Genomic DNA, 41544 nt, shown 5'->3' with positions numbered 1-41544 from the left:
CCCCCCCCCCGCCCCCCCGCCCCCCCCCCCCGCCCCCGCCCCCCCCCCCCCCCCCCCCCCCCCCCCCCCCCCCCCCCCCCACGTCCAGCCCTCGTTCCTCAGCGCGTGAGGGGCCGCTGCGCGGAGTTCAGCCGCCGTGCCAGAACCACCTTCACTGCGGCATCGGCGAGCACCACCACCGGCACCGTGGCGGCGGCGAGTGCCCAGCCGAGCGCCGACGGGCCGTGCCCGCCGAGCAGGTCCGGCAGCGGTGGCACGAACAGGAACACCACGAGCACGACGAGCTCGAACGCCACCGCCCACAGCAGCAACCTGTTGCCCCGCAGGCCGGTTCGCCACACGGGCCGGCTCACGCTGCGGCACGCGTAGGCGTTCGCCAGCTGGCCGAACACGATCGCGGTGAACGCGGTGCCCGACGCGGTCGCGAGCAACGCGGCGTCCGGCACGTCGCCGAACCGCCAGCCGCCCGCCACCAGCACGACCAGGAAGGCGAGCATCGACATCAGCGCCTCGGCGGGGCCGAGCACGCCGAAGACCCTGCGCAGCAACGCGCCGTCGACGAGCGAGCCGGTGCGCAGCTTGCCGCGCATGGTGTGCTTGTTCGGCGGCTCGGCGCCCAGCGCGAGCGCGGGCAGCAGGTCGGTGCCGATGTCCAGCGCCAGCACCTGCAGCACGGTGATCGCCAGCGGGATCGACCCACCGGACAACGCCCACACCACGAACGGGGTGAGCTCGGCGACGTTGTCGGTCAGGTGGTAGGTGAGGAAGCGGCGGATGTTCGCGAACGTGGCACGACCCTGTTCGACCGCGGCGACGATCGTGCCGAAGTGGTCGTCCAGCAGCACCAGGTCGGCCGCCTCGCGCGCCACGTCCGTGCCGGAGGAGCCCATCGCGATCCCGACATCGGCGGCACGCAACGCCGGGCCGTCGTTCACGCCGTCCCCGGTCATCGCGACCACGTGTCCCCTGCGCTGCAACGCCATCGCGATGCGCAGCTTGTCCGCCGGGGTGACGCGTGCGACCACGACGCCGTCGTGGTCCAGCAACGCGCCCAGCTCGTCCGGATCCGCCGGCAGGGCGGAGCCCTCCACGACGAGCCGGTCGGGACCGAGCAGGCCCACCTGGTCGGCGATGGCCCGCGCGGTGGCCGGGTGGTCGCCGGTGATCATGGCGAGACGGATGCCCGCGGACCGGCACGACGCGATCGCCTCCTCCACGTCGTCGCGCGGCGGGTCCTGCAGGCCCACCAGGCCGAGGAGTTCGAGGTCCTGTTCGGCCTGCTGCCAGGAGTCCTCGTCACCCGGCCGCGCCGGCCTGCGCGCCACCGCCAGCACGCGCAACCCGCGCTGGGTCAGTGCCGCGATGGCGTCTTCAGCCCCACGCGTCGTCACGCACAGCGGCAGGACCGTCTCCGGCGCCCCGGTCACGTGCACACCATCGGAGTCCACAACGGACGATCGGCGGCGGCGGGGGTCGAACGGGAACCGCACGGAGTCCGCCGACGGGCCGTCCACGCCCACGCGTGCGGCGAGGACGTGCAGGGCGACCTCCATCGGGTCGCCGACGGGAAGCCACTTGCCGTCCTGGTGGAGCGCGTGGGCGACCGGCGAGCAGCGCTTCGCGCTGGAGGCGAGGTCCCGCACCCGGTCGATCGCCCGCGGAGCACCGCTCACGGTGGCGGTCGGCTCGTAGCCGGTGCCGTGCACGGTCACCTCGCCACCGCTCGTCCACACGTGCACGACCGACATCTCGTTGCGGGTCAGCGTGCCGGTCTTGTCGGTGCAGATGAACGTCGTCGCGCCCAGCGTCTCCACCGCGTCGAGCTTGCGCACCAGCGCGTTGCGGGCCGCCATGTTCTGCGCCGCACGGGCCAGCGAGAGGGTGACGGTCGGCAGCAGCCCTTCCGGCACGAGCGCCACCGTGACACCGATGGCGAACAGGAACCCCTCGACGAGCGGGAGCCCGAGCAGCACCGCGACGCCGAAGAAGACCGCGCCCATCAGCACGGCCAGCACGGCGACGACCACCACGACCTTGTGCAGCTGGGCCGCGAGAGGGCTGCGGGGTGGCTTGGCCTCCTGGGTCAGCGCCGCGATGCCGGCGAGCTTCGTGTGCCCGCCGGTCGCGGTCACCAGCACCTCCGCCTCGCCTTCCGCGACGTAGGTGCCCGCGTAGACCTCCTGCCCGGCACCCGGTCTCGTCGACACGCTCTCGCCGGTCAGCATCGACTCGTCGACGGCGAGCCCCGAAGCGGTGAGCACCTCGCCGTCGGCGCAGATCCGCGCGCCGGGCTCCAGCACCAGCTCGTCGCCGACGACCAGTTCGGAGGCGTCGATCTGGCTGAGATGGCCGTCCCTGCGCACCGTGGCACGCAACGGCATGAGGTCGCGCAGGCGCTGCGCCGCGCGGTCGGCCCGGTGTTCTTGCGCGAACGCGAAGGCGCCGTTGAGCACGACCACGACCGTGATCGCCACGGCCAGGGCAGGCATGCCGGCGACGAACGCCAGCACAGCGGCGGCCCACAGCATCAGCGCGAAGAAGTGCACCAGCTGCTCGACCAGCAACAGCAGCGGGTGCCGCCGTCGTGCCCGCGGCAGCTCGTTCGGCCCGTCGTCGTGCAGTCGCCTCGCCGCCTCGGCCGAGGAGAGTCCCGTTGTCGCGACAGTCATAAGTGCATCTCATCGCCGCTGATGGGCAGCGGACAGGGCATGACGTCCCTGCGGGCCGGGACCAATGCGCACCGTCGCCCAGCGGGCCCACGACCCTGGTCCCCCGGACGTGCCGCCCGGACGCTGGTCGGTATGGACACCGACAGCTACATCGCCTTCCTCCTCGTCAGCACGCTGCTCGTCGTCGTCGACGCCGTGATCATCACCATCAGCGGCCGCAGGTACCTCGGCGACGACGCGAACCGCGGTATGAGCGTGGCCGCGAGCTGGCTCACCACGACCTTGTTCACGCTGATCGTGCTCGGCCTCGTCGCCCTGGTCTCCACGGTCGACCTGCCGGTCGACGGTGAACTGCAGAAACTCGTGACCAAGCTCGGAATCGTGCTGCTCCTGCTGGCCGTGGCGCACGCGATCACGATGACCGTCCTCGCCCGCTACCGCGGCGAGGAACGTCAGGAGCAGTTCGCCGAGGAACTGACCGAGCAGCGCCGCGGGCACAACCACCCGCCCGAGGTGTCGCGGTCCATCGAGCACCACGAGCCGTATTCGACGACGTAGAGGCACAGGTGAACCGCATGGCAACGACGATGGCCGAACTCGATTCCCTCCCTCTGCTCACGAAGCTGTCGCACACCCAACGCGCGGCGATCGCGGGAGTGAGCCGGGTCGAGACCTACGCACCGCGGACCCGGCTGTTCGACGAGGGCGGGGTCGCCGACCAGTGCTGGGTGGTGGTGTCGGGGTGCGTCGTGGTGGACGCCCTCGCACCGGGGCGCGGCCGGGTCGCGGTGCAGAGCGTCGGACCGGGTGAGCTCGTCGGGTGGTCGTGGCTGGTGCCGCCGTACCGGTGGCACTTCGGCGCGACGGTCGTGTCACCCACGCGAGCGGTGGTGGTCGACACCGCGGCACTGCGCAACCTCGCCGACGAGGACCCGGCGTTCGGCTACCAGCTGTCCCTGATCCTGGTCGACGCTCTGCTGAACCGCTTGCAGGCCACCAGGACCAGACTGCTGGACCTCCCCAGCGGTCCCTCCTGACCACCGCCGGAACCTGCCAGGTGACCTGGAATGATCCTCCGGTCCCTCCCGCGGTCCCAGCCAGGACGGGACCTTGGCCCCTGGGACAACTGCTCCAGACGACGCAGAGTGTGGGCGTTCGCACAGCCCACAGGAGGCCTGGAGTGCACCACACCGCCGCTACCCGGACCCCGGTCGCGATCGCCCGTTACTTCGACGAGGTCGTCGACCGGCTCGCCTGCCAGGGAATCGACGTCGCGCAGGTCGTCCTGGAACTCTCGGCGTCACGACCCAAGCGCGGCGAGGTGGTCACCGGACGAGGCACCGTGCTGCGCTGGAACGAGGACCTGGGCTGGAGCAACGGCGTCAGGTCGACCAGCCCGGCCGCACACCCCGGCGAGGTCGCGGAGTTGCTCGAACGCCCGTGAGGCGGACCCGGTCAGCCGCGTGGTCCTCGTCCAGCACGAAGGGCGCTTCCCCTGGTGGGAGGCGCCCTTCGTCTTGGTGCTCCGTCAGTTGTGCATCTTCAGCAGACGGGTGTGCAGCTGGTCGTGCACCTCGTCGACCGCCTCCGCGAACGTGGCGGCCTCGGCCTGCGCGGGCAACGAGGTCCCGTTCACGTCGAGGTTCACCCGCACCGCGATCGTGCGCGGTCCTGTGCTGGTCAGCCGCACTCGTGCGAACGGCACCGGCGCGGGTGCGTAGCGGCTGAGCGGTGCGATCTTGTCGTGCGCGTACTGCCGCGCTTCGGCCGGTACCCGCTCGCCGAGCTCCACCACGACGTTGCCGATCTCGGTCGCGCCTGCGTGCTTCATCGAACACCTCCACGATTGCTGATGCCTGCACTGTCGCCGAACTCGATCACCCGCCGACAGGTGCCAAGGTGCCGTCCGGTCCGGGACCTGGGTCCCTGGTCGGCGGATCCTCCTCCTGCGGGAGTCAGGCCCTCCTGCCCCAGCGGAAGTAGGCGATCGGGCCGGCGAAGTTCACCAGGATCGCCAGCGCCCACCACAGCTTCCTGCCCCGCACGAACTGCGGCGGGCGCAACGCCAGGTCGGTCCACGCCGCCGCGGCGAAAGCGACCTCGGCGACGCCGGTCGCCACCGCCGTCCTGCGCTGCCACGGGGTCAGTTCGCTCCAATGCTTCCTTCTCATCCGGTCTTCGCCTCCTTCACGACCACGACGGGGCAGGCCGCGTGGTGCAGGCAATGTGCACTGACGGAGCCGAGCAGCGCCTCGGCGACCGCGCCGTGCCCGCGGTTGCCGACGACGAGAAGCTCGGCGTCCGCGGACGCGTCCACCAGCACGCCTCGCGGATCGCCCTCGGCGAGCACGGGACGGATGCGCGCGCCGACGTTGCCGATGTCGTAGAGCGCCTCGTCCAAGGCGGTCTGCCCGAGAGACCTCTGGTGGTCCTCCGCCAGCTGCGCGGCCACGTCCGCGGGCAGCGGGCCCGCGACGAGACCGTCGTCGCGGTGCCACACCGACACCGCCGCCACGTCGCAGTCCCGCCGCACGGCCTCGTCCACGGCCCAGAGCAGGGCCGCCGCCGAGACCGGCGAGCCGTCGACCCCGACCACGATCCGGCCTGCCATCAGCCGAAGATCTCGGTCTGGCGCGGGCGCTTCGAGTCGTCCCAGTCCGGCCTCAGGTTGTTGTGGACCTCCACCACACCGGGCATCGACCGCACGAGGTGCTCGGCGATCTCGATCTCGCTGCGCCGCTCCAACCGGCCGCTCAACGTGACGACGCCCCGGGAGACGGTGACACCGATGGTCAGCGGGTCGACCCACAGCGTCCGGCCGAACACCTCGTCCTGGATCTCACGACGCAGGTCGGCGTCCTCCCGGACGAACAGCCGCAGCAGGTCCCGGCGGGACAGCACGCCGACCAGCACGCCTTCGCCGTCGACCACGAACAGCCTGCGCACGCCCGCGGTCGCGAGCTCGCGGGCCGCCCTGCTCGCCGGGGTGTCCGGCGTCGTCGTCCACACCGGAGTGCTCATGACGTCCCGGGCCGTGAGCCCGGCGGACTGCGCCCAGCGGTGCTTCTCCGCGCGGGCGGCGAAGAAGCCGGGAGGCTCCTCGGCTCCCGCCCGGAACTCCTCCTTCGGCAGCAGGTCGGCCTCGGAGACCACTCCGACGGGCCGGTCGGCCTCGACCACCGGCAGCGCACTGACCTTGTTGTCGCCGAGCAGTCGCACGAGGTCCTGGAACGGGGTGTCGGGGCCCGCACCGATGACCTCGGCGGTCATCAGTGAGGCCACGGTGGGTTCGCGCATGGCAGTCCTCCGCAAGTCGCCGGTTGTCCGTGCACCCCAGCGTTCATCCACGCCGGACACCCACGACACGTGCGAAAGCCGGTGCCGGTACGGGACGAAGGGCTCTGCGCGGCGGCGTCGCGCACTGGGCACGCTGATCAGCGAACCCACCCGAGGAGCAGCTCATGAACGACAAGCCCCGCATAGTCGTCGGCGTCGACGGCTCCCCCGCCGCGCGAGGAGCGCTCGCCTGGGCCGTCGCGGAGGCCAAGCGCACCGGCGCGTCCGTGCTGGCGCTGTCGGTCTGTCAACTGAACCCCTCGCTCGACGAGGGCGTCGACCCGTTCAGCGAGAGGCACCGCCACGACCTGGAGGCCGCCTTGGAGTCGCTCGGCCCGTCGGTGCTCGACGTCCGCATCGACACGGAGGTGCCGCAGGGCGTGGCGGGTCCGGTCCTCGTGGCACGGTCCGCCGGCGAGGCCTGCCTGGTCGTCGGTGAGCACGGCTCGCACAGGGCGGACGTGCTGGTGATGAGCTCCGTCACGAGCTACTGCCTGCGGCACGCCCTTTGCCCCGTCGTCGTGGTCCCGTTGGAAGGAGCGCGCCATGACGGTCCTCTCATGCTCCGGCCTGAGCCGCAGGTTCGGTGACGTCCAGGCCGTCGACGACGTCTCGTTCACGATCGCGGAAGGCGAGACCTACGGTCTGCTCGGGCCCAACGGCGCCGGCAAAACCACCACCATCTCGATGATCACCGGCGTGCTCGAGCCGGACGCCGGTGAGGTGGTCGTCGCCGGACAGCCGATGTCGACGCGCGCCATCGCCGCCAAACGGCTGGTCGGCTACGTGCCGCAGGAACTCGCGCTCTACCCCGACCTGACGGGGAGGGAGAACCTGCGGTTCTTCGCGAGCCTCTACGGCGCCGCCCGCTCGCGCGTCGACCACGTGCTCGACGTGGTCGGCCTGACCGATCGCGCGGGCGACCTGGCCCGCGAGTACTCCGGCGGCATGAAACGGCGGCTGAACGTGGCGGTCGGGCTGCTGCACGAACCGCGTCTGCTGGTGCTCGACGAGCCCACCGCGGGCGTAGATCCGCAGAGCCGCAACCAGATCATGGACAACGTCCGGGCGCTCGCCGCCGCGGGCATGGCCATCCTCTACACCACGCACTACATGGAGGAGGCCGAACGGCTCTGCGACCGGGTCGGCGTGATCGACTCCGGGCGGCTCATCGCCGAGGGCACGCGCCGCGAACTGGTGGAGAAGCTCGGTGAGCGGGACCGGATCTCGTTGCTGCTGGACGGCGATCTCGCCCATGCCGCGGCGATGCTCGGCGACCTCCGCGACGTGAGGAACGTGGCGGTGCACGGCCACGGGCTCGACCTGGTCGTCGACGACGCGCGGGAGTGCCTGCCCGTCGTGCTGTCGGCCATCTCCTCCAACGGGGTCGTGGTGCGCTCCGTCGAGGTGACCGAGCCCGATCTGGAGACGGTCTTCCTGCACCTCACCGGCAAAGCGCTGCGGGAGTGACCATGCGACAAGCACTGCTGATCGCTCTGCGCGACCTGCGAGAGCGGGCTCGCGACCGCACCGCCTACGTGCTCGCACTCGTGCTGCCGCTCGGTCTCGCGGGCGTGTTCACGTTGATCCTGGGCAACATCGCCGGCGACGGCGAGGTGTTCCGCTACGTGGTGGCCGACGCCGACAGAGGCGTCGTCGCCACGACGTTCACCGACGAGGTGCTGCGCGGCGCGGCGGCGAACGGCGCGATCCAGATCCGATCGGTGCCGACGGCGGCGGAAGCCCAGGCGCTGGTGGACAAGGGTGAGGCGACGGCGGCGTTCCTGCTGCCGGAAGGCCTCACCGAGGACGTGACCGCGGGCCGGGCGGCACGGATCGACGTCGTCGGTGACGTCGACGCTCCGACCGGTACCCAGGTGGCGCGTTCGCTCGCCGAGACCTACACCGGCCGCCTCGCGGCGGTGCGGGTCGCGGTGGCCGCCACCGTCCACTCGGGAGTCACCACCTCGCCGGCCGACCTCGCCGCCGAAGCGGCCGCCGCACTGCCCGGAACCGTTGTCGCCGAGGACACCACGGGCCGCCGCCAGCTCGACCCGAAGACCCAGTACGCGGCCGGAATGGCGGTGTTCTTCCTGTTCTTCGCCGTGCAGTCCGGCGTCACCGGCCTGCTCGACGAACGCCGTGACGGCACGTTGGCGCGGTTGCTCGCGGCACCGGTGCGCCGCTCGTCGATCCTCGCGGGCAAGCTGCTCACGAGTGTCGTCATCGGTGTGCTGAGCATGACGGTCCTGGTGGTGGCGTCCTCGCTGCTCATGGGCGCGCACTGGGGACATCCGGCGGGCGTCGGCCTGCTGGTGCTCGCCGGGGTGCTGGCCGCCACCGGGGCCATGGCCGTCGTGGCCGCCATCGCGAAGACCGCGGAGCAGGCCGGTGGGTGGCAGGCCGTCGTCGCGATCGTGCTCGGTGCGCTCGGCGGCGCGTTCTTCCCGCTGGAGCAGGCCGGTCGTGCGCTGGAGGTGCTGAGTCTCGTGACGCCGCACCGCTGGTTCCTGCGCGGGCTGGCCGATCTCGCCGGTGGCGGGGTCGCCGCCGTGCTGCCCTCGGTCGCCGCCATGACGGCGTTCGCCGCGGTCACCTGCGCCGTGGCCCTGATCCTGTTCCGAAAGGTGGTGCGACCGTGAAGATCCTCTCGATCGCCTGGATGAACCTGCGTCGGGCGATGCGCGACCGCACCGGCCTGTTCTTCCTGGTGGCACTGCCGCTGATGCTGGTCTTCATCATCGGCGCCGCGTTCGGCGGGGCCACCACCCCGCTGCTCGGGGTCGTGGGTGACGCCGGGGCGCTTCGCGCCGAATCCTCGTTGCGGGTCAAGGACTTCCCCGACGAGGCCGCGTTGCGCTCGGCCGTGGAGCACGGCGAGGTCAGCGGCGGTCTGGTGCGGACCGGCACGGACACCCCGCGGATGCTGGTGCGTCCCGACCGCACGGGCCAGCAGGTGCGGATGCTCGTCACGACGACGCTGACGCAGGAGGCGAACCGGTCCGCCGCAGGTGACTTCGTCGCGTCCCGCACCGGGCTCGACCGCGCCGCGGCACTGTCCGCTGTGGACTCCGTGCGGGTGGAGCCGGTCGAGGTCCGCACCAGCACCACGGGCGAGGCGCTGTTCCCCCGGGACTACTCCGGTTTCGACCTCGGTGCGGCCAACCAGCTCGTCCTGTTCACGTTCCTCAACGCCCTCACGACCTCGGCCGCGCTGGTCGAGTCCCGCGCGCTCGGTGTCACGCGGCGCATGCTCGCGACCCCGACACCGGCCGGGGTCGTGGTGGCCGGCGAGGCGCTCGGCCGGGTCGTCATCGCCCTGCTGCAGGGGCTGATCGTGCTCGTCGGCTCGGCGCTGCTGTTCGGCGTGCGCTGGGGCGACCCGCTCGGCGCCGCCGCACTGCTGGGCGCGTTCGCGCTGGTCTCCGGAGGGGCGGGCCTGCTGCTCGGCGCGTTGTGCCGCACTCAGCAGCAGAGCACGGGCGCCGGCATCCTGGTCGGCCTGGGCCTCGCGGCGTTCGGCGGGTGCATGGTGCCGATCGAGTTCTTCAGCCCCACGCTGCACACCGTCGCGTTCACCACACCGCACGGCTGGGCGGCCGACGGGTTCGCGGCGCTGACCCGCCGCGGCGGTGATCTCCTCACCGTGGTGCCGCACCTGGGCGTGCTGCTCGGGTTCGCGGTCGTGCTGTTCGCGCTCGGCGCTTGGAGGCTGCGACGGGCGGTGACGGCGTGACACGGGCCTTCGCCGCGCTCACCAGCGTGGCGAAGGCCTCGTGCAACGCTTCCGCGAGCACGTCCACGTCCGGGTTGCTGTCGTAGTCGGCGGTGATGCCGATGGTGAGCCGGTCGGCGTAGGAGAGCACGGCGATGCCCGTTCTGATGCGCACGGCGATCGGCACGTAGGGCAGGATCTCGACGATCGGGCGGCCCAGCACGCGAAGCTCTTCCCGTGGCCCCGGAACGTTCGTGGTCACCGTGACGATGCTGCGCTGCGGCAGCATCGCCCCGAGCCGGATGCTCCACGACAACGGCGCGAACGGCTCGTGCCGCGCCAGTTCGGTCACCGCGTGCCCGGCCTCGGCCTCGTTGCCCTTCTTGAGCGCGGCGAACCGTTGGTGCACCACCGAAAGCGCGTCCACGACGTGCTCGGCCTCGACCGGCAGGAACGCCAGCCGGACGCTGACCTGGTTGTCCATCCTGCGGTCGCCGCGCACCGACACGGGCACCATCGTCCGCACGCTCTCCGGGTCGGGCCGTTCACCCCGCGCCAGCAACACCGCGCGGTACGCGGAGCTCACGGCCGCGAGCACCACGTCGTTGACGGTGCCGCCGAAGGTGTGCGCGACCTGTTTCACCTCGGCCAGCGAGGCGCGGACGATCCGGTAGTGCCGGGCGGTGCCGAGCGGCCCGAACAATGACGAGGCGTGCACCGGCAGCAGTGAGCCGACGAGCGACACCAGGCCGCTCACCGCGGACGCGACCAGCCGCGCGGTCCGCATCGGAGAGGTCACCGCGGCGCCCAGCAACGACAGCAGGCTCGCGTCCTGTTCCGGTGCGGGGTCCGGCGCGGGCGCGTCGCCGTACATCACGTCGTAGAGCATGGTGCCGCCCACGCCGTCGACCAGGCAGTGGTGCACCTTGGCGACGATCGCCCAGCGTCCTCCCGCGAGTCCCTCGACCACCCAGTACTCCCACAGCGGGCGGTCGCGGTCCAGGCGCTGCCCCATGACGCGGGCGATCAGCGCGGACAGCTCGGCGTCACCGCCCGGCGCCGGCAGGGCCGTGCGGCGCACGTGGTAGGCGAGGTTGAACGCCGGATCGTCCTGCCAGCCGGGCGTGCCCAGGTCGAGCGGGACGCGGAGGAGCTTCTGCCGGGCACGCGGCAGCACGGGCAGCCTCGCCCGCATCAGCGCGAGGAACTCGTCGTGCGTCGGCGCCGGTCCCTCGACGACCGCCACCGAGGCGATCGCGAGCGAGGCGTGCGGGTCCGCGTCCTCGATGTCGAGGAACGCCGCGTCGAGCGGGCTGAGGTGGTCCATGAACCCAGTGCAGCAAGGGAGATCCCGGTGCGACACCGCCTGGCGTCCCGCTCCGCGCGAGCACTTCGGCCCTGCCCGCACGGCGGCGCCGGGATCACGCTGACGACAGGACGTACCAGGCGACCAGCACATCGTGGAACGCCCGCTGCGCAACGAGCTCGCGCGCCGGATCGTGGCGCTCGCCAGGACGTTCGGCTACCTCGCGCTCGCCGGGCAGAACTCCGACGACCGGGTCCCTGACCTCATCTGGTGCTGCAGCGCCCGCTGGCCGTGCCGGGGTCGCTGTTGTTCACCCTGCCCGTGATCGCACCGGCGAGGTCGAGAAGGAGACGACCATGACCTCGCGGAGGCGTGCTGGGGGGTCCAACAGCGGGCCGTGGTCGTCAGCGGCGGGGTGGCACGGCCGGTCGGCGACGCCCGTCCTCATCCCGGTGTGAGCACGGCATCGCCGTTCGCGGATGCCGAGGCGGTCCGGGACCATCGCGGCGGCTGGAGGGGACCGAGGGCACTGCTGCAGGCGCGCTCCCGGCGAGAGGGTGGTGGTGGAAGGGAGACAGACATGACCGTCGAACAGGAAACCAAGGTGAGCAAGCTGCGCGGTGAAGCGCTCGTGGAGAAGGTCAAGGAGCTCATCCACGAGGGCAACGTCCGGCGCCTCGTCCTCAAGAACGACAAGGGGCACACCGTGATGGAGATCCCGGTGACCGCCGGTGTCGTCGCCGCGATCGCCGCCCCCGTCGTGACCGCGATCGGTGCCGTCGCCGCGATCGCGAGCGAGTGGACCATCGAGGTCGACCGCCGCACCGGCACCGCACCGGAGGAGCCGCGGTCATGAGACCCGTCCGGGTGTGGATGGGACTGGTGCTGGTGGCACTCGGTGTCTTCGGCATCCTCGACGCGACCGACGTGCTCGACTCCGGCGACGCCGTCGGACGCTGGTGGCCCGTCGCGCTGGTGGGGCTCGGCCTCGTGGCGATGGCCGCGCAGCGCCGGGTCTCACTCGGCTCCGTCGTCATCACGCTGGCCGGGCTGGTGCTGCTCACGGGCACGCTCGGGTGGGCCACCGGCGACCTGCTGTGGCCGACGGTGCTGGCGTGCGCCGGCATCGCCGTGCTCGTGGGGTTGCGCAGGCACCACGGCACCCGCACACCGGTCGCGATCCTGAGCGGAACCACCACCCGTGAACGCACGCAGCACCTGCGGCACGCCGACGTCTCCGCCATCTTCGGCGGCGCCACGCTCGACCTGCGCGAGGCACACGTGGACGGCGAAGCGAGCATTGACGCGTTCGCCCTCTTCGGCGGTGTCGAGGTGCTGGTGCCCGAAGGGTGGCGCGTCTCCGTGGGTGGGTTGCCCTTCATGGGCGGGATCGTCGACAAGACCGACAACGACCGGCTCCGCGACGACGCGCCGGTGCTGACCGTCAACGGCACCGCGCTGTTCGGCGCCGTCGAGGTCGCGAACCATCCGAAGCCCTGACGGCGGGCATCGCATCGGCCGGCCCGGACCGCTGAACGAGCTCGTGCACGCCCGGCGATCCGGCCGGCAGGGAGGAGATCGGAACCATGCGAACACTTCGTGCGGCAGGCGCCGTCGTGCTGTCCGCGGTGCTCTGCCTCGGTGTGTCGACCGGACCCGCCACGGCGGACGACGCCGGCCCCGGCACAGCGGAGACCACGGCGCCGGCGGAGCCCGGCACCAGCACACCACCCGCGACCAGCACTCCCCCGGCCACCAGCGCGCCGGCGACCACTTCCACGACGATCACCACCAGCACGTCACCCGCACCACCGTCCCGGCCCGAGGCCCCGCCTTCGGCAGACCCGGAAGGCACCACCTCGCCCGCACCGGGAACACCGTCCGCGGCACCCCGGGCGGAGCTGCCGGACCTGACGCTGACGGCGTGGTTCGACAAGCCCTCCTACCTGGGCCACGAGGAGATCACCGCCGGGGTCCGCGTCACCAACGTGGGCTCCGCCGCCGTCAACCAGGCGGTGGTCACGTCCACCGGCGAGTTCTCCACCCACCACTGGACGCCGTTCCACCCGTCCGGGATGCGCGTCGAACCGGGTCAGAGCGTCGAAGGCAGTCTCACCGGCCGGGTGACGGGCACTGGTGACGAACTGCGCCTCGTGATCACCGTCCGGCCGCTCGGCGACGAGCAGGACGCGAACCCGGCGGACAACGAGGTGACGATCTCCGTGCCGATCACGTTCGTCCGCGGCACCTACCGCGGACTGGTCTACGGAGACGCTGACGGAGACCAGGCCGCGGACCCCGGTGAGGCGCTCGCGGGCATCACGGTGCGGGTGTCCGACGGACTGAGCAACTCCTGGACCACGACCACCGGCCCGGACGGCCGTTTCGCCTTCCTCGACCTTCCCGGTGGGACCTACTGGACCTACTTCGACGCTCCGGGGTGGCACTTCGGCGGGCTGACCGCGGTGGTCGACGGGACCGACGACCCCGACGTCGTGGCGCGCGGTGTGCGGAAGATCGAATGGGGCACGCTGACGGCGTCGATGCGGTTCGCCCAGCAGGACTACCGGGTGGACGACGTGGCTCGTCTGCTGCTGACGTTGACCAACAGCGGCACCAGCACCTTCACCGACCTCACCGCCGAGTGCACCGTCACGTCCGCGGCCGGGTTCGACGCGGGTGAACTGGCGCGCGGCGCGGTGCTGCCGGCCGGTGCGACGAGGACGTTCGAGATGACCGCGCGGATCACCTCCGCGGCACGGACGCAGGGCCACGTGCGCGCGGACTGCCGGGTCGGAGCGCCACCCAGCTCGAACGGCTACGCCTCCGCGACGGCGTTCGCGCGCGTTCCCGGAGGCATGGCGTCCCGCGTCGTCGGGCACGTGGCGGTCTTCCGCTACAAGCCGCTGCTGGGCCTGCCGTCGGGTGTCGCGTTGCCAGGGGTGAAGGTGTACCTGGCCGACCGCGTCACCGGTGAGATCGTCGCCAGGGACGTCACCACGGCCGGAGGCCGGTTCGAGTTCCACCAGATCCCCGCGGGCATCTACCGCTTCGGCATAGTCGGAGCGTGGCGGTTCGTGTACTCCGACCCGGACAACTTCGTGGTGCAGGACGGGGAGAACGGCGACAACGAACCCTGGTGGGAGTGGTACTACAAGCGCACGTTCTTCGTCCTGCCCGGACCCGACCAGCCCGACCCGGACCCCGCGCCGCCCGCCGGCTCGGCACCCCCCGCCGACTCGGCACCGCCGGGCGCGGACACCGGCACGCCGCCCCTCGCGGTGACCGGCGCCGGGGTGACCTGGCTGGCGCTGGGAGGCCTGATCAGCCTCCTCGTGGGCAGTGCACTGGTCTTGGCGGGTGGACGCCGCCCCGAGCCGAGGTGACTCCTCGCGTGTCAGAAGGGAGCCTCCCCGACGTCTCACGTCGGGGAGGCTCCCTTCACGGCTGTGGCGCGCGCTCGGCCAGCGCGAAGTACGCCTCTTCCTCCTGGGCGAAGTGCAGGCGCAGCACGGCGTCCAGCCCGTAGAGGGTGGCTCTCAGGTCGTCAACGCTCTCGTTCGCGGGACCGTCCTGCCCGGCCAGGTGCCGGCCGAGCCTGCGGGTGAGCCGTTCGATCTCGGCATGTCCCCTGCTCATCGTCACGGTCGACTCGGCGTCACCGAACTCCTCGGCGAGGGCGGGGTACAGCTCCACCTCCTCGGCGTGTTCGTGCGGCAGCACCCGCGTCACCATCAGCTCGTGCGCCAGGCGCACCGCGGCCACCGCCTCCTCGGTGAGGGGCGCGCACAACGCGTCTGCGGCGAGCCGCACGGCCTCCCGCGCAGCTCGCAGGTCCTCGTGCTCAGCGTCGAAACGCTGGAGGAGCCGCGTCGTGTCCTCGCTGAGCCGCAGGCGGCGCACCGGCAGCAATGCGCGCAACGAATGCAGGATCACCGCGGCGTCGATCACCTCCTGCACCACCGCGCCGCCCACGGGGGCGAGCAGCCCGAACGCCGCCAGGCCCATCGCGGCCAGCGCCAGCCCCATGCCCCACAGCGCGCTCTGCGTCGCGACCCGGCGCGCCCGCGCCGCGATCTCCACACCGTCGGCGAGCCGGTCGATGCGGTCGTCGAGGATGATCGCGTCGGCGGCCTCCACGGCCGCCGACGATCCCCGGTTCCCCAGCGCGACGCCGACACCGGCCGCGGCGAGTGCGGGGGCGTCGTTGATGCCGTCGCCCACCATGACGGTGAGACCGTTGATGTTCTCCGCCCGCACTCTGTCCACTTTGTCCTGTGGGGTGCAGCGTGCCACGACGTCGTCGAATCCCAGCATTCCCGCGACGTCCTGCGCGACGGCGGTGCGGTCACCGGTGAGCATCACGATCCTGCGCAGGCCGGCGGCACGCAGCCTGCGCACCGTGCGAGCCGCGTCGCGGCGCACCGGATCCCGCAGCAGCACCGCACCGGCGACTTCGGCGTCGACCTCCACCCAGACCGCGGTCGCCGCGTCCAGAGCCGCTCGCGCGACAACCGCGCGTTCCCAGTCCGCTCCCCCGCTCTCCTCGCGCCTGCCCACGACGACGCGCCGCCCGCCGACCGACCCGGTCATCCCTCGTCCCGGTTGCTCCCGCACGCCGACCGCGGGTGGTGGCCGCAGGCCGGCCGCCGCCGCGGCGTCCACCACGGCGGCGGCGAGGACGTGGCTCGACAGGTGCTCCACCGCGGCGGCGATCTCCAGCACCCGCTCGGTGGTCCAGCCCGGCGCGGGCACCACCCCCACCACGGCCGGATGTCCCTCGGTCACCGTGCCGGTCTTGTCCAGCAGTGCGATCCTCACGTTCCCCAGCGCTTCCAGTGCCCGGCCGTCCCGCATCACCACACCCGCGCGCGAGGCGCGCGACATCCCGGCGGTGATCGCGACGGGCACGGCCAGCAGCAACGGGCACGGTGTCGCCGTCACGAGCACGGCGACCGCGCGCACCGGGTCGCGGGCGAGCACGGCTGCCAGCGCGGCGACCACGAGCGCGAGCGGCAGGAAGAAGGCGGCGATCCGGTCGGCGATCCGCACCACGGGCGCGGTCGAGGCCGCTGCCTGCTCCGCCAATCGCAGCACACCGGCGTACGTGCTGTCCTCCGCGGTGGCGATGGCGCGCACGTCGACCGCGGTGCCCGCCGCGACGACCCCGCTGCGGACCTGGTCCCCGCGCGGCCGGCGCACCGCGAGTGGTTCCCCGGTCAGGGCGGACTCGTCGAACTCCGCGTCGCCGAGCAGCACCGCGTCGACCGGTACGACCTCGCCGGGACGGACGGCGATCACGTCGCCCGGCACGACCTCGTCCACGGGAACGCGCCGCAGGTCGTCACCGACGCGTACCTGTGCGAACCGCGGCGCGCGGTCGAGCAGGGCGCTCATGTCCCGCCTCGCCCTCCGCTGTGCGAAGGTGTCGAGCGCGTGCCCGGTGCCGAGCATCACCGCGACCATCGCTCCCGCCAGGTGCTCCCCGACCAGCAGCGTGCCGGCCAGGGCGAGCACGGCGAGCACGTCCGCGCCGAACCGCTTGGCACGCAGGTCCGCCACCACCCGGGTGACGGCGGGCAGGAGAGCCACGACAGTCGCCGCGGTCCAGCAGATCCCGGCGGCACCGGGTTGCCAGGACCACAGCACGCCTCCCGCGGCGGTCAGCGCCACCACGAGCACGAGGAACGCAGGTCCTGCCCACTGCCTCGCCTTCACGAGCACAGCGCTCATCACGCGGCCCTCCCGTGCGCCCAGGTCACGTGGTCATGGCGTCGATGTCGGCCAGCACGTCGGCGATGTCGGCGGCCCACCGCTCGATCTCCTGCCAGTCGCGGAAGTCACCGAACCGGCCGCCCACGGCGCGGAAGACCAGCGACCCGAGCTTGCCGAGCATCTCCGCCCGCACCACCCCGCTGAACAGCCGGTGCTCGACGGGCACGACGTCCTCGCGCAGATGGGCGAGGATCACCGGTTCCTCCAGGCCCGCCCACCTGCGCAACGGGCCGCGCAGGGAGTCCGGCAGGCCGACGCTGAACAGCCACACCGGCTTGCCCCGCAACGTCCGGCGTTCCCTCGCCAGGAACGCGGCGCCGGACGGCAGCCAGGCCTGGTCGTGGACCGCGCTGCCGACGACGTAGGCGTCGTAGCCGTCCGCGTCGGTGATCTCGTCCACGCTGTAAGTGGCGACCACGTGCCCATGTGTGCGCAGCACCGCGGCGATGCGCGTCGCGACGCCCACCGTCGAGCCGGCCGCGGTCGCATAGGCCACCAGCACCTTCATGATCTCCTCCTCAGACGTCCTCCGCACAGGGCTGGACCACGACGGACCGCACTCCGGGCACGCTCTCCGCCAGCGCGGCCACGGCCCGCTCCTCGTCGCGACCGGTGAACGGCCCGAGCACGGTGGCCGCCCCGGACACCACGACGACGTCCCACGGCCGCGCGCCGAGGTTGTCGCACAACAGCTTGCTGATCCCCGCCGCTGTCACCTCGTCCTGCGGGGTCAGCGCCCGCAGGAGGTCTCCGCGGCTCACCACGCCGACGAGCAGGTCGCCGGCCACGACCGGCAACGACCGGTAGTGGTGCCCGAGCAGCTGCCGTGCGATCTCACCCACCGGCATCTCGGCCTCGACAGCCACGACGGGATCGCTCATCGCGTCGCTCACCCGATGCGCGGTGCGGCGTGCCCGCAACTCCTCGCGCAGCAGGTCCTCGCCCGACACGACGCCGACGAGCCGGCCGTGGTCGTCCACCACCGGCAGCGCCGCGAAACCGTGCTCGGCGACGAGTGCGGCGGCTTCCTCGATCGGCGTCCCCGGCGACACGGTCACCGCGGGCGCGGACATCACGTCGAACGCTCGCATGTGCACTCCTCCGTCCACTCAGGACAGCTCACGCCGCCTGCGACTTCAGCTTCCGCCGCACAGCGGGAAGCGACCAGTTCTCTGCGCCCCGGCGGTCATGGACCTTCGACCCTGCCGGACCGGGACACGGCGCAGGATGCTCTGGCACATGAACTACGACATCACGCTCACCGAGTTGTCCCCGACGACGGCATGTCACCTCAGCGTGCGCACGTCCCCGCACGACATCGCCGCGTCGGTGGGCGGCGGGTTGCAGCAGCTTTACGACTTCGCGACCGCGGCGGAGGTGGCGCCTTCCGGTCCGCCGCAACTCGCGTACCCGGACCCGGTCACCGAGGGCGACCTCGAGCTCGACCTGTACCTGCCGATCTCCGGCGAGGTCACCGGCCAGGCCCCCGTCGACGTCGTCGGCCTGGCAGGCGGTCCGGCCGCGCGCACGGTGCACCACGGTGCCTACGACAAGATTCCCGCCGCGTACGAAGCGGTCTTCCGGTGGATCCACGAACACGGCCACACCCCGTCCGGCCCGCCGAGGGAGCTGTACCTCACCGGACCGGACGAGGAGCGGAACCCCGACCACTACGTCACCGAGGTCGTCGTGCCGCTGCTGCGTCGCTGAGCACCCGCGACGGCCAGCACCAGCAGCACCAGGCCCGCCAGGAACAGGACTCCTCCGCCGATCATCAGGCCGATGGACACCGGACGCAGCGCCGGAACCTCGGCCTGCGCCGCGAGGCCGGCGTCGACGCCGCGCGAGCGGTCGGTGTTGAGCACCACCGCGGTCCAGCTGCCCTGTTCCGCTCGCCAGGTCACCTCGCCGGTGCCCGAGGCAGCCCAGAAGGTCTGCGCGGCGGGGTTTGACGGCGCTCCACCGTCACGGTGCCAGTACGTGATCCGGTCGCCGGTCATGCTGACCTCGTCGTGCTCCACACCGGACAGATACCGCCGGACGTCGTCCGTCCGGCCGATGCCGATGAACACTCCGTTGTCCGCCTTCAGCCGCACGTCACCGAGCCAGTTGTCCGCCAGCACCCAGTCGGCGTCGGTCCAGCGCAGCTCCAGCGTGCCGAACTCGATCGCGTACCCGTTGCCCTGGAAGGACTCCGGCCTCGTGCTCAGCAGTCCGGACGAGTCGCGCTGCGTCTGGTCGGCCCACAGGCCGAACCCACCCGTTCCACCGATGGCACCACCGGTGAGCAGCAGCAGCGCTCCGATCACCACGGCGGTGACCCGGCCGGGCGACCAGCCCCGCACGGGCGGCGCCGGTGGTGGCGGTGACTGGCTGATCGTCGTCGTTCCCGCCTCGTCGCCTCCGGAGTCGAAGCGGAACGGCGGGTAGGAGTCGGTCATCAGGCCCGCGTACGCCGCCACGCGCAGCGCCCAGCGGTCCATGCCCAGCACGAAGTCGAACAGCCCCTGGGGATACCGGCCGGTGAACAGCAGCGCGATGCCCGCGAACAACGCCATCAGGCCTACCAGCCCGCCGGAGTTGTAGACGGTCTCGCCGGTCTGGTAGGCGACGTAGCTGCCGCCACCGACGAAGAACCCGACGATCAGGTAGTGCGGAATCGCGAGCAGCCACCACTTCACCAGCACCAGTCCCCGGGACAGGTGCTCGGGGTAGGCGATGTCGAGCGTCGCCGGGTAGTCCGGCTCCTCGCCGAGGCTGAACGGCGGGTAGCGGTCCGTGGCCAGCGCCCCGTAGGTGTAGTACGCCACCCGCCACGTCCAGCGCAGCACGCCGACGTTGAAGTCGAACAGGACCCGCGGATAGCGGCCGGTGAACAGGATCGCGAAGAACGCCGCGACGCTGAAGAGGGCGAACCCCAGCCACAGGAACGCCAGCAACAGGTAGTGCGGGATCGCGAGGAACCACTTGACGAGCCACAGCCAGCGACTCAGGCCGGGCTCCAGCCGTGCGTGCACGTGCACCGGATAGCCGGTGGTAGCAGTTGTCATCGTTGCCTCCCTACTCCCTGCCACCGTCACGCAGATCCACGCGCACCGGCAGTACCCCGTGACTCTTCGGCGCACGGACCTAGTGCCCTGTTTCGCCCTGGAAGAAGTGGCAGATCGTGGTGGTATGACTGATGTCCTGGTCGCGTACGCGACGAAGATGGGTTCGACGAAGGAGATCGCCGAGGCGATCGGGGAACGGCTGCGCGCCGCGGGGCACGAGGTGACCGTGCTCGACGCCGCTCAGGTCCGTTCGGTCGAGCACCACAGCGCTCTGGTGCTCGGCAGCGGCCTCTACGCCGGCCGCTGGCGCCGTGAGGCGGTCAAGTTGCTCAAGCGCAACGAGAAGATGCTCGTGGACCGGCCCACGTGGTTGTTCCACAGCGGTCCGCTCGGCAAGAACCTCACGGCGCAGCCGGCACCGCGCAAGGTGCGGGAGATCGCCACCCGCATCGGTGCCGACGAGCCGGTGACGTTCCCCGGCAGGCTGACCGCGCAGACCGCCACCGGTTTCATCGCGAAGAAGATGGCCCAGGGCGCCATGGCGGGCGACTTCCGGGACTTCGGCGAGATCCGGGCCTGGGCGGACCGGGTCGCCGAACAGCTCTCCGCCGTCGACTCCCCGGTTCCACCGGCAGCCGCGTGACCGCGCTCAGCACCCTCACGGCCGGTCGTCGTGGACGCGGATCTCGATCTCCGGCGGCTGCCGGAGGGTGTTGTGCACGGTGCAGTGGTCCACGACGGCCTGCAGCGCCTGCCGCCGGCGCGGCTCCAGAGCCTGTGCGGGATCGACGGTGATGCGGATGCGGCCGATCCGCGGCGGGCGGTCGGCCGCCATGCCGTACTCGGCCACCACCGTGAGCCCCTCTCGCGGGAGGGAGTGGCGGTGCAGGTAGCTCCCCGCGTAATGCGCGACGCACGTCGCGAGCGACGCGGCGAACAGCTCGACCGGGGACATGCCCTGGTCGCTGCCGGGCTGGTCGGTGTGGACCTCGTGCGCCCGCAGCAGGACGGCGTACTCGTCGCCCTGGACGTGGCGTACCTGAACCCGTTGGTGCAGGGGGACCTCAGTCTTCACGGTGCACTCCTCACCTCTTCAGCGGACGCACGACCGCCAGCGGGCAGGGGGCGTGGTGGACCAGTGCCTGGCTGGTCGAGCCGAGCAGCATGCCGACGAACCCGCCGTGGCCGTGGCTGCCCACCACCAGCAACTGCGCTTCGGCTCCGTAGCGCAGGAGCGCCCGCGCCGGCCGGTCGCGCAGCGCGATCCGGTTGACCACGACGTCGGGGTACTTCTCCTGCCAGCCCGCCAGGCGCTCGGCCAGCAGCCGCCGCTCGTCCTCCTCGACCTGTGCCCAGTCGACGCGCAGGCCCGACAGGACGTACGCGCTGTCCGCGGCGAAGTCCGTGACGGCGATGACCGCGGTCAGCGAGGTGGTGCGCAGGGAGGCCTCCTCGAAGGCGAACGCCAGCGCGGCCTCGCTCGTCGGCGACCCGTCGACACCGACGACCACCGGACCGCCGGGAACCGCGTTGCCCCGCACCACGACGACCGGGCTCTCGGCGTGCGCCGCCAGTGCCACCGCCGTGGAGCCGACGGCGAGCCCGGTCACGGTGCCGCGACCCCGCGACCCGACCACGACCGTCCTGGCGCTCCTCGACAGCTCCACCAGCGTCGCGCCCGCGCCGCCGCAGACCACCTCAGTCGTGACCTCGACCTCGGGAGCGGTGGCTCGCGCCGCCGCCCTGGCCTCCTCCAGCCACGTCCGGCCCTGCTCCTCCATCGCGCGGCGGATGTCCTCGGCGAGGAGCAGGACCTCCGGAAAACCGCGGGTCGGCAGCACGAAGGTGTGCACGAGCCGCAGCGGTACCTGGTGGCGGGCGCACTCCTGAGCGGCCCAGGCGACGGCGGCCAGCGCCGAGTCCGAGCCGTCGACGCCGCAGACGATCGGGGCGGAAGGGGATCTCATCGTCGTCCTCCAGTCACAACGGGCTTGGGGCACACGCTAGGAACCGGGAAGCCGGCGGGACGCTGCCGTTGGTCCCGCACCGGCCGGGCCCTTGGCACCGATCACCGCCCGAGGCCCGTCGATCCCGGTCAGGTCGGGACCTTCGACGGTGGGACGGCACCACGGGCGCGCGGAGGGTTGGGCAGAGGAGAGTTCCACCGCGACGCGATGAGGTGAACGACATGGCCGAGGTACCCGAAGCGCTGGGGCTGGCGCCGGAAGCCGTTCAGCGCGTGCTCGAGGCCGCCTCACTCGCGCCGTCCGTGCACAACGCCCAGCCGTGGCGGTTCCGCGTGCTGCCCGACCGGATCGAGCTGCACCCGGACCCGCGCCGCAGGCTCCCCGCGACCGACCCGGACGACCGCGAGCTGCGGTTGTCCTGCGGTGCGGCCCTGTTCAACCTGCGGCTGGCGCTGCAGGGAGAGGGCGTGCGGCCGCTCGTGTCGATGCTGCCCGGCCAGGACGCGCCGGGAGCGCTCGCGATCGTGCGGCGCGGAGGCACGATCGAGCCCGACGACGAACAGCGCGCCCTGCTCAAGGCAGTTCCCCGCCGCCGGACGAACCGCAGGCCGTTCCACGAAGCGCGGGTCGACCCCCGCCAGTGTCACGCACTGGTGCGCGCGGCCGAACTGGAGCGCTCGTGGCTGCACGTCGTCGTGACGCCGCAGGACCGCGCCCAGCTCAAGAAGTTCGTCAAGCAGGCGCACGAGATCCAGCTCCGCGACGAGGCCGTGCAGGCGGAGCTCGCCTCGTTCACCGGGCACCGGCCCGGGTCGACCGACGGCATCCCCGCGGCCTCGGCCGGTGTCCGACCCGAACTGCAGGACGAGTGGGTCTTCCGCGACTTCCAGGGGCCTGAACGACTGCCGGGCAAGGACTACGAGTCCGATCCGCTGGTCGTCGTGCTCTGCTCGTTCTACGACGGACCGCTCGGCGATCTGCAGGCGGGACAGGCGATGCAGCGCGTCCTGCTCGCCGCCACCGTGCACGGGCTGTCGGCGTCGTTCCTGTCGCAGCCGGTCGAGGTCCACAGCGTCCGCGAGCAGCTGCGACGCTCGCTGGGCGGCGTGCTCGTGCCGCAGACCGTGCTGCGGCTCGGTTACAGCACGCCGGTCGCGGCGACACCGCGGCGCCCATTGTCCGAACTGCTGCTGGAACCAGACGACTGCCGGTCCTGAGTGGACTTCCGACCGGCCGAGGAGGAGGAGCCCGATGACCGCTACGGCGGAACGCCCGACCACCGCCTGGCGCGGATTCCGCACGGGACCGTGGTCCGACGAGATCGACGTGCGTGGATTCATCCAAGCCAACTACACGCCGTACGAAGGCGACGCGGAGTTCCTGACCGGTCCGACGCGGCGCACGACGGCGTTGTGGCACCGGTTGACGGAGATGTTCGCCGACGAACGCGCCCGCGGGATCTACGACGTCGACGCGAGCACACCGTCCTCGATCACCGCGCACCGCCCGGGTTACATCGACCGCGACCAGGAGCTGATCGTCGGCCTGCAGACCGACGCGCCGCTCAAGCGCGCGATCATGCCGTCGGGCGGGCTGAGGCTGGTGGAGAACAGCCTCAAGACCTACGGCTACCAGCTCGACCCGCGGGTGGAGGAGATCTTCACCAAGTACCGCAAGACGCACAACGACGGCGTGTTCGACGCCTACACCGCCGAGATCCTGCGGGCCCGCAAGGCCGGCATCATCACCGGTCTTCCGGATGCGTACGGCAGGGGCCGGATCATCGGGGACTACCGGCGCGTCGCCCTCTACGGCGTCGACCGCCTCGTCACGGCGAAGCTCGCCGAACGCGCGGCCCTGGACGACCTGGCCTCCACCGAGGACGTCATCAGGGACCGGGAGGAACTGGCCGAGCAGATCCGCGCGCTCGGCGAGCTCCGGCACATGGCCGCGTCCTACGGCTACGACATCTCCGGTCCGGCGGCCACCGGCAGGGAAGCACTGCAGTGGCTGTACTTCGCCTACCTCGCGGCCGTGAAGGAGCAGAACGGCGCGGCCATGTCGCTGGGCCGCACGTCCACGTTCCTCGACATCTACCTGCAACGCGACCTCGACGAAGGCGTGCTGACCGAGCGCGAGGCGCAGGAGCTCGTCGACGACCTGGTCGTCAAGCTGCGGATCGTGCGGTTCCTGCGCACCCCGGAGTACGACCAGTTGTTCTCCGGCGACCCGACCTGGGTCACGGAGTCGATCGGCGGAATGGCTCGCGACGGACGCCCGCTGGTCACGCGCACGAGCTTCCGGTTCCTGCAGACGCTCTACAACCTCGGTCCGGCACCGGAACCGAACCTGACGGTGCTGTGGTCGCCGCGCCTGCCGTCGGGCTTCAAGCGGTTCTGCGCCAAGGTCTCGGTCGACACGAGCTCCATCCAGTACGAGAACGACGACCTGATCCGTCCGAGGTTCAGCGACGACACGGCGATCGCGTGCTGCGTGTCCGCGATGCGCGTCGGCGAGCAGATGCAGCTGTTCGGCGCGCGCGTGAACCTCGCCAAGGCGTTGCTGTACGCGATCAACGGCGGTCGCGACGAGGTGACCGGAGTCCAGGTGGCACCGGCGTTCCCGCCGATCACCTCCGAGTACCTGGACCACGACGAGGTGCGCGCGGCGTTCGACCGGATGACCGACTGGCTCGCGAAGACCTACGTGGAAGCGCTCAACATCATCCACCACATGCACGACAAGTACGCCTACGAACGCATCGAGATGGCCCTGCACAACCACCCGGTGCAGCGCCTGCTCGGCTGCGGCATCGCGGGCCTGTCGGTGGTGGCGGACAGCCTGTCCGCCATCCGGTACGCCCGAGTCCGGGTGATCCGCGACGACACCGGTCTCGCGGTCGACTACGTCGTCGAGGGAGACTTCCCGAAGTACGGCAACAACGACGACCGTGCGGACGCGATCGCCGTCGAGCTGGTCGAGGACTTCATGAAGAAGGTGCGGCAGTACCCCGCGCACCGCGGCGCCGTGCACTCCCAGTCGGTTCTCACCATCACCTCGAACGTCGTCTACGGCAAGCACACCGGCAACACCCCGGACGGCCGCCGCGCGGGCAAGCCGTTCGCACCGGGCGCCAACCCGATGAACGGCCGCGACCGGCACGGACTCGTCGCCGCGGCGCTGTCGGTGGCGAAACTGCCGTACGACCAGGCACAGGACGGGATCTCACTGACCGCGAGCATCACCCCGACGGGCCTCGGGCGCACCGAGGACGAGCAGGTGACCAACCTGGTCGGCCTGCTCGACGCCTACACCGACGCCGGCGGGTTCCACCTCAACGCCAACGTGCTCAACCGCGAGACCCTGCTCGACGCCATGGCGCATCCGGAGAACCACCCGCAGCTGACCATCCGGGTCTCCGGTTACGCCGTGAACTTCATCCGGCTCACGCCCGAGCAGCAACGCGACGTCATCAACCGCACCTTCCACGAGTCGCTGTGACCACCACAGGATCAGTCCACTCGTGGGACGTCTCCACCGCGGTCGACGGACCGGGCACCCGCTTCGTGCTGTTCCTGAGCGGGTGCCCGCTGCGGTGCCTGTACTGCGAGAACCCGGACACCTGGCACATGCGCGACGGTCACCGCACGACCGTCGACGAGGTCATGGCCGAGGTGGAGAAGTACCGGCGGTTCATCGAGGTCGCGGGCGGCGGGCTGACGCTGACCGGTGGGGAACCGCTGCTGCAGCCCGCCTTCACCGCCGCCGTGTTCCGCCGCGCCAAGCAGCTCGGCCTGCACACGGCCCTCGACACGTCCGGTTTCCTCGGCGCACGGGCGTCCGACGAGCTCCTCGCCGATACCGACCTGGTCCTGCTCGACATCAAGTCCTGGGACCCGGCCACCTACCGGCACGTCACCGGCGGCGAGGTCGTCCCCACCCTGGAGTTCGCGCGCCGGCTGTCGGCGCTGGGCAAGGCGATGTGGATCAGGTTCGTCCTCGTGCCGGGACTCACCGACGACCCGGACAACGTCGCGGGCATCGCGTCGTTCGTGAGCACCCTGGACTCCGTCGAACGCGTGGAGGTGCTGCCGTTCCACAAGCTCGGCGCACCCAAGTACGCCGCGCTCGGCATCCCCTTCCCCCTGGAGAGCGTGCCCACGCCCGACTCCGATCTCGTGCGGCGGGTGCGCGAGCAGTTCGCCGGCTGCGGCGTCCCCGTCCACTGACCACCCCGGCAACGAGCAGAGGCGCCGGGGCAACCCCGGCGCCTCTGCTCGTTCCCCTGCGTGGCGGTCAGTTCTCCGCGTACTGCACGATCCGCACGTCGGTCACACCCGCCACGGCGCGCGCCAGCACTTCCGCCACGTGCCGGTCCGTCGCGTCGTTCATCTTGTCCTCGATGGACACCTTCCCGTCACGCACGGCCACGGTCCACCGGTACGTGGAGCCGATCATGTCCAGGCGGTGCCGGATCTCGGCCTCGATGATCCAGTCCTCCCTGCTGATCGAGCGCAGCATGTCCCTGCGGGTCACGATGCCCGCGAGGTGACCCTCGAAGACCACCGGCACACTGCGCACACCGCGCTCCAGCATCAGGTCCGCGACCTCGGCCAGATCGGTGTTCGGCGTGACCGTCACCGGCGACGTCATCACCTGACCCACCAGGTCGGCCGGGGCGACCCTGGCCTTCGGCGGCTCGCCGTGCACCAGCGCCCGCGGGTCCTGCGGCAACCGGTGCCGCAGCAGTTCCGCCTCGCTCACAAGCCCGACGAGCACGCCGTTGTCGTCCACGACCGGCAACGCGGTGAAGCCGCGTTCGGCGAGCAGGTGGGCCGCCTCCCGGGCCGGGGTGTCCGGCCTGACCACGACGACGTCGGCCGTCATCACGTCTCGAGTCCTCATCGTGCTCTCTCCTTCACCCGAACAGCTCGGTCTGGCGCCTCGGAGACCTCGACGTCCACGTACCTCCAGCCTTCCGGCGGGACCGCGAACGGGACACCTCCCAACGGCGCCGGTGAGCGAGGACGCGGGTCCCGGCGAGGCGGGGACCTACGCCCCTCACCACCGGCCGTCGTCACTGCGAGGTTCAGAGGTGCGACTTCGAACTGGAGGTGAGCCGGATGGACCGCGGTCAGCCGGACGAGAACACACTGCGGGCGGCGGTGGCACTCGCCTGCCGCGCACCGTCGGTGCACAACTCCCAGCCCTGGCGCTGGGAGATCGGCGCACACAGCCTGCACCTGCACGCCGACCGCACGCGCACCCTGCCCGCGGTCGACCCCACGGGCGCCGACCTCGTGATCAGCTGCGGGGCCGCGTTGCACCACGTGCGCGTCGGACTGGCCGCGCTCGGCTGGCGGGCGGTCGTGCACCGGCTGCCCAACCCGGGCCGGCCCGACCACCTCGCCGCCATCGAGTTCCAGGCACGCGAGCCCGGTGAGGCGCTCGTCGCGCTCTCGACCGCGATTCCGCGCAGGCGCACCGATCGCCGTGCCTTCTCCTCCTGGCCTCCTCCCGACGAGGTCCTCGAGCAGCTCGTCGTCCGCGCCCGCAACGAGGGCGTCGAGGCGCAGGTGGTGACCGGCAGGGCACGGGACGAACTGCTGATCGCGATCGACAGGGCCGCCGCCACGCAGGAGGCGGATCCCGGCTACCGCAACGAGATCCGGCAGTGGAGCGGTGTCTACCCCGGCGCGTCGGCGGGGGTGCCCGCCGCGAACATCCCCGCCGGTTCCCACCAGTACGGCAACCTCCGGATGCGCGAGTTCGCGCCCGGCGAGCTGATCCAGGCCGACCGCCGGCTCCTCGGCGAGGACGCGGGGGCGTTGCTGCTGCTCAGCACGTCGTCCGACGACGACCTGTCGCGACTGCGCGCGGGTGAGGCGACCAGCGCGGTGCTGCTGGAAGCCACGTCCGCGGGGCTCGCGACGTGCCCGCTGAGCCAGCCGCTCGAGGTCGTCGAGACCAAGGAGCTGGTGCGCGACCGCGTGCTCGGTGGCGCGACCTGCCCGCAGCTCGTCATCCGGGTCGGCTGGGCCGGCTTCAACGCCGACCCGCTGCCCGCCACGCCCCGCCGTCCCCTCATCGACGTCCTCAGCCACCAGGAGCAGCCGTGACCACGTACATCCGCGACTTCACCACGCTCGGCAAGAACGACACCGACATCGCCGGGGGGAAGGGCGCCAACCTCGGCGAGCTGACCCGTGCCGGCCTGCCGGTGCCGCCCGGCTTCGTCGTGACCGCCGAGGCGTTCCTGACCTCCATGAGCCAGGTCCGCGACGACCTCGCCGCCGAACTGCTGATCGCGCTCGACCGCGCCTCCACTCCGGACCGGCTCGCGGAGTCCGCCGAACGCATGCGAGAGCTCGTGCAGAAGGCGGGCGTCTCGGACGAGGTGCGGCACGCGGTACTGCAGGCCTACCGCGAACTCGGCCAGGACGAGTCGGTGGCCGTGCGGTCGTCGGCCACGTCCGAGGACACCGCCGGTGCCTCGTTCGCCGGGATGAACAGCACCTTCACCAACACGAGGGGCGCACACGCCCTCCTTGACCGCCTGCTGGACTGCTGGGTGTCGTTGTTCGGCACCCGATCGGTCGCCTACCGCGCCGAGCAGGGCATCACGGACGAGCCCGCCATCGCGGTGGTGGTGCAGCGCATGGTCGACTCGGAGCGCTCCGGGGTCATGTTCACCGCCGACCCGTCGACCGGCGACCGCGACCGCCTGCTCGTCGAGGCGTCGTTCGGGCTCGGTGAGGTCGTCGTCAGCGGTTCCGTGGAGCCCGACACCTACGTCCTGCACAGGGACGGCGACCAGGTGTCCCTCGTGGACACCCGGATCGGCCGCAAGACCCACAAGATCGTGCGGGGCGCGAACGGGAACGACGAACGCATCGAGCTCACCTCGGAGGAGTCGCACGCACAGGTGCTCACCGAGGCCGAGGCGGTCGCGATCGGGCAGCTGGGCGTCCGCGTGCAGCGGCACTACGGCGAGCCGCAGGACACCGAGTGGGCCATCGCCGACGGCAAGACGTGGCTCGTGCAGTCCAGGCCCATCACGACCCTGCCCGTCACCGTCACGGCCCTGGACGGCCCGCTGGTCGCCGGGCTCGGCGCCTCACCGGGCATCGCCTCCGGGCGGGTGCGCGTGCTGCGCTCCCCCGACGAGGGTTCCCGCCTGCGTGACGGCGAGGTGCTGGTCGCCGAGATGACCAACCCCGACTGGGTGCCGACGATGCGGCGCGCGTCCGCGGTCGTCACCGACGGCGGCGGCATCACCTGCCACGCCGCCATCGTGGCGCGCGAACTGCGCGTGCCCTGCGTCGTCGGCACCGGCGCGGCGACCTCGGTGTTGAAGGAAGGCCAGCAGGTCACCGTCGACGGCAGCGCTGGCGAGGTGCGCGCGGGGGCCGCGCCGATCACCACCGCGCCGCGCATCGTGCCGCCCGCCGTGCTCGCCACCGAAGCCCTTGGCACGCGGGTGTACGTGAACCTCGCGTTGCCCGAGCACGCCTCCGAGGTGGCCGCGATGCCGGTGGACGGTGTCGGCCTGCTGCGGGCGGAGTTCATGCTCACCGAGGCGCTCGGTGCCGAACACCCGCGCCGGTTCCTGGCACAGCACGGCAGCGAGGACTTCCTCAACGCCATGACGTCGTCGCTGCTGCAGATCACCCACGCGTTCGCACCGCGCCCTGTCGTCTACCGCACCATGGACTTCCGCACCAACGAGTTCCGCGAGCTCAAGGGCGGCGACGAGTTCGAGAAGCACGAGCACAACCCGATGATCGGCTATCGAGGCTGCTACCGGTACGTCGACGACCCGATGCTGTTCGGCCTCGAGCTCGAGGCTCTGGCACGGGTCCGGGAGCAGACCCCGAACCTGCACCTGATGATCCCGTTCGTGCGCACCAAGTGGGAGCTCGAAGCCTGCCTGGAACAGATCGACCGCAGCCCGCTCGGCCGTCACCGCGGCCTGCACCGCTGGGTCATGGCCGAGGTCCCCTCCGTGGCGTACTGGATTCCCGAGTACGCGCGCTCCGGCATCGACGGCGTTTCCATCGGCAGCAACGACCTCACGCAGCTGATGCTCGGCGTCGACCGAGACTCCGAGCTCTGCGCGGACCTGTTCGACGAGTCCGACCCGGCCGTGCTGGACATGATCGGCCGCATCGTCACCGCCGCCCGTGACGCGGGCATCACGTCGTCGCTGTGCGGGCAGGCGCCGTCGAACAAACCGGAGTTCGCCGAGAAGCTCGTCGAGCTCGGCATCACCTCCATCTCGGTCAACCCCGACGCGGTGCCGGCCGCCAGGGCGGCGATCGGATCGGCAGAACGCCGTCTCCTGCTGCGGCACGCCCACTGACACACCACTCACCAGGGAGAAGCACCATGGCTGTACGAGTCGGCATCAACGGGTTCGGGCGCATCGGACGGGACGTGCTGCGCGCCGCGTTCGACCGCCACGACACCGCGATCGAGATCGTCGCCGTCAACGACGTCACCGACGCGGAGACCTTGGCCCACCTGCTCGCCTACGACTCGACGTACGGCCCGTGGAGCCGCCACGTCACCGTCGAGCACAACACGATCACCGTGGACGGCCGCAACATCCTCGTGACCGCACAGGCGGACCCGGAGGAGCTCAACTGGGGCATGCTCGGCGTCGACGTCGTCATAGAAGCCTCGGGCCGGTTCCGCACCCGTGAGACTGCGGGCGTCCACCTAGCGCGCGGTGCCCGCAAGGTCGTCATCACCGCCCCCGGCAAGGAGGTCGACGCCACGATCGTCATGGGCGTCAACGACGACATCTACGAAGCGGGCAAGCACCACATCATCTCGAACGCCTCGTGCACCACCAACTGCGCGGCGCCGATGGCCGCAGTGCTGGACGAGGCGTTCGGGATCGTCGAGGGCGTGATGACGACGATCCACAGCTACACCGGCGACCAGGCGCTGCTCGACCGCCCGCACAAGGACCTGCGCCGGGCCCGCTCGGCCGCGGTGAACATCATCCCGACCTCCACCGGAGCGGCCAAGGCCATCGGCCAGGTCATCCCGTCGCTGGCCGGCAAACTCGACGGCCTGGCGGTGCGCGTGCCGGTCGAGGACGGATCTCTCACCGACCTCACGGTGCGACTCGCCGAGCCGGCGACGGCAGAGCAGGTCAACCGCGCGTTCGAAGAGGCGGCGGCGCGGCACCTCAAGGGAATCCTGCGCTACACCACGGATCCCGTCGTGTCCCGCGACATCATCGGTGACGCGGCTTCGTGCGTGTTCGACGCCTCGCTGACCAAGGTGCAGGGACATGTCGTCAAGGTGATGGGCTGGTACGACAACGAGTGGGGCTACGCCAACCGCACGATCGACCTGGTCGACCGGGTCGCCCGGACGCTGCCGTGAACGGGCAGACCGGGACCTGACCCGGTCCCTACGATGCCGGGCACCCGCTGGTGCCCGGCATTCTCGCTGTTCCGGTGGGGTCAGGCCCGCATCGTGTTGTACGGCTGAAATCCTCGTCGCGTACGTGGCCAAGTCCGGCTCCAGCAGGGAGATGGCCGAGGTGGTCGTGGAACAGATCCGCCACGCCGCGCACGAGGTCACCGTGCTCGACGCCGCGGAGGTGCGGTCGGTCGAGCCGTACAAGGCCGTCGTGCTGGGCAGCGCACTCCACTTGGACCGCGAGGCGGTCAAGATGTTGACGCGCAACGAGAAAGCACTCTCCCGCAAGCCGGTGTGGCTCTTCCACGGGACTGGGACGAGATCCGCCTGCGGGCGTACGTGATCTCGGAGAGGCTGGTCGCGCGGATCAGGCGGCCACCAGAGTGCCCAGAACCTGCCTGCCGATCGACGTGAGGACCGCCGGAACCCTCGTCCCCGCCTGGGATCGCGACGCCGCCGCAACCAGTCCCGCGGTGCAGAGGTCGTTGGTGGCGGTGAAGTCGCACCACAGTCCGTCCACGGACAGGCTGGGGACGCGGCCGCCCAGCAGTTCGGCGCGGCCTTCCGCCACTGCCTGCAGCATGGCCCGGTGGCGGGCGGTGTATCCGTGGACGCTCATCTGCTTTCCCCTTGCCCGCTGGTGCTTCCGTGGTGAGGCAAGGCTCCTCTTCCAGGCCGGGTGTGACGCAGATCCCAACGTGGTGACCGCGCCGGGACCATCGCCGCGGCCGGGTGGGACGTGAGGCTCTGCTCCGGTGTGCCCGGCGGAAGTGATCGGCGGAAGTGATCGGCTGACCAGGTCGTGACGTCCCGGCCGGATCGGGACCAACGACCGCGTCCCGGACCGTTCCACCTGAGCAGACTGAGGTCAGGAAGAACTTGGGAGGCAACGATGTCCGCTGTTCACGCTCCAAGCCGCAGCCGCATCGACGCGGCCGCGAAGTCCCTCGCGGTGCTGCGCATCGCGACGGGGTTGTTGTTCCTCTGGGCGTTCGTCGACAAGGCGTTCGGGCTCGGCTACGCCACCCAGTCGAAGAACGCGTGGTTCTCGGGAGGTTCGCCCACGAAGGGCTTCCTGAGCCGGGTCGACGTGGGACCGTTCCAGTCCACCTTCCACGACATCGCGGGCACCTGGTGGGCCGACGGCCTCTTCATGGTCGGCCTTCTCGCGATCGGTGTCGCGCTGGTGCTCGGGATCGGCCTGCGCCTCTCGGCGGTCGCCGGCAGTGTGATGATGCTGCTGATGTGGGTCGCCGAATGGCCGCCCGCCCAGCACAACGCGGCCGGCGAGGCCACGATGTCCACCAACCCGATCATCGACTACCACGTCGTGTACGCACTCGTGCTGGTCGTGCTCGCGACGACGGCGTCCGGTGCCGTCTGGGGCCTGGCCCGCAGGTGGGCCGAGCTGCCGTTCGTCAAGGCGAACACCTGGCTGAGGTGAGGCAGGGCGAAAGGGAGGGCACCGCGACCGCGGTGCCCTCCCTTTTCCGCGTGCACGGGTCAACCGGCGCGGCGGGCGTTCTCGATCTGCTCGTCGAGTCCGGGACGTACGAGCAGGACGGGGCACGAAGCGTGACGGATCACGGCCTGGCTGGTCGAGCCGAGCAGTTTCCCCCGCAGACCACCGGTGCCGTGCGATCCCACGACGAGCAACGACGCACCCGCGGACAGCTCGACCAGGTGGTGCGCGGCGGATCCGGGCAGCACGTGCCGTTCCACCCGCACGCCGGGGTGCCGGTCGGCGCACGCGGCGATCCTCTGCGCCACCACGGCCTCGCGGGCGGCCTGGAGTTCGGACCACACGATCCCGACCGACGCGGCGAGCTTCTCGTCGCCCATCGGCGGGTGCCAGGCGTGCACGGCGACGAGCGACGTGGCCCGTGCTTCGGCCTCCGCGAACGCGCGGTCGACCACCATCCAGTTGTGCGGCGCGCCGCTCACACCGACGACGACAGGACCTTCGGCGTCGTCACCCCTGACCACGACCACAGGGCACTTCGCACGGCACGAAAGCGAGACAGCGACCGAGCCCAGCAACAGGCCCGTGAAGCCACCAAGGCCCCGTGAGCCGACGACGACCAGCCCTGCGCGGGCCGACTCCCGTTCGAGGAGCCAGGCGGGCGTGTTCACCTCTACCCTGTGCGTGATGTCCAGCTCCGGCGCGACTTCGAGCGCGCCCGCGACAGCGTCGCGCACCCAGCCCATCGCCTCGTCGTGCAGCGCGCCGCGTGCCATCCCGGTCATGTCCAGCGCATCGGCGGGCAGGGGCAGCTCGGCGTGCACGACGCGCAGCTCCGCGCCCCGGCGGGCGGCCTCCCGCGCCGCCCACCGCGCGGCGCGCTGGGCGGACTCCGAGCCGTCCACGCCGACCACGACCACGTTCGAATGTCCGATCGGGACGGTCATCCCGCTCACCTCCCGGTCCATTCCGGGTAGATCCGTTCCCATTCCCGGGCCCACCGTTGCGACCGGATCCGGCTGTGCACGTACCGCGTCGTCAGGTAGAGCAGCGCCATCGAGCCGGCCACTCCGCTCCACAGCAGCAACGCGAGCACGATCGCGTCGATCGCCGCCCCTCCGGGAGTGATCGGCGCATCGGACGGGTTGCCGTTCTCGTCGATCCAGATCGTCACCACGGAGCCGGCCTTCGAGGCGTAGTGCGCCTGAACCTCACCTTGCTTCGCACTGCCGTCCGCCAGTCGCCACCTCGCGAGCACAGGAGCCGCCTCGACGGCTCCGCCCCGCTCGGACGAGCCGATCGTCTCCGGGGCGTCCTCGATCAGCACGGCGTCGGTCTCGTGCCTGCTCGTCTGCTCCACGGCGACCTGGGAACGGTGGCGCGCATACATCTCCGACCCGGCCGCGCCCGCGAAGGGCACGGTCAGCACCGTGACGGCGAGCCCCAGCGCGAGCACCGCACCCTCGACGCGGTCGCCCGTCGTGGCGAGCCGGTTGCGGCCAGGGAAGGCTTGATGGACGAGTCGGGACATCGGTTTCGCGATCATGCGGTCCACCTCCTGGTTCAAGATTTCCGCGTGGAGGCGGTGTGTCCCAGGGTCCTTCGTCGCGTCGGGGATGAGCCCGTGGTCTCGGCGGGACGAAGACGGGATGCGGTGCGGCCGTGGTGGTACCCGGTCCGTTGCTGCTGCCTGGTGATCTCCCCTGGCCTTGGTGGTGAGTCAGTCGCGCACCACCTGACCTTCAGGTGCAGAGTGCGGCGGTGATCGTCGCAACCGAGAGCAACGCGTGGATGAGCGGGTGGCGCAGCTGTCCGAGCAGCCGCACCACCCACCCCTGCCCGCGATGAACGGGCAGCTCGTCGGGGCCGGACTCGGCCGGCCCCTGCCGCCACCACGCGGCGAGGAGGCCGGCTCCGGGGCCGGTCTCGGTGAGCAGGACGACGTCCTCGCGGTCAGGGGCGGTGAGCGGCATGGTCCGCCCTCAGACGCGGGTCGTCGTGGCTGAGGGCCCGCAGCACGTCGAGCCGGGTGATCATGCCGATGACCTGACCCTGGTCGAGCACGGGCACGCAGATCACCTCATAACGGGTCATCGCGTCGAAGAGGGTCTCCGCGTCGAAGTCGGGCCCGACGGTCAGCGCCGGCTGCCTCATCACCCTCTCGACCTTGGCCGCGTCCCCCTCGCCATGCCGACACGCCGCCTTGGTCACCACGCCGTAGAAGAACCCCTGGTCGACGACGGGCAGCATCGTGAGGCCCAGGTCGTCCATCAGCCCCTCGGCGTGGCGGGCGAAGTCGTGCGGCCCCACGGTCACGAGCGGCCGCGTCACGAGGTCCCTGGCCTTCATCGCGGGCTCTCCGCGTGCTCGCGGTCGGTCACCGGGATCACGACGACCGGGGCGTGCGCGTGGCGCACCACGTGCATGCTGGTGGAGCCGAGGACCGCCTGCCGGATCCGGTGGTCGGTGTGCGAGGCGACGACCAGCATCGCCGCGCCCTCCGACGCCGCCTCCAGCACCGCGGCCGCGTCGCCGCGCAGGCTGCGCCGCACGATCTCCGGCTGGTCGGTGCGGTCGCCGAGCACGCGGTTCAGGGCCTGTTCGGTCAGCTGCTCCGACGCGGCCTGCTCGCGCTGTGCGGAGGTCTCCGTCCAGTCGACCAGCGCCTCGAACTGCCAGACGTTCACGACGTGCAACGGGCACCCCCGCACGACGGCCTCGTCCACCGCCCACGCGAGTGCGCGGTCTGAAGCCGGACTTCCGTCCACACCCACCACGACGGGCTTTGAGTTCACGCTCATCTCGATCTCCTCGTCTCGTGTCAGCTGGTCCGCAACCGCCGCGGGAACGGGTCGGTCCGCCGCGCGGCTGCGACGCGGACCCCGGCATCGACCGCCGGGCACCCCTTCTCCCTTTCGTCGATGACGTGGGTGCCGACGCCGCCCAGCCCCGTCACGACGAGCGGCCCGAACTTCTCTCCGGTGGCCACACCGACCAGCAGCGCCGACACGTCAGTGGGAGGTCAGAGCAGAGGGCCGGGGGTCAGTGGTGCGGGGATCCGGGTGATCCGCTCGTCGCGCGCGGTCTCGGTCTCGACGGGCTTCGGCGCGCGGACCACGACCACCGGGCACGTCGCGTGGTGCACGCAGTACGAGCTGACCGAGCCGATGATCGCCTCCACGATCGGCCCGTGCCCGCGACTGCCCACCACCAGCAGCTGCGCGTCCTGTGACGCCGTGGTCAGCGCGGTCCTCGGGTCGCCCTCGACGAGCACGCGCGAGATCTCGACGCCGGTGAACTCCTCCACCGCCCCGTCCAGCACCGCCTGCTGAGCGGCCCGCCTGTTCTCCGGCGACAGCTGCAGCGCGATCTCGGCCGACATCGACCCGATGGCCATGCCGTAGTCCATGTGCCACGCGGAGACCGCCTCGACCCGGCAACCCCGCAACCGGGCCTCGTTCACCGCCCACCGCAGCGCCTCCCGAGAGGCCGGGGATCCGTCCACACCGACCACCACGGGCCGGGACTCGTTCTCGCTCATGCACTTCAGCGTCGCGGACCACGACGCCGCAGGTGAGTGGCCGGGGTCCCCCGGTGTCCGGGACCTTCGTCCTCGCCCTGCCAGACCGTCCCGAACGCCGCCACGGCGAGGATTGGCGTGAGCGTGGCGAGATCGACCGCCGCGCCGACGACCTGGCGCTCGGGCCACCACCGTCGTCGCTGAGCCGGAAATCCGCGAACGCGCGGGCTTGGTCGAGTTGTGAGAATGCTCCACTCCGGCCCGGCAGTCCGATCACGAGCGCCGTCGCAAGGTGGCCGGCCGCGACGGGCGGCGTTCACAGTTCAGCCCGAGTGCAGGCGCGAGGCCTCGTCTTCGGCCGTGACGACGTGCGCGTCCGGGCCGGGGAACACCAGCGCCTCGTGGTCGTTGTCCAGCCACCGCACCACGTACGGCGGGCTCCCGTCCTCGTGCCGCAACCGCACGATCTGCCCGCGCCGTCCGCCGCGGTCCACCACGGGGCCCTTGACCACCAGCCAGTCACCCGCTTTCGCCTTCATGACGCCGGCCGCACGATCGCCAGCGGACAAGGCGCGCTGTGGACGAGCCCCTGGCTCGTCGAGCCGAGGAGCATGCCGGTGAACCCGCCGCGCCCGTGACTGCCCACCACCACGAGCTGAGCCTCGGCCCCGTACCGCATCAGCGCACGCACCGGCCGGTCGCGCACGACCACGCGGGTGACCGGCACGTCGGGGTACTTCTCCTGCCACCCGGCGAGGCGCTCGGCCTGCACCCGGCGCTCCTCCTGTCCCCGGTCCGCGGTGGACCGCGAGGCGGTGTAGGCGCTCTCCACCACGAAGTCCTGCCAGCACGTCACCGCGGTCAGCGGCGCGTTGCGCGACGATGCCGCCTCGAAGGCGAAGGCCAGTGCCGCCTCGCTCGTCGGCGAACCGTCGACTCCGACCACGACCGGACCACCGGGCACCTCGGTGCCGCGCACGACGACCAGAGGGCACTTGCCGTGGGAGGCGAGCGCGAGGGCCGTCGAGCCGACCAGCAGGCCCGTCACGGTGCCGAGTCCCCGGGAGCCGAGCACCACGAGTCGCGCGTCGCGGGACTCGGAGATCAGCAGGGCCGTCCCGTACTCGAGGACCCGCTCGGTGCTCACCTCCACGTCCGGTGCCGCGGCCCGCGCGGCCGCCGCTGCCTCCGCGAGCCAGTTGTCGGACTGCTCCTCGATCGCACGCCGGATCTCGTTGGACGTGAGCACGATCTCGGGATGTCCGGGGGCCGGCACGTCGTACCCGTGCACGAGCTTCAGCGGGGTGTGGTGGCGGGCGCAGTCGGCGGCAGCCCACCTCACCGCGGCCAGGGCCGAGGACGAGCCGTCGACACCGGCCACGACCGGAGCGGCGGGTCCCTTCATCACTTTCCTCCCGTCAGCAGGTGCACCCGCAGTACGCCGTGAATCGACATGGCGAGTGCCGCGAGAACGTTCCTGGTCTCCTCGTCGGTGTTCTCGGCGCCGATCGTCACCTCGCCGTCCTGCACGGCGACAGTCCACTTGCGACTTCCGCCGCCGTAGAGGTCGAGCACGCGCTGCACTTCCGCCGAAACGGTCGTGTCGGTCCTGGCGAGCGCACGGACGAGGTCGCGCCGCGTCACGACGCCCACGACCTGCGAGCCGTCCACGATCGGGAAGCAGCGGACGTGATCGTCGACCATCGCGCGCGCCAGCGCGGACACCTGGACGTCACCGTCCATCGCGACGATCGGTGTGGTCATCACGTCGCCCACACGGGAGGCACCCGCCTCATAGCCGTAGCCGTTGCGCAGCAGGTCGGCCTCGGTCACGATGCCGACCAGCCTCTTGTCGTCGTCGACGACCGGCAACGCGGTGAACCCGTGCGACACCAGCAGTGCCGCGGCCCCGCGCACGGGCACCTCCGGCTTCACCGTGATCGCCGGGCTGGTCATGATGTTGCGAGCGCGCATGGCGTACTCCCTTCCGCTTCCGGCGCTAGGAACGCATCGCGCCCGAGGACGCGGTCGTTGGTCCCGCCCCGTGCGGGCCCGTGGCGCCCACGAGCAGCAAGGCCTGCGGGAAGCCCGCGAGCTCGTGCCGCTCGATCAGGCCGGCCCGCCACTCCTGACGGTGCACGAGGTGGACGACGGGCCGCACCCGAGTACCGGCCGAACGCGCCGCCAGCACCGCTGCCTGCAGCGCGGCCCCGCCCCGCACGTGGTCCGGGCGCCCGTCTCCCACCGTGACGACGACCAGCGTGTCGTCGGCGACGCGATGCAGTTCGGTGCCTGCCCAATGGCTGGCCGTCACCAGGTCGCGCGCGTCACCGTCGCCGACGCCGTCGGCCAGCAGGATCGCCCGGTGCTGCGCGAGTTCTTCCTCCGCCGGGGGCTGCCGCCGGTCGGCCTCGACGACCGCGATCAGGTCCGGGTTCGCGTGGTCGGCGGGGAACACGACCTCGGCGTGCCAGCCGCAGGCCCTGATCGCGAGCACGACGTGCTGCAAGGCAGCACCGCACGTGAGCAGCCGGTCCATCCCCAGCGGGTCGCGCAACGACCTGTGCGCCACCTCGTACAGGTAGACCGACCGGTCGTGCAGCTCCAGCACCCACGGCCTGCCCGCGCTGTACACCGGCGCTTTCCGCGCGGCTTCGACGATCGCCGCTGCCTCTCCCGGGTTCCACCGCATGTCTCGACGATCCGCCCGCAGCCGGCTCGTCGACAGGGCGCACCGGCTCGCCCGGCACGGGCCCTTGGACTCTGCGCCGGCCACGCGCGGTGTCGGAACCTGGAACCCCGGACGAGGAGGTTTCATGAGCACCGCCAAGAAGTGGAGCGTCGAGCTCCTGATCGACGAGCACGAGGGCCGGACCAGGGCCGAGGCTCGCCTGCACACGCTGGACCCGACCCGCCTGGTCGGAGTCGGAACGGCACGGCTCAACCCGGCGGACCGCGACGTCCCGGAGATCGGCGACGAGCTCGCCGCGTCCCGTGCGCTGGCCGACGCCGCCGCGAACGACGTCGAGGGCGTCACCGCGACGCCCGCCCGGCGCGACGAGTGAGGTGGAGGAGATGAGCCGGCGCTACGGCGGCCCGAGACGCAATCCACCGAGCAGGCTTCTTGCCAGGTTCTCTCCCGAACCAGTCGTGCACCGCACCTCGCCGCAGTCGTCGGCAGCAACGCCAGGCGCTGGGGCTGGCTCCTGACCACGTGCGGACCGTTCTCGAGCCCGCATCGTTCGCGCCGTCGGTGCACAACAGCCAGCCTTGGCGGTTCCGGCTGCTGCCCGACCGCATCGAACTGCACGCGGACGTGGAACGCAGCCTCAGCGCGACCGATCCCGACGCACGTGAACTGCGACTGTCCTGCGGCGCGGCGCTGTTCAACCTCCGCGTCGCCCTGCACGGGCTCGGGGTGCGCCCATTGGTCACCCTCCTGCCGGGCAACGCCGTACCTGGCGCGCTCGCCGCTGTCCGCAGAGGTGGCGTGCTGAGACCGGACGACGAGCACCGCGCCCTGCTGCGCGCCGTCCCCGTCCGCCGAACCAACCGCCGCCCGTTCTTCGAGTCCGGAGTGGACGGACGACGGCGACATGCGCTGGTGCGGGCCGCCGAACTGGAACGCGCGTGGCTGCACGTCTTCACCACCCGTGAGGACGTCGCCCGGATGAAGTACCTCGTGCGGCGCGCCCATCAGATCCAGCTCGACGACCCCGGCGCCCAGGCCGGGCACCGCCGGGTGCCGGCGACGGCGTGCCGCCCGCCTCCGCGGGGTTCCGCCCGCAGGCGCAGGACGAGTGGGCGTTCCGCGACTTCGGCCACGACCGTCTGCCGGGGAAGGACTACGAGTCGAACCCGCTGGTGCTCGTCGTCTGCTCGCACTACGACTGTCCGCTAGGTGAGCTCCAGGCCGGCCAGGCGATGCAGCGGGTGCTGCTCACCGCGACCACGCTCGGACTGTCCGCGTCGTTCCTCTCCCAGCCGGTCGAAGTGCGCAGTGTGCGGGAGGAGCTGTTGCTGGACTCGACCATCTCGACGACCTGAGCCTTCACCAGCGCCTGTTCACCGTCACGGAACTGGCCAGCTCGACGAGGACCACCTCGGTCCGGTCCACGGCGAAGGCGAGCATCAGCACGCCGCCACCCCGCGCGGCCTGCTCGCGAACAGAGCGTTCGCTCAGCGGCTTTTGCGAACCGCTCGCATGACCTAATCTGAGCGCAGGTGTGCCGGGAAGTCTGGTCGGCGTGACATGTCCCCCGTTGGGAAGGAACGGTCATGCCCACCAGAAGAGCTCTTGTCGTAGGCGCGGGTGTCGCCGGGCTCACCACCGCGTTGCGGCTGCTCCGCAGCGACTGGGAGATCGTCCTGGTCGAACGCGCCTCCAGGTTCGCCGACGACGGCTTCCCCTGCGCCTTGCGCGGCGCCGGCTGGGACGCCGCCGGCAGGCTTGGCGTGCTGGGCGCACTCACCGAGCGCAGCCAGCCCCGGTGCGGGACCGTGGTCATCGACCGCACCGGCGTTCCGTTCGCCCTGTCCCCCAAGCCGTCGAGCCGTGTCCCCGTGCTGCGTCACGGTGATGTCGTGTCAGTTCTCCGGGAGGCGGTCGGCGACGTGCTGCGGCGTGCCGAGGTGCTGCGGCTGGTCGAGGACGACTGCGGCGTCACGGTCGAGTTCACCGGCGGCGACGCCGACTGGTTCGACCTGGTCGTGGGTGCGGATGGCACGGACTCCGCGGTCCGAGGCGCGGTGTACGGGGACCAGAAGTGGCGCGGTCAGGGCTTCAGCGTCGTGTCAGGCCGGCTGCAGGGCTCTTCCCGGGACGCGGTGCGGATGGACCTCCCGCGACGCTCGATCCGCGTTCACCCGCTGCACGACGGGCAGTCCGCCGCCCTGTTCGCGTGGCGTGGTGACGTCGGCCTGGCTCTGGACGACGTGTTCGGCGACGTGCCGGGGCTGCCGTCGTCCCTGTTGTCGCAAGTGGACGAAGTCCGGCTGAGCCGGCGCAAGGGCTTCCAGTCGCACCTGAGGCGGTGGGCTTCGAAGCAGGTCGTTCTCGTCGGTGACGCCGCGTGGTGTTCCAGGCGCTACTGCGAGCACGGTGTGTCGCTCTCGATCGCCGGTGCCGAGCTGCTGGGGGACGCGCTCGACATCTTCCCGCACACGGCGGAGGCGTTGGCGTGGTGGGAGGAACAGATGCGTCCGCTTGTCCGGCGTGCGCGGCGTCAGAGCACCGTGCTTCGAGAGAGCGAGGTGGCCGAAGCGTTCGCCGCCCGGCCGGTGTGACGCTGCCGATCGGTGACGTC

49 protein-coding genes are annotated in these 41544 nt (G+C 71.5%); 24 read left to right on the top strand and 25 right to left on the bottom strand.

Going from position 1 to position 41544, the window contains the following annotated elements; all coding sequences use genetic code 11:
• Positions 1–98 precede the first annotated feature (98 nt).
• Positions 99–2669 (bottom strand): cation-translocating P-type ATPase, encoded by a 2571-nt coding sequence (locus ORI60_RS24265; protein WP_266040068.1) that lies wholly within the window; start codon positions 2667–2669, stop codon positions 99–101.
• Positions 2670–2801: 132 nt separating this feature from the next.
• Between ORI60_RS24265 and ORI60_RS24260 the strand changes: the two genes are divergently transcribed.
• From ORI60_RS24260 to ORI60_RS24250, 3 genes are all read left to right on the top strand, one after another.
• Entirely contained in the window at positions 2802–3227 is a 426-nt protein-coding gene (locus ORI60_RS24260; RefSeq protein ID WP_266040066.1) for a hypothetical protein, read from the top strand.
• Between the two features lie 17 nt (positions 3228–3244).
• On the top strand, positions 3245–3706 hold the full coding sequence (locus ORI60_RS24255) for a cyclic nucleotide-binding domain-containing protein (protein ID WP_266040065.1): 462 nt from the start codon (positions 3245–3247) through the stop codon (positions 3704–3706).
• A 143-nt stretch (positions 3707–3849) separates the two neighbouring features.
• Positions 3850–4113 (top strand): hypothetical protein, encoded by a 264-nt coding sequence (locus ORI60_RS24250; protein WP_266040064.1) that lies wholly within the window; start codon positions 3850–3852, stop codon positions 4111–4113.
• A gap of 84 nt (positions 4114–4197) precedes the next feature.
• Here ORI60_RS24250 and ORI60_RS24245 read toward each other — a convergent pair whose 3' ends face one another.
• From ORI60_RS24245 to ORI60_RS24230, 4 genes are all read right to left on the bottom strand, one after another.
• Positions 4198–4500 (bottom strand): HPF/RaiA family ribosome-associated protein, encoded by a 303-nt coding sequence (locus ORI60_RS24245; protein WP_266040063.1) that lies wholly within the window; start codon positions 4498–4500, stop codon positions 4198–4200.
• A gap of 124 nt (positions 4501–4624) precedes the next feature.
• Complete coding sequence (locus ORI60_RS24240; protein WP_266040062.1) at positions 4625–4840, bottom strand: PLDc N-terminal domain-containing protein; 216 nt, start codon at positions 4838–4840, stop codon at positions 4625–4627.
• On the bottom strand, positions 4837–5280 hold the full coding sequence (locus ORI60_RS24235; RefSeq protein WP_266040061.1) for a universal stress protein: 444 nt from the start codon (positions 5278–5280) through the stop codon (positions 4837–4839). The genes ORI60_RS24240 and ORI60_RS24235 overlap by 4 nt, the downstream gene beginning before the upstream one ends.
• A complete protein-coding gene (locus ORI60_RS24230; protein ID WP_266040059.1) occupies positions 5280–5966 on the bottom strand; it encodes a CBS domain-containing protein in 687 nt (228 codons plus the stop codon). The genes ORI60_RS24235 and ORI60_RS24230 overlap by 1 nt, the downstream gene beginning before the upstream one ends.
• Positions 5967–6130: 164 nt before the next feature.
• On the opposite strand from ORI60_RS24230, the gene ORI60_RS24225 reads away from it, so the two are divergent.
• Genes ORI60_RS24225 through ORI60_RS24210 form a run of 4 tightly spaced genes read left to right on the top strand, consistent with a single transcriptional unit; the run spans position 6131 to position 9741 of the window.
• Positions 6131–6595 carry a universal stress protein gene (locus tag ORI60_RS24225; protein WP_266040057.1) on the top strand — a complete coding sequence of 155 codons (465 nt, stop codon included), beginning with the start codon at positions 6131–6133 and terminating at the stop codon, positions 6593–6595.
• Complete coding sequence (locus ORI60_RS24220) at positions 6552–7475, top strand: ABC transporter ATP-binding protein (RefSeq protein ID WP_266040055.1); 924 nt, start codon at positions 6552–6554, stop codon at positions 7473–7475. The genes ORI60_RS24225 and ORI60_RS24220 overlap by 44 nt, the downstream gene beginning before the upstream one ends.
• A 2-nt stretch (positions 7476–7477) precedes the next feature.
• Positions 7478–8647, top strand: a complete 1170-nt coding sequence (locus tag ORI60_RS24215) for an ABC transporter permease (protein WP_266040054.1) — start codon at positions 7478–7480, stop codon at positions 8645–8647.
• The gene (locus ORI60_RS24210; RefSeq protein WP_266040053.1) at positions 8644–9741 is read left to right on the top strand and encodes an ABC transporter permease; all 1098 of its coding nucleotides are present in this window, start codon (positions 8644–8646) and stop codon (positions 9739–9741) included. Before ORI60_RS24215 ends, ORI60_RS24210 begins: the two co-directional genes overlap by 4 nt.
• Here ORI60_RS24210 and ORI60_RS24205 read toward each other — a convergent pair.
• On the bottom strand, positions 9647–11047 hold the full coding sequence (locus ORI60_RS24205; protein ID WP_266040051.1) for a wax ester/triacylglycerol synthase family O-acyltransferase: 1401 nt from the start codon (positions 11045–11047) through the stop codon (positions 9647–9649). The two genes, ORI60_RS24210 and ORI60_RS24205, sit on opposite strands and share 95 nt — an antisense overlap.
• Before the next feature lie 133 nt (positions 11048–11180).
• Between ORI60_RS24205 and ORI60_RS24200 the strand changes: the two genes are divergently transcribed.
• The 4 genes from ORI60_RS24200 (at position 11181) to ORI60_RS24185 (ending at position 14412) form a co-directional block, all read left to right on the top strand.
• Positions 11181–11351: a hypothetical protein gene (locus ORI60_RS24200; protein WP_266040049.1), complete on the top strand. Its 171-nt coding sequence runs from the start codon at positions 11181–11183 to the stop codon at positions 11349–11351.
• A 255-nt stretch (positions 11352–11606) separates the two neighbouring features.
• Positions 11607–11882 carry a DUF4342 domain-containing protein gene (locus ORI60_RS24195; protein ID WP_266040048.1) on the top strand — a complete coding sequence of 92 codons (276 nt, stop codon included), beginning with the start codon at positions 11607–11609 and terminating at the stop codon, positions 11880–11882.
• A complete protein-coding gene (locus ORI60_RS24190) occupies positions 11879–12526 on the top strand; it encodes a LiaF transmembrane domain-containing protein (RefSeq protein ID WP_266040046.1) in 648 nt (215 codons plus the stop codon). The genes ORI60_RS24195 and ORI60_RS24190 overlap by 4 nt, the downstream gene beginning before the upstream one ends.
• Before the next feature lie 86 nt (positions 12527–12612).
• Complete coding sequence (locus ORI60_RS24185; protein WP_266040045.1) at positions 12613–14412, top strand: hypothetical protein; 1800 nt, start codon at positions 12613–12615, stop codon at positions 14410–14412.
• 55 nt (positions 14413–14467) lie between these two features.
• On the opposite strand, the gene ORI60_RS24180 is transcribed toward ORI60_RS24185, so the two are convergent.
• From ORI60_RS24180 to ORI60_RS24170, 3 genes are read right to left on the bottom strand one after another with little or no spacing between them, the layout of a single operon-like run.
• Positions 14468–16759 (bottom strand): heavy metal translocating P-type ATPase, encoded by a 2292-nt coding sequence (locus ORI60_RS24180; RefSeq protein WP_266040044.1) that lies wholly within the window; start codon positions 16757–16759, stop codon positions 14468–14470.
• Positions 16760–16784: 25 nt separating this feature from the next.
• The gene (locus ORI60_RS24175) at positions 16785–17309 is read right to left on the bottom strand and encodes a flavodoxin domain-containing protein (protein WP_266040042.1); all 525 of its coding nucleotides are present in this window, start codon (positions 17307–17309) and stop codon (positions 16785–16787) included.
• 10 nt (positions 17310–17319) lie between these two features.
• The gene (locus ORI60_RS24170; RefSeq protein WP_266040041.1) at positions 17320–17892 is read right to left on the bottom strand and encodes a CBS domain-containing protein; all 573 of its coding nucleotides are present in this window, start codon (positions 17890–17892) and stop codon (positions 17320–17322) included.
• A 148-nt stretch (positions 17893–18040) separates the two neighbouring features.
• On the opposite strand from ORI60_RS24170, the gene ORI60_RS24165 reads away from it, so the two are divergent.
• The gene (locus ORI60_RS24165; protein WP_266040040.1) at positions 18041–18511 is read left to right on the top strand and encodes a GyrI-like domain-containing protein; all 471 of its coding nucleotides are present in this window, start codon (positions 18041–18043) and stop codon (positions 18509–18511) included.
• Here the strand turns inward: ORI60_RS24165 and ORI60_RS24160 are convergent.
• Positions 18472–19851 carry a DUF4389 domain-containing protein gene (locus ORI60_RS24160; RefSeq protein ID WP_266040039.1) on the bottom strand — a complete coding sequence of 460 codons (1380 nt, stop codon included), beginning with the start codon at positions 19849–19851 and terminating at the stop codon, positions 18472–18474. The genes ORI60_RS24165 and ORI60_RS24160 overlap by 40 nt on opposite strands.
• Positions 19852–19975: 124 nt before the next feature.
• Between ORI60_RS24160 and ORI60_RS24155 the strand changes: the two genes are divergently transcribed.
• Positions 19976–20494, top strand: coding sequence for a flavodoxin domain-containing protein (locus ORI60_RS24155; protein WP_266040037.1), 519 nt, complete (start codon positions 19976–19978; stop codon positions 20492–20494).
• Between the two features lie 15 nt (positions 20495–20509).
• On the opposite strand, the gene ORI60_RS24150 is transcribed toward ORI60_RS24155, so the two are convergent.
• Positions 20510–20926, bottom strand: a complete 417-nt coding sequence (locus ORI60_RS24150; RefSeq protein ID WP_266040036.1) for an OsmC family protein — start codon at positions 20924–20926, stop codon at positions 20510–20512.
• A 10-nt stretch (positions 20927–20936) separates the two neighbouring features.
• Positions 20937–21818 (bottom strand): universal stress protein, encoded by an 882-nt coding sequence (locus tag ORI60_RS24145; RefSeq protein ID WP_266040034.1) that lies wholly within the window; start codon positions 21816–21818, stop codon positions 20937–20939.
• Positions 21819–22039: 221 nt separating this feature from the next.
• On the opposite strand from ORI60_RS24145, the gene ORI60_RS24140 reads away from it, so the two are divergent.
• The 3 genes from ORI60_RS24140 to pflA are packed head-to-tail and all read left to right on the top strand — an operon-like array spanning position 22040 to position 26047.
• Complete coding sequence (locus tag ORI60_RS24140; protein WP_266040031.1) at positions 22040–23035, top strand: Acg family FMN-binding oxidoreductase; 996 nt, start codon at positions 22040–22042, stop codon at positions 23033–23035.
• A 34-nt stretch (positions 23036–23069) separates the two neighbouring features.
• Entirely contained in the window at positions 23070–25319 is a 2250-nt protein-coding gene (gene pflB, locus ORI60_RS24135; RefSeq protein WP_266040030.1) for a formate C-acetyltransferase, read from the top strand.
• On the top strand, positions 25316–26047 hold the full coding sequence (gene pflA / locus ORI60_RS24130) for a pyruvate formate-lyase-activating protein (protein ID WP_266040029.1): 732 nt from the start codon (positions 25316–25318) through the stop codon (positions 26045–26047). Before pflB ends, pflA begins: the two co-directional genes overlap by 4 nt.
• Positions 26048–26114: 67 nt before the next feature.
• Here the strand turns inward: pflA and ORI60_RS24125 are convergent, their stop codons facing one another.
• Positions 26115–26723, bottom strand: a complete 609-nt coding sequence (locus ORI60_RS24125) for an HPP family protein (protein WP_266040027.1) — start codon at positions 26721–26723, stop codon at positions 26115–26117.
• A gap of 218 nt (positions 26724–26941) precedes the next feature.
• Between ORI60_RS24125 and ORI60_RS24120 the strand changes: the two genes are divergently transcribed.
• The 4 genes from ORI60_RS24120 to ORI60_RS24105 all read left to right on the top strand — a co-directional run bounded on the left by ORI60_RS24120 (position 26942) and on the right by ORI60_RS24105 (position 31599).
• A complete protein-coding gene (locus tag ORI60_RS24120) occupies positions 26942–27937 on the top strand; it encodes an Acg family FMN-binding oxidoreductase (protein ID WP_266040026.1) in 996 nt (331 codons plus the stop codon).
• A complete protein-coding gene (ppsA, locus tag ORI60_RS24115; RefSeq protein WP_266040025.1) occupies positions 27934–30180 on the top strand; it encodes a phosphoenolpyruvate synthase in 2247 nt (748 codons plus the stop codon). Before ORI60_RS24120 ends, ppsA begins: the two co-directional genes overlap by 4 nt.
• A gap of 26 nt (positions 30181–30206) precedes the next feature.
• Complete coding sequence (gap, locus tag ORI60_RS24110) at positions 30207–31217, top strand: type I glyceraldehyde-3-phosphate dehydrogenase (RefSeq protein ID WP_266040023.1); 1011 nt, start codon at positions 30207–30209, stop codon at positions 31215–31217.
• A gap of 124 nt (positions 31218–31341) precedes the next feature.
• The gene (locus ORI60_RS24105; protein ID WP_266040021.1) at positions 31342–31599 is read left to right on the top strand and encodes a flavodoxin domain-containing protein; all 258 of its coding nucleotides are present in this window, start codon (positions 31342–31344) and stop codon (positions 31597–31599) included.
• Positions 31600–31623: 24 nt separating this feature from the next.
• Here the strand turns inward: ORI60_RS24105 and ORI60_RS24100 are convergent, their stop codons facing one another.
• On the bottom strand, positions 31624–31875 hold the full coding sequence (locus ORI60_RS24100) for a hypothetical protein (RefSeq protein WP_266040020.1): 252 nt from the start codon (positions 31873–31875) through the stop codon (positions 31624–31626).
• A 273-nt stretch (positions 31876–32148) separates the two neighbouring features.
• Here ORI60_RS24100 and ORI60_RS24095 point away from each other — a divergent pair, with 273 nt between their 5' ends.
• Positions 32149–32700, top strand: a complete 552-nt coding sequence (locus ORI60_RS24095) for a DoxX family membrane protein (RefSeq protein WP_266040018.1) — start codon at positions 32149–32151, stop codon at positions 32698–32700.
• A gap of 59 nt (positions 32701–32759) precedes the next feature.
• Here ORI60_RS24095 and ORI60_RS24090 read toward each other — a convergent pair whose 3' ends face one another.
• The 11 genes from ORI60_RS24090 to ORI60_RS24040 all read right to left on the bottom strand — a co-directional run bounded on the left by ORI60_RS24090 (position 32760) and on the right by ORI60_RS24040 (position 38930).
• Positions 32760–33665, bottom strand: a complete 906-nt coding sequence (locus tag ORI60_RS24090) for a universal stress protein (RefSeq protein ID WP_266040017.1) — start codon at positions 33663–33665, stop codon at positions 32760–32762.
• Positions 33666–33670: 5 nt separating this feature from the next.
• Complete coding sequence (locus ORI60_RS24085; RefSeq protein ID WP_266040016.1) at positions 33671–34264, bottom strand: hypothetical protein; 594 nt, start codon at positions 34262–34264, stop codon at positions 33671–33673.
• Positions 34265–34460: 196 nt separating this feature from the next.
• A complete protein-coding gene (locus tag ORI60_RS24080) occupies positions 34461–34691 on the bottom strand; it encodes a hypothetical protein (RefSeq protein WP_266040015.1) in 231 nt (76 codons plus the stop codon).
• On the bottom strand, positions 34672–35067 hold the full coding sequence (locus tag ORI60_RS24075) for an HPP family protein (RefSeq protein ID WP_266040014.1): 396 nt from the start codon (positions 35065–35067) through the stop codon (positions 34672–34674). The genes ORI60_RS24080 and ORI60_RS24075 overlap by 20 nt, the downstream gene beginning before the upstream one ends.
• The gene (locus ORI60_RS24070) at positions 35064–35519 is read right to left on the bottom strand and encodes a universal stress protein (RefSeq protein ID WP_266040012.1); all 456 of its coding nucleotides are present in this window, start codon (positions 35517–35519) and stop codon (positions 35064–35066) included. Before ORI60_RS24070 ends, ORI60_RS24075 begins: the two co-directional genes overlap by 4 nt.
• 20 nt (positions 35520–35539) lie before the next feature.
• The gene (locus ORI60_RS24065; RefSeq protein WP_266040010.1) at positions 35540–35728 is read right to left on the bottom strand and encodes a hypothetical protein; all 189 of its coding nucleotides are present in this window, start codon (positions 35726–35728) and stop codon (positions 35540–35542) included.
• A gap of 12 nt (positions 35729–35740) precedes the next feature.
• Positions 35741–36259 carry a universal stress protein gene (locus ORI60_RS24060; RefSeq protein ID WP_266040009.1) on the bottom strand — a complete coding sequence of 173 codons (519 nt, stop codon included), beginning with the start codon at positions 36257–36259 and terminating at the stop codon, positions 35741–35743.
• 302 nt (positions 36260–36561) lie between these two features.
• Positions 36562–36777 carry a DUF1918 domain-containing protein gene (locus tag ORI60_RS24055; RefSeq protein WP_266040008.1) on the bottom strand — a complete coding sequence of 72 codons (216 nt, stop codon included), beginning with the start codon at positions 36775–36777 and terminating at the stop codon, positions 36562–36564.
• Positions 36774–37643, bottom strand: coding sequence for a universal stress protein (locus ORI60_RS24050; RefSeq protein ID WP_266040007.1), 870 nt, complete (start codon positions 37641–37643; stop codon positions 36774–36776). Before ORI60_RS24050 ends, ORI60_RS24055 begins: the two co-directional genes overlap by 4 nt.
• Positions 37643–38212: an HPP family protein gene (locus tag ORI60_RS24045; RefSeq protein ID WP_266040006.1), complete on the bottom strand. Its 570-nt coding sequence runs from the start codon at positions 38210–38212 to the stop codon at positions 37643–37645. Before ORI60_RS24045 ends, ORI60_RS24050 begins: the two co-directional genes overlap by 1 nt.
• Before the next feature lie 25 nt (positions 38213–38237).
• The gene (locus ORI60_RS24040) at positions 38238–38930 is read right to left on the bottom strand and encodes a hypothetical protein (RefSeq protein WP_266040005.1); all 693 of its coding nucleotides are present in this window, start codon (positions 38928–38930) and stop codon (positions 38238–38240) included.
• A gap of 124 nt (positions 38931–39054) precedes the next feature.
• Between ORI60_RS24040 and ORI60_RS24035 the strand changes: the two genes are divergently transcribed.
• The 3 genes from ORI60_RS24035 to ORI60_RS24025 all read left to right on the top strand — a co-directional run bounded on the left by ORI60_RS24035 (position 39055) and on the right by ORI60_RS24025 (position 41524).
• Positions 39055–39303, top strand: coding sequence for a dsRBD fold-containing protein (locus ORI60_RS24035; protein WP_266040004.1), 249 nt, complete (start codon positions 39055–39057; stop codon positions 39301–39303).
• A 149-nt stretch (positions 39304–39452) separates the two neighbouring features.
• Entirely contained in the window at positions 39453–40139 is a 687-nt protein-coding gene (locus ORI60_RS24030; RefSeq protein WP_266040002.1) for a hypothetical protein, read from the top strand.
• A gap of 377 nt (positions 40140–40516) precedes the next feature.
• The gene (locus ORI60_RS24025; protein ID WP_266040001.1) at positions 40517–41524 is read left to right on the top strand and encodes an FAD-dependent oxidoreductase; all 1008 of its coding nucleotides are present in this window, start codon (positions 40517–40519) and stop codon (positions 41522–41524) included.
• Positions 41525–41544: the final 20 nt, after the last annotated feature.

This window comes from Lentzea sp. NEAU-D7 (assembly GCF_026242055.1).
In the GTDB taxonomy this organism is placed as follows: domain Bacteria; phylum Actinomycetota; class Actinomycetes; order Mycobacteriales; family Pseudonocardiaceae; genus Lentzea.
This window is presented reverse-complemented; position numbering and strand designations above follow the sequence as displayed.

Bases quoted from the DNA above. Each gene is read 5' to 3' on its own strand.
- ORI60_RS24205 (WP_266040051.1), bottom strand. From the start codon at position 11,047: ATGGACCACCTCAGCCCGCTCGACGCGGCGTTCCTCGACATCGAGGAC.
- ORI60_RS24140 (WP_266040031.1), top strand. From the start codon at position 22,040: ATGGCCGAGGTACCCGAAGCGCTGGGGCTGGCGCCGGAAGCCGTTCAG.
- ORI60_RS24145 (WP_266040034.1), bottom strand. From the start codon at position 21,818: ATGAGATCCCCTTCCGCCCCGATCGTCTGCGGCGTCGACGGCTCGGAC.
- ORI60_RS24170 (WP_266040041.1), bottom strand. From the start codon at position 17,892: ATGCGAGCGTTCGACGTGATGTCCGCGCCCGCGGTGACCGTGTCGCCG.
- gap (WP_266040023.1), top strand. From the start codon at position 30,207: ATGGCTGTACGAGTCGGCATCAACGGGTTCGGGCGCATCGGACGGGAC.
- ORI60_RS24215 (WP_266040054.1), top strand. From the start codon at position 7,478: ATGCGACAAGCACTGCTGATCGCTCTGCGCGACCTGCGAGAGCGGGCT.
- ORI60_RS24175 (WP_266040042.1), bottom strand. From the start codon at position 17,309: ATGAAGGTGCTGGTGGCCTATGCGACCGCGGCCGGCTCGACGGTGGGC.
- ORI60_RS24085 (WP_266040016.1), bottom strand. From the start codon at position 34,264: ATGATCGCGAAACCGATGTCCCGACTCGTCCATCAAGCCTTCCCTGGC.
- ORI60_RS24060 (WP_266040009.1), bottom strand. From the start codon at position 36,259: ATGAGCGAGAACGAGTCCCGGCCCGTGGTGGTCGGTGTGGACGGATCC.
- ORI60_RS24050 (WP_266040007.1), bottom strand. From the start codon at position 37,643: ATGAAGGGACCCGCCGCTCCGGTCGTGGCCGGTGTCGACGGCTCGTCC.
- ORI60_RS24190 (WP_266040046.1), top strand. From the start codon at position 11,879: ATGAGACCCGTCCGGGTGTGGATGGGACTGGTGCTGGTGGCACTCGGT.
- ORI60_RS24165 (WP_266040040.1), top strand. From the start codon at position 18,041: ATGAACTACGACATCACGCTCACCGAGTTGTCCCCGACGACGGCATGT.
- pflB (WP_266040030.1), top strand. From the start codon at position 23,070: ATGACCGCTACGGCGGAACGCCCGACCACCGCCTGGCGCGGATTCCGC.
- ORI60_RS24180 (WP_266040044.1), bottom strand. From the start codon at position 16,759: ATGAGCGCTGTGCTCGTGAAGGCGAGGCAGTGGGCAGGACCTGCGTTC.
- ORI60_RS24075 (WP_266040014.1), bottom strand. From the start codon at position 35,067: ATGAAGGCCAGGGACCTCGTGACGCGGCCGCTCGTGACCGTGGGGCCG.
- ORI60_RS24125 (WP_266040027.1), bottom strand. From the start codon at position 26,723: ATGAGGACTCGAGACGTGATGACGGCCGACGTCGTCGTGGTCAGGCCG.
- ORI60_RS24120 (WP_266040026.1), top strand. From the start codon at position 26,942: ATGGACCGCGGTCAGCCGGACGAGAACACACTGCGGGCGGCGGTGGCA.
- ORI60_RS24230 (WP_266040059.1), bottom strand. From the start codon at position 5,966: ATGCGCGAACCCACCGTGGCCTCACTGATGACCGCCGAGGTCATCGGT.
- ORI60_RS24240 (WP_266040062.1), bottom strand. From the start codon at position 4,840: ATGAGAAGGAAGCATTGGAGCGAACTGACCCCGTGGCAGCGCAGGACG.
- ORI60_RS24100 (WP_266040020.1), bottom strand. From the start codon at position 31,875: ATGAGCGTCCACGGATACACCGCCCGCCACCGGGCCATGCTGCAGGCA.
- ORI60_RS24255 (WP_266040065.1), top strand. From the start codon at position 3,245: ATGGCAACGACGATGGCCGAACTCGATTCCCTCCCTCTGCTCACGAAG.
- ORI60_RS24055 (WP_266040008.1), bottom strand. From the start codon at position 36,777: ATGAAGGCGAAAGCGGGTGACTGGCTGGTGGTCAAGGGCCCCGTGGTG.
- ORI60_RS24160 (WP_266040039.1), bottom strand. From the start codon at position 19,851: ATGACAACTGCTACCACCGGCTATCCGGTGCACGTGCACGCACGGCTG.
- ORI60_RS24220 (WP_266040055.1), top strand. From the start codon at position 6,552: ATGACGGTCCTCTCATGCTCCGGCCTGAGCCGCAGGTTCGGTGACGTC.
- ORI60_RS24225 (WP_266040057.1), top strand. From the start codon at position 6,131: ATGAACGACAAGCCCCGCATAGTCGTCGGCGTCGACGGCTCCCCCGCC.
- ORI60_RS24025 (WP_266040001.1), top strand. From the start codon at position 40,517: ATGCCCACCAGAAGAGCTCTTGTCGTAGGCGCGGGTGTCGCCGGGCTC.
- ORI60_RS24045 (WP_266040006.1), bottom strand. From the start codon at position 38,212: ATGCGCGCTCGCAACATCATGACCAGCCCGGCGATCACGGTGAAGCCG.
- ORI60_RS24195 (WP_266040048.1), top strand. From the start codon at position 11,607: ATGACCGTCGAACAGGAAACCAAGGTGAGCAAGCTGCGCGGTGAAGCG.
- ORI60_RS24040 (WP_266040005.1), bottom strand. From the start codon at position 38,930: ATGCGGTGGAACCCGGGAGAGGCAGCGGCGATCGTCGAAGCCGCGCGG.
- ORI60_RS24235 (WP_266040061.1), bottom strand. From the start codon at position 5,280: ATGGCAGGCCGGATCGTGGTCGGGGTCGACGGCTCGCCGGTCTCGGCG.
- ORI60_RS24035 (WP_266040004.1), top strand. From the start codon at position 39,055: ATGAGCACCGCCAAGAAGTGGAGCGTCGAGCTCCTGATCGACGAGCAC.
- ORI60_RS24185 (WP_266040045.1), top strand. From the start codon at position 12,613: ATGCGAACACTTCGTGCGGCAGGCGCCGTCGTGCTGTCCGCGGTGCTC.
- ORI60_RS24155 (WP_266040037.1), top strand. From the start codon at position 19,976: ATGACTGATGTCCTGGTCGCGTACGCGACGAAGATGGGTTCGACGAAG.
- ORI60_RS24095 (WP_266040018.1), top strand. From the start codon at position 32,149: ATGTCCGCTGTTCACGCTCCAAGCCGCAGCCGCATCGACGCGGCCGCG.
- ORI60_RS24090 (WP_266040017.1), bottom strand. From the start codon at position 33,665: ATGACCGTCCCGATCGGACATTCGAACGTGGTCGTGGTCGGCGTGGAC.
- ORI60_RS24080 (WP_266040015.1), bottom strand. From the start codon at position 34,691: ATGCCGCTCACCGCCCCTGACCGCGAGGACGTCGTCCTGCTCACCGAG.
- ORI60_RS24265 (WP_266040068.1), bottom strand. From the start codon at position 2,669: ATGACTGTCGCGACAACGGGACTCTCCTCGGCCGAGGCGGCGAGGCGA.
- ORI60_RS24260 (WP_266040066.1), top strand. From the start codon at position 2,802: ATGGACACCGACAGCTACATCGCCTTCCTCCTCGTCAGCACGCTGCTC.
- ORI60_RS24070 (WP_266040012.1), bottom strand. From the start codon at position 35,519: ATGAGCGTGAACTCAAAGCCCGTCGTGGTGGGTGTGGACGGAAGTCCG.
- ORI60_RS24245 (WP_266040063.1), bottom strand. From the start codon at position 4,500: ATGAAGCACGCAGGCGCGACCGAGATCGGCAACGTCGTGGTGGAGCTC.